The following is a 55,067-nucleotide window of genomic DNA, read 5'->3' on the forward strand; positions in this document are numbered from 1 at the left end:
GACAATCAGCACCAACAGGATCGCCAACTCAAGCTTCCGATATCGCGCAGAGCGCTTTTGTCGGGTTTTCGAAGGTAAGCCCTTTTGGGCCGCCTCACCCTGCCTCGTGCTGGCTTGGATCGATTCCAACGGCCCCATCACACACTCCCCCGGTCGGCGCTTCTCTGGACCATGCTAAGGCGGAAGGACGTCCCCTGGGGTCAGGACAGGGCCGCGCCGCCCTCAGCAGGACCCCTTCGCCGCCGTCGAACCTTACCGAGTGAAATGCGGGGCCCCGCGCCACCTCCTGGAACCCAAACCCACGGTGCAGGGTCAGCGAGGCATGATTGCTGGCGTTGACCACAAACCAAGCGACCTCGGCCCGCTCCCAAATCCACTGCACCCGCGCGCCCGTCAGCTCAGCTGCGATCCCCCGCCGTCGAAAATCCGGCCGCACGGTGACACCTCCCAAGTAATGCCCGGGAAGCGCGGGACCGTCGCCATAGTCCCAAAGGTGCGTTTTGGCCCAACCCACGACGCTGGAGCCTCCCCTTCCAATTCCCTCACCAGCGCGTCGACCACTATTACGAGCACCGACTATGAGCCAGTCAGGCGCTAAGGTGCGAGTCGTCGCCGAGCGCAGCTGGGAAGGGGGCCGCGGCGTGGCGGGCATCGCGAAGCGGGCACGGCCCCCTTCCCAGCGGAGCGACGTATCTCCACCTAGTTTCGGGAAAGGCTTGCATTATGAGTTCAAACTCATAATATGGGATGAGTGATGTGGCCTGCCTCACGGTGCGCATCAGATTCCAGCCTTCAGTGCGGAAGGCCCAACGATCGGATTTTCCATGTCAGACATTGCTGTTCTGATCAACACAGCTGTCGCGGTTCTGGCCGCTGTGCTGTTGATCGTCCGCTTCCGGGTCAACCCGGTGATTTCCCTGATCCTCGCCTCTGTCTACCTCGGCCTGGCGGTGGGCCTCGGCGTAGAAGAGACCGTCAAGACCATTACTGGCGGGTTCGGCGAGATCATGGTGGACGTCGGTTTGCTCATCGCGTTCGGCGTCCTGATGGGCTCAATCCTCAATCAGAGCGGTGCCATCCGCCGGCTCGTGGAACACCTCCTCAAGACCTTCGGCCCCAAGCGCCTCCCCTATACCATGGGCTTGGCCATCGGCACGGTCCTGCAGTCGATCTTCCTGGACGTCCTGTTGGTCATCTCGGCGCCGCTTGCCCGTAAGTTGGCCCCCAAAATCGGCAAGCTCGGCACGGCGCGGATGGCTACGGCCATGGCCATCGCCCTTGAGTGCGGCATCGTCTTCACGGTTCCTGGCGTCGCTTCACTCGCACTGGCGGGCCTCCTGAACGTGCCGCTCGGCAAGATGCTCCTGTTCGGCTTGCTCCTGGTGATCCCCACGATCATCATCTCGATTGCCATCATGACGTTCCTGTTCCGCCGCGGATTCTGGAATGAAGCCAAGGACGAGGACCACACGTTCGTCACTGAGGAAGACAACGAAGGCGAGGAACCCGCTGATAGCGGCCAGGCGCCCGCGCCTTCCCCGGCCAACAAAGAGCCGGGAACTGCAGCATCCAGCGCCCAACCGGCCGGCGGAAGCGTCGCCGTCGTTGAACGTGAGCGCAAAGAAGCCCCGCTCGTCCTGCTCTTCGCACCGCTGCTGACTTCCCTGCTCCTCATTGGCGCCGGGGCAATCCTGGAGATCTCCGAGATCCAGCTCCCCTGGCTCCAGCTCCTCGGCGAGCCCGTGATTGCCCTGCTGATCGGCCTGATCGGCACGTGCCTGGTTACCCGCTCTGCAATCGGACAGAAGAAGGTCGAGGAAGCCATCGCTGTGGGCTTCAAGGAAAGCGGCCAGATCCTCATCCTGACCGGTGTGGGTGGAGCGCTTGCCGCAACCGTCGCAGCTGCCGGTTTGGGCGACATTCTGGGCGGCTTCTTCTCCGCGAGCACCGTAGCCCCGCTGCTGGTGGTCTGGGCCATCGCCGCTGTGCTGCACATCGCCGTCGGATCCGTAACGTTATCCGCCATCACGGCGGCCGGGTTGCTGGCACCCATCGCACCGGCCATCGGCCTCGATCCGGTATTGCTGGCCCTCGCCGCCGGCGCGGGATCGCTCTTCATGGTTCACGTCACCAGCAACACGTTCTGGCTCCTGCAGTCACTTTTGGGCCAGAGTGTGAGGGGTGCACTCAAATCGGTCACGGTGGGAGTGTCCGTAGCCTCCGTGGTGGCGATTCTGCTGATCCTGCCCATGAGCCTGCTGTTCTGACCGGCCCCGCCAACCGCCTACCCACCACGCACGAAAGAAGACCATGACACACCAAACAATCGCCCCTCTGGACGGCGTCCGGGTCCTGGAACTCGGCAACTACATCGCCGCACCCACGGCAGGCAGACTGCTGGCAGACTTCGGAGCCGAGGTCATCAAGGTTGAACGGCCCGGAACCGGCGACGAATTGCGCAACTGGCGCCTGCACAAGGGCAACACGTCCATGCTGTACCGCACGTTGAACCGCAATAAGAAGTCCGTGGTCCTGGATCTGCGCACTGACGCGGGTAAGCAGGCAGTGCTGGAGCTCGTTGCCAAGTGCGACATCCTGCTGGAGAACTTCCGTCCCGGCACGTTGGAAAAGTGGGGTTTGGGCCCGGAAGTCCTCAACAAAGCGAACCCGGACCTGATCGTCACGCGGATTTCTGCCTTCGGGCAGACAGGCCCGTTGTCCGAGCGGCCCGGTTTCGCTGCCGTCGCCGAAGCGTACGGCGGCTTCCGCAACCTGGTGGGCGACCCGGACCGCGCGCCCGTTCGTGTTGGTGTCTCGATTGGCGATTCGATCGCCGGCCTGTACGCCGCCTTCGGCTCCATGATGAGCCTCTACCAGCGTGAAGCACGACGCCGGGAGTCGGCGGGCGCTGTTCCGCTCACCGAGCGGATCATTGACGTGGCACTGAACGAAGCCATGTTCTCCATGATGGAATCGCTGATCCCGGACTATCAGGCATACGGCGTGGACAGGCAACGTGTGGGCGGCCGCATGGAGGGCATCGCCCCTTCCAATGCGTACGTGTGCAAGGACGGCGCGAGCATTGTGGTGGCAGGCAACGGTGACTCCATCTACCAGCGGTACATGCAGACCATTGGCCGCCCGGACCTCGCAGACGACCCTTCCCTGCAGTCAAATGCCGGGCGATGGGCGCAGCGCGAAGAATTGGATCAGGCGATCGGCGAATGGGCAGCGACGCTTTCAGGTGCTGAGGCCCTCACGGCTCTCGAGGCCGCCGGTGTTCCTGCCGGCCCCATTTACACCGCGGCGGACATCAGCACTGACAGTCAGTACGCCGCCCGCAACATGATCCAGAAGTTCGACGTTTCCACGGGCGAGGAAATCCTCCCAGGCGTCGGGTTCCCGGGCATTGTTCCGGTCATCGGGGACCAGTCACTACCCATCAGGAACCTCGGCCCGGACCTGGGTGAAAACACGCAAGAAATCCTTGGCGGACTCCTGAACATGGACGCCGCACAGATCAATGCGGCTTCCGGCCGCGAGGAGGCCCTCCGAGCATGAACCGTTTTGAAAGCCCCCTGGCCACTACGCTCGGCAACGTCATCCTCAGGGACGTCACGCTGCGCGACGGCCTTCAGCTCACCGGCAAGCTTTTGCCAACGGAGCAGAAGATCGAGACCGTGCGCGAGCTGCTGCGCCTGGGAGTGCCAGCAATTGAACTGGGCTCCATGGCCCGCGCGGACCTGGTCCCCACCATGGCCAACACATTGGAAGTGGTCCAGGCCCTCACCCCGGAGGAACTGGAGAAGTGCTGGATCTGGGTGGCAACACCGGGTCACGTGGCCAAAGCGTCTGCCGCTGGTGCGCGGAATTTCCAGTACTGCTTGTCAGCCTCGGATTCGCATAACAAAGCGAATATCGGGCGCACCACTGATGAGAGCCTGGCCGCGTTGCCCGAGGCCATTGAGTACGCGCGCGCAGTGAATGGTCACATCCAGCTGTGCATAGCCACGTCCTTCACCTGTCCTTTCGAAGGCTATGTTCCCGAGGAGCGCGTCCTCTCCATCGCCAACGATCCCCGCGCTGAGGGCGCCACGGATATCGTCATTTGCGACACCTTGGGGCAAGCCGCTCCCGCGCAGGTATCCCGACTGATAACCCGCGTGAAGGACGAGTCCCCTGCGCGTCGGGTTGTGTACCACGGCCACGACACCTGGGGTTTGGGGGTTGCCAATACGCTGGCCGCCATCCAGGCGGGCGCTGCCATGGTGGACGGCGCCCTCGGCGGGCTGGGTGGCTGCCCGTTCGCGCCCGGCGCCAGCGGCAATACCTCCAGTGAAGACATCCTCTTTGCAACCCGTCCTGAGTGGCTCACTCCGGGTATCTTCGCGGATCTTGTGGCGCTTTCTGAGAAACTGTTGGCTGAACTGGGTGAGCCGAACCGTTCCAAAGCAGCCCAGGGCGCCCGGTCCAAGGCGGCGGCCTTTAACTGGGTCATTCCGTCCAGCCAGTCCTCCGCTGCTCAGGTTGCCTCCGATGGAGGCAACTAAGCGTGGGTCATGATTTCCTGCTCACCACGGCCATTCCGGAACCTGGACTACAACTACTGTCCGACGCCGGTCAGGTCACCGTCCTGCCCGAGCCGCCTGACTACGCGACACTCTCTGCGCTCTGCGCCTCTGGCGACTACGACGTCGTGCTGACCCAACTTCGCGACGTCATCGATGGGCCGCTGCTGGCGAATGCCCGCGTCAAGGGTGTGTCCAACTACGCGGTGGGCTACAACAACATCGACGTGGACGCCGCCACCCGGTGACCGCCCTGTCAGCGATGAAGAACTGGGAGAATTCGCCGGCAAGGTCCGGCAGGTACCGTGGGAACTCGTGCAGCGCAGCGATTTCCTATCCCTGCACGTTCCGCTCAGTGAATAGACCCGGCATCTTGTGGATGCTTCCGTCTTGCAGCGCATGAAGCCCGATGCCATCCTCATCAACACCGCCGTGGCCCTGTGGTGGACGAGTCCGCTCTCGTTGAAGCCTTGCGCAACGACGTGATCGCGGGCGCCGGCCTTGATGTGTTCGAGGACGAGCCACAACTCGCTCCCGGCCTCGCCGAGCTACCCAACACGGTCCTCCTCCCCCACGTCGGGCGCGCCACCGTCCCTGTGCGTGCCGAAATGGCCAGGCTCAGCGCCCTCAACGCGATCGCCATGGCCGAAGGACGACTGCCGGTCCACCCCGTCAACCCCCTGGTGCGAGCATGAACATCCTGGTGGCCCCCGACAGTTTCAAGGGAACGTACACGGCGGCTGAGGTTGCGGCGGCCATCGCCGCAGGAATTCACGACGGCGGCGGCTCGGCTAGGCAGCTTCCCGTCGCCGATGGCGGTGAGGGGACTTTCGACGCACTCTGCCGCAGTTTGCGCGCATCCCCGGTGAGCGTCGACGTCGTCAATTCCTGGGGTGAGCCGAAGCGGGCCATCTTGGGGCTGGCCGCGGACGGAGGCGCCGGCGCTGTGCGGGCCATCACCGAAAACGGTGGTCTTGGCAATGCCCGGATAACGGTGCTGTCCGTGTCGGCTCTGTTCATGAGGATCTGGGCAGCTACGCGGAGAATTTTGCAGACGTTATTGTTGCAACCGACTTCGAAGCACTGCGTGCTGCCGGTGAGGCCATCGCGTCTGCCCTCTAGCTTTTCCGGCCTGCCCCGCCCGCAGCCATGAGTTCCAGCCGCCTCAGGGTTTCGCGGTTCCTTACGGAAATCATGGGATCGCGCAGGGCCTTGGGCACCACTTTTCCCGGGCCACGCACGGCATCCTCGGAGATGGAGACCCTGCATTGGGAGCCGCCGAGGTCCTCCAGCGTGATCAGCACCTTGGCCTCGCCCAACGGCCAACCCCTTGCGAGAAGCTCCAGTTTTTGGCCGGGTTCCATGCTTGTCACGCGGGTGCTGTCATCAATCAGGAAAGGCCAGGAGCCCACGGAATGGTGCAACTGAGCCCCAACTTGCGGCCATTGCTGGTCCACGTCGCGGATTCTTGAGGCACCCACTACCCAGCCGGAATAGAGCCAACCATCTTCGATGACTTTCCAGACGTCAGGGGCAGGGGACTTGAACAGCTGCGTCACGGTGGACATGGTGTTCCTCTCTGCATGCCATCAGGTATGAGCTAACACTAAGCTAAGCATGCTTAGTGTTAGCTCGCCACCATCGCATCAGGGACTAGGGTTGCTGGCCTTGCCGTCCAGCCAGAGCATGTCTGACTCGTCCCGGTGAGTTCCGTCCGAACCCACATGCTTGCTGTCGATTTGAGGGCCCTTCTTGATGACGTGTACCAGGGCCATTCCGTGGCCACGGCCAAGATCGTAGTCAGCTTTGAGCCATTCAAGAATGGTCCCGGCTTTCACAGCAGGGCCATTGAATCCCTTGGTTTCCGCAATTTCAACCAGTTGCCGCGGGGTGAGCCCGGTTTTGTCTTCAATAGCATCAAGGTAAGCCTGGAACGACATCCGTGTCGCCTTTCGTCGTTACTTCAACGGGCGGAATTGTTAGTACGTGCGGACATCCTATCGGCATGAAGGCATCAGCTCATTGAGCTCAGACGATAGGTGGTCACAGCCGCCTGCGGCCCCTGCAGGCTAGACATGGCTATCCGAGGGTGGCCAGGGCCTGGGGGGCGCACTCCACTCTGACCTTGACGTCTGCCTCAACGGACTTCACTTCGCCGTCCATTTGGTACGGCAGCGGCTTGAGGGTTGTGAATTCGTAGCTGCTCACGCTCGGCTGATCGCCCAGACCTTGCGTGGTGGCCTTCAGAGCAGTCAGGAGAGTGCGCCATTTGGGCATGTGCGGGAAAACAATCACCTCGAATTTGCCATCCGACGGGTGATCCTCTGCTTCGCTCAACGTGGCGTACTTGGCCATTTCGTTGATATTGGCGAAGACGAGGCTGTCGAACTTTCGGCGCTTCCCATCTGGCAGGCGAACACCAAAGGGCTCGAACTTGGAGAAGGTCTGAATAACGGTGATCATTTCCTTGAGGGCGCCCTTGCTGCCCTTTTCGAGTTCGGTTGCCACCACCGGAGTGAGGCCGAATCCGATGTACGAATGCGCGTACTCCAGGGGCTCATTCTCCTTTTGCCCTGTGTGAATGCGAAGGAGGTCGATGTTATGGACCCGCCCCTCCGCAATGGCCTCTTCCAACGGTTTTGTCCCGATGATCCGGCTATGGTCATTGGCATTGCCGGCGGCCCTGACTGCGCAGACGGCATTCGGATTCCCGGCCTGCATTACACCGTTGACCACCTCGTTGTAGCCGCCATCGCCACTCACCGAGACCACCAGGACGTCGCCACCCTGAGAGGCCGCTTCCCGCGCGAGGTCCACGGCATGCCCAGCGTGCTCAGTGGGCTGGAGCGTGATTTCGGGATGATACGTGAGCAGCTCCCTCAGCTTGTCATGCAGCTGCTGCGCCAACTCCGGCGCGTCCCCGGTGCTGTTGGGATTGAAGATGATGACAATCGACTCAAAGGTCCGTGCAGAATCCATACGTGCTCCTCCTAGGTGCGCCCGCTTAACTACTACCCACTGCGCTTAGGCGTCAATCAGGTGCCGGGTGGAGAAAGCGATGAAGGGGCGGCCAGCTCTCATTTGCTCGTCCAGCTCCTTGAGTTTGTCACGATAGCCCGTCACGGAGAAGTCGAGGGTCCACCACACGCATTTACGAAGGATCCACACCACCGCGCTGTGTAGACCAAGTAGATGGTGTGGCCGGACCAAACCCCCCTGGGCCGGTCACACTATTTACACGATTGGCATGAACCCTGCCGTGATGCCTCAAGGCGCGCAGTGAAGCCTGAAAGGGATTTGTGGAAAAGCTTGAGTCATCCTTCTTGTCCGCCCGCTACTGGCCGCAGCTGGACGGGCTCCGAACCGTCAGCATCGCAATAGTCCTCGTCTCGCACATGAGCGACCCCCACATCTGGGGATTTCTCAACGGTTCAATGGGAGTGACTCTCTTCTTTGTCATCAGCGGCTTCCTGATCACATCGCTCCTGATCCGCGAGGAACGCCGACGTGGCCGAGTCTCGATCTTTCAGTTCTATGTCAGACGAGCCTTTCGCATCCTGCCGCTTTACTACATTGCGCTCTCTACAGCCGCAGCGGGCGTCTTTCTATTCGGGCTCGGTGAGGGTTCGGCCAAATTTGCGGAGCGGCTACCGCTGCTGGCAACGTTCAATGGAGATCTCGCCAGCGGCGGCAGCTTCGTCCACAGCTGGTCGCTCGGCATCGAGGAAAAGTTCTACATCGTGTGGCCGTTCCTCATGTTCGCCATACCGCTGATAAAAAGGCATCGGCTGGCGACAGCCACCGTTTTGCTCGCCCTCGCTTCCGCGGCCAGCTACCTTGAGGGCGCGCGTTACTTTGGGATTTACACCGCCATTCTCGCCGGTTGCGTCCTTGGCCTCACCATGCACACCCACCGGGGATTCAGGATTGCGTCAAAGCTCTCCCGGCCCGGAGTGGCTGCCGCGCTCATCCCTGTAGCAATCGCCGCTTACATTCTTGACCCGATCCTCCCCGGCGGCCACGAGAGCGGCAATGCGCACGTCCTGTTCTCCTTCACCGTTGCGCTTCTTTTCCCTTCATTCATCCTCGCCACATCGCCACTGACAAGGGTGCTGAGTTGGAAGCCTGTCGCTTTTCTCGGGACCAGGACGTATGCGATTTACCTTTTCCACCCTTTCTGCATCGACGTGGTTAGCATGGTTATCCCTGCTGACCAGCGGAATTTTGGGCTGGCGATTGTCAGGCTCTTGCTGGCCGCCGTCTTGTCATTCGATGTTGCGGAGGTTCTAGCCCGTGCCGTCGAACAGCCTCTGATTCGGATAGGGAAGCGGCTCACATCCGCCGCGAGGCGCACGCATGCTCGGTCTCCAGAACCCGCCAAAGAGGCCTAAACAGGCATCAGTGCTCCATCTTCTTCTCTGCCGCGAGTTGGGCAGCGACTTTGGCGATCACATCGAAGGGAATTTCTTCGGCCAGCGAGAATTTCAGGGTCCCCTTGCCTGATAAGTACGGGGCCAGCTCCGTGGCTAGACCTTCATCGCCACGAGGGACCGGATAGACCGAGATGTGGTGCGCCCATGCCGCAAAGTACACCACGTAATGCCCGTCAATGGTGATGGTGGGAATGCCATAACTAATCATCTCCCCTGCATCCGGCACGGCGGCGTGGATGGCTCTGCGGATTTCCTGAAGGACGTCCTGCGTGGCCTCCGGTTGGGCGGAGATGTACGCGTCCACGGTTGGTGGTTTTTCAGGCATCGTCAATCTCTCCCTACGGTTGAAGTTAGCTCTCGCCGGGGAACCGGCCCCCTATGAGCCTGGTCATGTGCTCCGCTGTAGCGAGAAGGGGTTCCACCCAGGCCTCGCACGTTTCCAGCGGCATGCGAAGGGTTGGTCCGCTGATGGTTACGGCTCCCACCAAGCCCGCGGCCGAGTCGAATACAGGTGCAGACAGGCCGGACGCCCCGTCCTCCCTCTCGCCTACAGTGATCGCAAACCCGTCCGCATGGGTCTTCTTTACGGCGGCAACAAGTTCCTCGGAGCTGGTGATGGTGTAGTCGGTGATCGACTCCAAAGGGTCCCTCAAAACAGCTTCCATCAGTTCAGGAGACCACGCGAGCAGCACCCTGCCCGCTGATCCGGCGTGAAGCGGAACGATCTTGCCCAGGTGCATCTCGCGGCGGAGTGCGTGATGAGTGTCCGCCATGGCCACGCAAACCCGGTAGTGCTGCTCGGCCTTAAAGAAACAGGCGGTCTCACCGGTGGTATCCCTCAGGGTCTTAAGCAGCGGAGTCAGGATGTCCACCACCTCCATACCCCGGGTTGCAGGTGCCGCCCAATAAGCCATCCTCATACCGATGCGGTACGCGTCGTCCTCGCGGTCAAGGAAGCCCTGCGAGGTCAGATTGGTGACAAGTCTCTGCACCGTGGACGTGGGCATGCCCGTGAACTCGCGGATATCGGCAAGCTGAAGCACCGGCTTGGACAAGGAAAAAGCATCCAGGATGGACGTGATTTTGCCCAGGACAAGCAAAGGGTTGCCGGTGGCCTTCGCGGAATCATCGGGTGCTGACATACGACTCACGCTAAACGCTGCAGTGGGGTGACGCCAATCCCGCCGATAGGGTAGCACCATGGGGACAGTTTTGGAGGCCGAAGGTCTATGGGTCGGCTATGCCGGGGTTCCGGTTTGCGGGGAAGTTTCCGCGTCGGTTAAGGCCGGTGAAGTCTTGGGAATCGTCGGTGTCAACGGTGCAGGAAAATCGACGGTAGCCAAGACCATCGCAGGACGGCAGACCGCCTTGGCCGGAGACGTGAAGGTCCACGGCCTCCTCATCGATCCGGACGCTGTGCCGTTCCGCCGGCAGGTCTCCGCCGTTTTTGACGACGACCTCTTCTTTCCGTCCCTCACTGTCCGCGAACACTTACTCCTCATCGCCCGTGGGCACTCCCTGGAGGACCCCGAAGCCCGAGTTGAGGAAGAGCTGGAATTCTTCGGGCTGCTGGGCAGGGTCCATGCCATCCCTGATGCTTTGTCTTCCGGCCAGCGTCGCAGATTGCTGCTCGCCGCCGGACTCATCCGCCCGTCGTCGCTCCTGATCCTGGACGAGCCGGAACAGCGACTCGATCCCCGGATGCGTGTAGCCCTGGGTGAGCGCATCGCCGCGCACGCCCAAGACGGTGGCGCTGTAGTCCTGGTGACGCACGATCCAGAACTGCTGCTCGCCACAGCCTCCACGTGTTTGGTTATTGATGAGGAAGTCCGGGAGTTTGATCCGGAGCAAGGGGCCTCGATCATTGCCGGCTCCTGACATGCTCGCCCCTGAACGTTCGCCTCAGCACCGGGAGCTGGCCTCTGAGATTGTCCGGTTCACCCGCCGATCTGCCAGACGCTATAAACGCAGCCGGGTCTCGTGGGGAACCCGCCTTGTTGATGCCTACAGTTGGGGACTGGGCATTGGCGTTTCCCTGACCATTGCGGCCTCGTTCGTCTTGGCATTGCGGAACGAGATCGCAAACCGTGCCACCACCACCGGCAGCATCATCGGAGAGCAGTGGCTCGTCCTGCCGGAACCCGTGTTGTGGACGTCCATGACTTTCGCTGCCCTCGTGGTCATCAACAACCTTGCCCGGAAGCTTGGACCGATGTCCGTGAATGGAGCAGAGAGCACCTGGTGGCTGACACTCCCCGTAGACCGCAGGCCCATGGTGCTGCCGCCCTTCATTCGCAAGGTCGCGCTCACTGCAGTTGGCTCAGCCGTGATCTACCTGCCCTTCAGCATGGTCACCGCCGTTGACCGGGCTCCCCTGGAGCACCTGCTTGCTTCGCTCACCTTCGGCGTTGCGGGGGCCGTTGCGGTGGTTCCGGCGGCCGTCCAGCAGTTTGCCCTCCAGGGCCCACGTTTTGGCAAGACGATCACTGCTGCCCTGCTTCTTGCGTGCTCCGTCCTTCCGGCGTTTTCATCCTCACCGTGGCCCACAGCGCTGGTGGCCGTTGCCGTCGTCGGACTCTTTGCCATGGTGGTGCCACGCGCCGGCCAGGTGCGGGGTGACGAACTGGTTCGAGGCGGCGCCGTCGCCGGGCACGCCGGCGCATCACTGTTCATGATGGACTCCAACGAGGTACTTCGAGCTCTTGGCGGCAACCGCAAAGCCGTCGACGGCGGCAGGGCAGCCAGGTTCTACGCCCGCCCTTCGCGGGGCCCGCTGAGGGCCCTGATCCGGGCTGATCTGGTGGCCTTCGTCAGACTCAATCCGCCTTTGATGCCACCGATTCTTTGGTTGCTCGCCTGCATCTCCACACTGCTCGTGGAAGGTGGGCTGCCCGAGTTCGCCCAGTTGGCGGTGATCGTGATCGCCGGCTGTGCCACGGCTTCGGGCCTGGGCGGTGTGGCCCGCAAAACAGCGTTGGTTCCTGAACTCGACGCGATGCTTCCACTGCATCAGGCACTGGTGCGGACAAGCAGGACACTCATGCCGTGCCTGGCGATGTCTGCATGGATGGCCGTGCTCTGTGGGTTGTTGGTTCTCTTAGGTGCCGCTGATCCCTGGCTGATGGGAGTAGGCGCCTTGGCCGGGGTCGGCATGGGTGCAGGGACTCTCCGCGCAGCCACCAGGATCCCGCCGGATTGGACCGCTCCGCCGGTTGAAACTCCGTTCGGTCCGGTTCCGCGGGCTCAACTCGGCTCACTGATGCGCGGGCTGGACGTGACCATCCTGGCCATGGTTCCGCTGTTGGTGGCGCTGTACCTTGGCTACGTGCCGATATCAGTGGTGGCTGTGCAGGTGGTCTTCAGTGCAGGCATCTTCCTGCTTGTGGTGCTGACCCGCCCTCAGCGGATCTGACGGGTTAGGGCAGAACCGTTTAGAGGAGCGCCGTTTAAAGGAGCACTGTGCCTTCGATGCAAGTTGCCGACGCTCCACCAACCCAGATCTCACCATCTTCCGCTTTCACATGAATCCGGCCCGCCCTGCCCAGGACAGTACCCTGAGCGGCCACGTACTCCTCGGGAGCCCTCCCGCTTCCGATCAGCCACTGGGCCGCTCCGGCATTGAAACTTCCCGTCACCGGGTCCTCCACCATGGCGTCTCCCGGGATGAAGGTACGGACTTCAAAGTGGACGGCGGCATCCGGCTCATGAGGGCCAATGACCCCCACTTTGAGGTCACCCATGGCAGCGAGATCGGGCTCGACGGCCAGGACCTGCTCCGCTGAACCAAGAAGAACGCCGATCCATGTAGGCCCGTTGACCAACCACGACGCATCGAGCAGGGCCTCCTCGGGTAGCTGCAGGCCAGCAGCCAACTGTGCCCGGGTATCGTCATCCACCGGGCCGAATCGGGTCAGCGGCGGGGCAGCGAAAGCCAAGCGACCGGCGTCGTGCTTGACCCGCACCAAACCCGCGCCGCATTCCTGAACCAGCACGCCATCCGTCTTGGGCACTCCGCCGGCCTGCAACCACGTGTGCGCAGAACCAAGCGTGGGGTGACCGGCGAAAGGGAACTCCTCACTGCCCGTGAAGATCCGTACCCTGTAGTCCGCTTGGGCATGGGTGGGCGGGAGCAGGAACGTCGTCTCAGAGAGGTTGGTCCAGTTGGCAAAGTGCTGCATTGTCTCCGTGCTGAGGCCTTCGGCTTCGACGACGACGGCAAGCGGGTTGCCGAGGTAAGGCACCTCGGAGAAGACGTCCACTTGGTGGAACGGGCGGATTCGCAGGGCTTCTGAAGTCACCGCTGAAGGCTATCACCGGGGTGCTCGCCGGTTTTTACTGACGCACCCGTAACGCGTCTGCGAAACTACCCCTATGGCAGAGAACAAGACCCAGCCCACGGACGTCTCCGTGGAAGAATTCCTGGCAGCTGTGGAGCATCCCAAACGGCGCGAGGACGGCTTCGAGTTGCTGGACATGATGCGCGACATCACCGGCCAGGAGGCGGTGATGTGGGGCCCATCAATCGTTGGCTTCGGCAGCTATCACTACAAGTACGAGACCGGCCGCGAAGGCGACTCAGCCGCCGTCGGATTCTCTCCGCGCAAGACCAACCTGGCTCTCTACGGACTGACTTACGGCCCGGACGCCGACCGCCTGCTTCCCGAGCTCGGCAAACACAAAACCGGGGCCGCTTGCCTCTACGTCAACAAACTCGACGACGTGGACCGGGACGTCCTGGCCGAGATGATCCGCACGGGCTACAAGCACGTCATGGAGGAGCTCCACACACCCTAATCCCCGCACCGAGTTGGCATTTAAATGGCAGTCGGAGCGCTCCGGATCGTCATTAAAAGGCATCTCGGCGGAGAGGTGGGAAGCAAAAGGCCCCCACCACCGGAAACCGGTAGCGGGGGCCTAGGGTGCAGTCAAAGACTACTTGCTGGCTACGACCTCGAGGTCGATGACAGCAGAAACATCCTCGTGCAGGCGAACGTTAGCCGTGTACGAACCAACAGACTTGATGTGGTTCGGCAGTTCAACGTTGCGCTTGTCGATGGCGCCGAGGCCAGCGGCCTCAACAGCAGCAGCGACATCAGCAGGCTTGACGGTGCCGAAGAGACGACCGGACTCGCCGGCCTTCACCTCGAGCTTGACCTTCTTGGAGGAGAGAGCCTGGGCCTGTGCCTGTGCAGCTTCAACGGAAGCGTGCGCACGAGCGGCGCGAGCAGCCTTGATGGACTCAACCTGCTTCTCGCCACCCTTGGACCAGGTCAGAGCGAAGCCGCGGGGCAGCAGGAAGTTACGTGCGTAACCGTCCTTGACCTCCACAACATCGCCAGCAGCACCGAGACCGGTTACTTCGTGGGTCAGAATGAGCTTTGCCATGTTAGTTAATCCCTTCCCTTAGCCGCGGCCAGCGCCGGAGTAAGGCAGCAGAGCAACTTCGCGGGCATTCTTGATTGCCTGGGCGATCTTGCGCTGTTCCTGAACGGTAACGCCAGTGACGCGACGAGCGCGGATCTTTCCGCGGTCGGAGATGAACTTGCGCAGCAATGCTACGTCCTTGTAGTCGATGACGGTGATGTCAGCGGCCTTCAAGGGGTTGGACTTTGGTTTGGGCTTACGGAGTTCAGCCTTAGCCATCGTGGAGCTCCTTTTCTATGGAGCCCGTGGATATTGATCCACGGGATGGTGGTGTTCGACGGCGATTTTCACCATGGTGCCTTTCGGCAGTTCCGGTGAGTGTCCGGCGTCGGACGTTTATTTGGTGTTTAGAAGGGAGGTTCGGAATCCGGGCCGTTGCCCCAGCCGCCAGCGTTGCTGACACCGGGCGTAGCCCAAGGGTCATCCTGCTGTTGTGCGGGCTGGTTGCCGCCCCAGGTTCCACCGGAGTTGCCGCCGCCCTGGTTTCCACCAGGAGCGCCACCTCCGAAGCCACCGGAATTACCGGCGTTACCGCCACCGAAGCCACCCTGGCCACCGCCGGAGCGCTGGGTACGGTTGACCTTGGCGTTTGCGTAACGCAGGCTCGGGCCGATTTCATCGACCTCAAGCTCGATTACGGTGCGCTTCTCGCCTTCTTTTGTTTCGTAAGAACGGCTCTTCAAACGGCCGGAAACGATGACGCGCATGCCCTTGGTGAGGGACTCGGCCACGTTCTCGGCTGCTTCGCGCCATACCGATGCGCGGAGGAACAGGGTTTCCCCGTCCTTCCACTCATTGGACTGGCGGTCAAAGGTCCGGGGAGTAGAAGCGATGGTGAAGTTCGCTACTGCTGAGCCAGACGGGGTGAACCGCAGCTCGGGGTCATTGGTGAGATTACCGATGACCGTAATAGTGGTTTCGCCTGCCATCTACTGCCTCCTTGTTCGTTCCTTCGGGGTAAAGACTTGGAAGGGGCTGATTACTCAGCAACGACCTTCTGGTCTTCAGGGCGGATGATCTTGGTGCGCATGATCGTCTCGTTGAGAGACAGCTGGCGATCAAGTTCCTTGGCGGTAGCCGGTGCTGCGGTGAAGTTCACCACGGCGTAGATACCTTCGGACTTCTTCTTGATGTCGTACGCCAGACGGCGACGGCCCCAGATGTCAACCTTTTCGATGGTTCCACCATCGGTGGTGATGACATTGAGGAACTTCTGAAGCGACGACTCTACGGTACGCTCTTCGACCTCGGGGTCGATGATTACCATCAATTCGTAAGGACGCATATGTGAACCCACCTCCTTTGGGCTAAGCGGTTACGGTATTTCCGTAACAGGAGGTTCATTTGCGATGCTGCGTTGGCGCTCCCCGGCCTAAAACACGGCAAGAGGGCGTTACACAGACTTCAATATCTTAGTGCATCTCCTGCACTCAAAGCTATTCGGCGGGATCTCCGGCCGAAACCCGCCTAGTCACGTATGTGGATAACCCGGGTCCACAGCACGCGATACTGGGGTTATGACCGTACTGAAGTCAATCGTGCTCTTCTTTTTCGCCGCCATCGCAGAAATCGGCGGAGCCTGGCTGATCTGGCAATCCGTACGCGAAGGCAAAGCATGGTGGTGGGCAGGACTCGGCATCATTGCGCTGGGCATCTACGGATTCTTCGCAGCCTTCCAACCCGAGGCCCACTTTGGCCGGGTCCTCGCGGCCTACGGCGGGGTGTTCATTGCTGGTTCACTGGCGTGGGGAATGCTCATGGACGGCTTCCGGCCCGACCGCTGGGATGTGATCGGAGCCGCCATCTGCATCGTCGGCGTTGGCGTCATCATGTTTGCGCCGCGCAATGGCAGCTGAGCACGGAAACAGGCCCGGGCACGACGAAACCCCCGGAAGATCACCTTCCGGGGGTTTCTTTGTGCGCGGAGGGGGACTTGAACCCCCACCCCCTTTCGAGGACTAGCACCTCAAGCTAGCGCGTCTGCCATTCCGCCACCCGCGCAAGGTGGTCAGGAGAATATGTTTCTTTTTTCTCCTTGACAGCGTCAAAGACACTAACACGAAGAACGGCAATCCGTGGATTCCTGTTGCGTTGGAAGCCTCCCGCTAGGGTGGGGCCATGGATGCCACACCCCTAAGCGCCTTGATTCTGACAGTCACCTTCTCCGCGATCGCCCTCTATGTCCTGTACTTCGTGATCCGCGCCGGCGTACGCGACGGCATTCTGCAAGCTGACAAGAAGCGGAGCGAGCAAGCGGATCCGTCACGCCAAGCGGACTTTTAAGCTCCTCCGCTGACTAAGGTGAGCACATGCACAACGTCAGGGTGAAGCGGAGCCGGCTGCGCTTTGTGGTCATGGTGCTGGCCGGCGCATTGGCGTTCGGGGCTGCCGGCGCCTCAGGCAGTTGGGTGGATGCTCCGGCAGTCGGCTGGGCCGCCGCCGCCCTGGTCTATGTGGTGTGGGTGTGGTTGGTGATCGCACGGCTTGATCCTGCGGAGACTCAGCACCATGCAACGTCCGAGGACCCATCGCGTGGCGTCACGGACGTGCTGATACTGATCGCCAACCTGGCCAGCCTTGCGGCTGTGGCCGCCGTCATCGTCGATTCGCACACGCAAGGAACGGGCGCACGTCTTTCATCTGCAGCCCTCGCCCTGACATGCGTGGGATTGTCCTGGATGTTGGTCCAAACCCTCTTCACGCTGCGTTACGCCGAGCTGTACTACAGCCAAGACGCCCGTGCCGGCGGTGAAGTGGGCGGCATCAGCTTCAACCAGGAACGCCCTCCGCAGTACACGGATTTCGCCTATCTGGCCACGAGTTTGGGTATGACCTACCAGGTATCGGACACCAACCTCGGCAATCACACCATCCGGCTCGAGGCGCTGAAACATAGCCTGCTGTCTTACCTGTTCGGAACCGTCATTCTGGCGGTCACCATTAACTTGGTCATCGGCCTGGCCCAGTAGCCGCGCGCCGGCGCCCCTAGAACGTGGGCACCCCTTAAAACAAGACAGGACAGCCGCCGTCGAGTGTTGACGGCGGCTGTCCTGCTATGGAAATAGACGACGCCGGTTAGGAACCAATCTTGGTGCGTTCGGCTTCTCCGCCAAGCGACGGGATGGAAGGGTTGTTGCCTTTGATGCGATAACGAAGCACGCCGATGCCCACCACAATCGCGGCCAACGCAAGCGAGAGGAACAGCGACTCGCGTGTGGACTCGATGATGACCATGCCGATGATGAGTGCCACGATGGCACCGATGGCAATCCACGTGAGGTACGGGAAGAACCACATCTTGAGGTCCAGATCCTTGGCAGCTGCACCCATTCGTTTGCGCAGGATGAGCTGCGAGGTTGCGATGACCAACCATACGAAGAGCGCAATGGCGCCCGAGGTGTTCACGAGGAACAGGAACACGGAGTCCGGGGCGATGTAGTTGGCGCCCACGGTGAGGAATCCCACCACGGTGGAAGCGAGCACTGCCGCGGCAGGAACGCCACGCTTGGAGATCTTCATCCAGGCCCGGGGTGCATCGCCCCGTTGCGAGAGCGAGAAGAGCATACGGCTGGCGGTGTAGAGGCCAGAGTTCAGGCAGGAGAGCACCGAGGTGAGGACAACGATGTCCATGATGGTGCCGGCGCCCGGGATTCCGTAGAGCTCGATGACGGCGACGTAAGGGCTCTTGGCGACGGAAGCGTCGTTCCAAGGCAACAGGGTCACCACGATGGCGATGGAGCCGATGTAGAAGATCAGGATGCGCCACACAGTGGACTTAACAGCCTTCTTGACGGCGTCCACCGGGTTCTCGGATTCGCCGGCAGCAATGGTGGCGATTTCGGCGCCGAAGAAGGAGAAGACCACCACGAGGATGCCCGCCAGGACTGCGCCCGGGCCGTTGGGCATGAAGCCGCCCTGATCCAGCAGGTTGGCGACGCCGGGGGCGGAAACACCCGGCATGAGACCGAGGATTGCCACGATGCCCGCGAGCAGGAAGATGACGATTGCCGCGACCTTGATGGAGGCGAACCAGAATTCGAACTCGCCGTAAGACTTCACTGAGCCGAGGTTGGTCAGTGTGAGGAGCACCATGAGAACAAGTGCCCAGATCCACTGATCGACACCGGGAACCCAGCGGTGCATGATGGCGGCACCGGCCGTGGCTTCGATGCCAAGGACGATGATCCAGAACCAGGCGTAGAGCCAGCCGATGCTGAATCCGGCCCAACGGCCGAGTGCCTTGTCCGCGTAGGTGGAGAACGAGCCCGTCTCAGGGTTTGCCGCAGCCATCTCACCAAGCATGCGCATGACGAGGATGACCACTAGGCCGGCAGCAAGGTAGGCCACGAGGATGCCCGGGCCAGCCTGCTGGATGGCGGCCCCCGAACCAACGAACAGTCCGGCTCCGATAACGCCGGCAATGGCGATCATGGAGAGGTGCCGTGGCTTCAGGGACTTGGAAAGCTGTTGGTCAGCGTGCATGGGTCGGCGCCGTCCTTTAGGTTTGGGGTTGGCCACAGTGGTGTGCCACGGGCCACATGACTAAATCACGCTAACCTGCTACACCGAACTGAATCCTGTGCAACCGAACATTTTGCATCCACCCAAACAGGGGGCATGCACAAAATGTAAACTCAGAGGCATCCAAAGTTTCCTATAGGAAACTTTTGCAATACCCCTGAAATGACTGCTTGAGGCTTCCGCTAAGCCATCGTGCCGAAGAAGAGCTCTACTACGGAGGCCAGACTCTTGGCATCCTCCACTCCGCAGAGCTCCCGCGCAGAGTGCATGGACAACAACGGGATGCCCACATCCACGGTCCGGATCCCGAGGCGGGTGGCAGTCAAGGGCCCAATGGTGGAGCCGCACGGGAGATCGTTGTTGGAAACGTACTCCTGGTACGGAACACCGGACTCATCGCAAAGCCGCGCCCAGAATGCGGCTCCCGCAGCATCCGTAGCGTAGCGCTGGTTGGCGTTGATCTTGAGCAGCGGGCCGCCGTTCAGCACAGGCCTGTTGGCAGGATCGTGCTTCTCCGCGTAGTTGGGGTGGACGGCGTGGCCGGCGTCCGCAGAAATGCAGAACGACGCCGCTATGGCCTGCCGCCTCTGGCTCACCGAAGCGCCAAGGCCGTCGGAGATGCGCATCAGAATGTCCTCAAGAATGGGTCCGCAGGCGCCGGAACGCGAATTTGAACCGATCTCCTCATGATCGAACGCCGCGAGGACGGCGATCGGGCCCGTGACCGGCACAGCCGAGCCGTGGGCTATCAGAGCCATCAGACCCGCGTGTGTGGAGGAAAGGTTGTCCAAACGGCCGGAGGCGAAGAACTCACCCTTGGCGCCGAAAACCGCAGGTGCCTGCGTGTCCGCCACAACGACGTCGTAACCGCCGATGTCTGCGGCATCAACAGTGGAGCCTTCCACGCGATCGGCGAGCAATCCCAAGAGGTCCTCGCCGGCAGGATCGCCCTGACCAAAGATAGGGTTCATGTGCTGCTGCTTGGACAGCTGGAGCCCGCTGTCATTGACGCCGCGATCCAAGTGGATGGCGAGCTGCGGGAAACGAAGGAGGGGACCAGTTGCCGTCAGATGCTGAGTGCCGTCGCGAATGACCAATCGGCCGGCCAACTGTAGCTCGCGGTCCAACCAGGAGTTGAGCAAGGGCCCGCCATAAACCTCCACACCCGCCTGCAGCCAACCGAATTTCCCGGTAGTGGGCTTCGGTTTCAGCTTGAACGACGGAGAGTCGGTGTGCGCACCAAGAATGTTGAAACCAGTGGTTGGGCCAGCGCCTTCGGGCGTTACCCAAGCAATGAGCGCGCCGTCACGGATCATGTAGAACTTACCTGCTCCGCCATCCCAGGGCTGCAGTTCGTCCAAACCGGTGAAGCCAACTGCGTCCAAGCGTCGTGCGGCCTCGTGCACCGCGTGGAAGCTGGACGGCGACGCCGTCACGTAAGCACCGAGGTCCTTGATGTGGTCAATTGCAGCGGGGGCATTCGAAGGCATGCCCCCGAGTCTAGCCCCGCTCTAGTTTCGGGGCAGTCTAAACGGTGACGTTCAGCGCGGCCGTGTAGCCGCCCGCAACCGAGCCGGACATAGTCGCCAATTGGTATATTCCCCCGTCATCCCCGAAGACGTTGTCCGAGGTCAGGGTGGTATTGGGGAAGGTCCGGGCACTGGACTCATATCCCGGACTTGCGTAAACCTCCTTGCAGGCAGGCTCATTGAGCGCAATTTGAGACACCGCCAGGACTTGCCCGGCAGCGGTCATTTTGCTCATGGATTCAAATACCTCAAAGTGAACATGAGGCCAGCGGCCCTTGTACGCACCAGGGTAGATAGTGCTGAAGGTAAGTTGCCCGTTGGTGTCCGCTTCCTGCACACCGCGGAGGTAGTTCTCGTTCTCAAGGCCCGAATCGTAGAGCGAGTACTTGCCGTCCTGGTCGCAGTGCCAGGCATATACGGCGGCGCCGGCCAAGGGGGCGCAACCGTTGGAATTGTCCAGAAGCGTCAGCGTAACCGTCAACGGCACGCCCTCGGCTTTGGTGGTAGACGTGCCAAAGCTGGATCTGATATCGCGACGAACCACTCCGGAAGCCTCAAGCACGTTTGGGCCATTGGAGCCGTCGCCCGGGTAGGGCCCCAACGTCTCCTCCGGGATCTCCACGCCGCACTCTGCGAAGGCGCGGGTCACGGTACTCGTGGCCGACGCTGAAGATGACGCAGCCGCAGTCGTGCTTGCCGTGGCGGCGGCAGTAGAGCCGGCCGTGCTCGACGACGATGCGCTGCCGCCTCCCGCACTTGGCGTGCAGGCAGCGAGTGCTGCGACCGTGCCTGTGCCGAACAGGACCCCTAGGCTGCGACGCCGACTCAGGAGAGTGGAGAGGTCAAACTCAAGGCCGCGATCGTGATGGGGGCGTGGAGTGGTCATACATCCATGAAACGCGTCGCGGCTATGGGTTGTACATGGGGAAACTGTGCCTGAACTGTGAAACCCACACGGCAGGTGTGCAGAATAGGCATTTCGATATGCTTGTAATGCTCATCACGTCATGGCACGATATCTCAAAGACACACTGACGGAAGGGTCCTCAAAATGAACATCGAACTTAAGACGGTGCGTAAGCTCCGCATTCACTGGCCCATTCCCACGGAGATCCTGACTCGCCTCGCGGGCGGCGACCTTCAGGCGTTGAACTCGGACGCCGGCGTCACCTCCCTGTTGGAAGAGCTGCAAGCCACGCCGGAACTGGGCGGTTTTGGGAATTATCACCACGTTTTCGAGTCTTCAGCAGGATTCGAAGGATTCACCGTGGGTGAAGGGGCCAACCCCACTCTCGGCACAATAGGCCAGCGGACAATCTCACCCACATTCGTGTTCACCACCTACTTTGACGACTCCCTGGATCAGAGCACTGTTCAAGCCCTGGTTCAACGAATTGTGGACATCCACCCGTGGGAAGTTCCCGTCATTGAGGTCTCAGGACCACTCAGCGTTTCCAGCAGCGCCGTAGCCGCTCACGCAGAATCGAGGATGGCGTCATGAGCTCTCCCCTATGGCATGAGCTGGCGCCACTTCTCCTCAACAGAACATACACAGACCTGACCCATGCATTTCATCCCGGTCAGCCCCACTTCCCCGCGTTTCCCGACGAAACCAGGGAAACCCTCTTCGATCTGGAAAAGGGAGATGGATTCACTGCACACCGGTACTCGATTGTGGGCCAGTGGGGCACCCACGTGGATCCGCCCTCGCATTTTGTCCGCGGCGGGAGGACTCTTGATCAGCTCCCCGTTGAAGAGATGATCTTGCCGTTGGTGGTCCTGGACATCAGCAGCCGGGTTCTCGCAGATCCGGACGCCACACCCAACCTGGACGATGTCCTGGAGTGGGAATCGCGCAACGGGAACATCCCCGCAGGTTCATTCGTGGCACTGCGCACTGGATGGAGTCGCCGCTGGCCGGACACCACGGCCATGGCCAACCGCGACGACGCCGGGATAAGCCACACTCCCGGGTGGTCCCGCGAAGTCCTGGAGTACCTGATTGAAAAGCGTTCAGTCACTGCCCTCGGGCACGAACAAACGGATACGGACCCCGGAATGGCCACCTCACGCCAGGATTTCAGCCTGGAAACCTACGTGCTCGCCCAGGACAAATGGCAAATCGAGCTGATGGCCAACCTGGAGCACGTTCCGGAGGCGGGGGCCGCTCTGATTGCCACTTGGGCAAAGCCGCACGAGGGCAGTGGCTTTCCGGCCAGGGTCTTCTCCATCCACTAGGCCTAGCCACCCCGCTTGCACGCATGCCACAAGCGGGTGGCTAGAATCGACCCATGTCAAAGACCTCCAGCATGGGCCGTGGAATGTTGGCGCTCCTCGCTGTCGGAGAACGTCATGCAGAAGGATTCGACGGCGGCACTGTTGCTCACGTCGCAACCCGCTTGGGCAAAGACCGCAGTCAAGTGTCACGGAGCCTGAAAGGTGCGCACCAGGAAGGCTTCCTGAGGCGGACCGAGCAACGTGAATACAGCTTGGACTGGTCTGTCCTGACAGACGCTCAACTGGTGACTGAGCAGCGGCTGCAGACCGACGGCCTCGCTGCGCTGGAAGGCTTGGCCACCGAAACCAACGAAGCCTGCTTTCTGGGCGTGCTCAGTGGAAACAGTACGGTGACCATCGGTGAGCAAGTTCCGGAAAGTGCCAATTTGGTGGGTTCCTGGCTGGGCCGCCCCTACCCCGCCTACTGCAGCGACGCCGGCCAAGCACTCCTCTGGAATGCCGACGAAGCTGAGATACGGAAAATCTTTGATGGCGTTGAGTTCGTCAACCACGGACCCAACACTCCAGCGTCAGTGGAAGATTTTCTGGACCGGCTCGGCAAAGCGCGTGAGCGCGGATATTCAGTAGTGGATGAAGAGGCCGAACCCGGACTTTACTCGTTGGCGGCGCCCATCAGGGACTTCAAGGGAGAGGTGGCAGCTGCCCTGCAGATCGTTGGTCCCAAGGCACGCATCGAACCCCAGCGGGAGACGTTCGCCATAGCGCTGGGCTCATGGCGAGAGTGGCTTGAGGCCCAGGTGGGCGGGCGAACCCAACCGCAGTGAAGTCGCCTGAAGAACCGCCGCAATTTCCGGGGCGGCGGCCTCAAGGCTTGACCGGCTTCCCAAGACGCTGAGGGCCGACACAATCCGGCCTCCGGCCTCGCGGATCGGGACAGCTAACTCCCAGACGCCGTGTTCGAACTCTTCGGCGGCAAGAACGAATCCCCGGAGGCGGTCGCGTTCCATGAGCCCTGCGACCTCCGATGCTGAGTGCGCCGCTGCCGGTCCGCCGACACCAATGAAGTTGACGTCAGCGAGCAACGACTCGATTTCAGTGACGGAATGATCCCACAGCAGCGCCCGGCCCGAGCCCGTGCACCACACCGGCGTCACCATGCCCGGCTTGGCGAACCCACCCAGCACTGAGTTGTTGGTTGACGAGCGCAGCAAGAGAACCCGAACGCCGTCGCGCACTGAAAGCCGTGACCTCAACCCGAAGGCCGACACCAACTCTTCCAGCTCCCCGCGTGATTGAAGGACCCATCCTGCATTGAGGGAAGCAGCCAGGCTGAAAAATCGCGGGCCGGTCCGGAAGGGACCCCGGTCCACGCGCTCGAGCAGCCCCAAATCACACAGCTCCTGGGCCAAGCGGGACACGCGGCTTTGTTCCATGTCCAACTCCGCGGCCAACTGCGACACTCCCAGGAGTTGGCGGCCCTGCTTCTCTCGGTCCGTGACCAAGCGAACAAGACGAAGGCCCTGCGACAAGGACGACGCCTCGGGTGACACATCCACGAATCCGCTCCTTCCACCAAGCGCTCACGCAATTCTCACACGCGCGGCAGGAGGGCAGGGTCATTAAGGCGTCCCCGTACAACAAGCTCCGCGGCCGGACATGGGGTCCGGCCGCAGAGCCGATTGAAGGACTGGATCAAGCAGGGGGCGTTGCCTTGGACTTCCGGCCATACCGGAAGTGGAAGAACAGGTAGCAGGCGGCCACGAAGGGAATCCCGAAGTACAGGGCGGCAATCTGGGAAGGGTCAAAAGCGATACCGACGAGGGAGATCAGGCAGAGCGCAAAGGCCAGGATAGGCACCAACGGATAGAGCGGGGCTTTGTAAGCAAGGTCCGCCACGCGCCCGCCGTTGCGGACGAATGCCCGGCGATGAAAGTAGTGGGATGCGGTGATGGACATCCACACACCCACCACAGCAAAACCTGCGATGGAAACGAGGGCCAGATACACGATCTCCGGTGCAGCCACACTGCTGACCAGGGACGCCAAGCCGCCAACCATGCTGACAGAAAGGGCTATCAGGGGTATCCCGCGCCGCGTGAGACGCTTGAAGGCCTTGGGGGCGTGACCTTCATCGGCCAGCGAGTAGAGCATGCGTGCACAAGAGAACAGGCCGCTGTTGCCGGCGGACAAAAGTGCGGTAATGATGACGAAGTTCATGATGTCTGCTGCAAAAGGTATGCCGACGGAAGCAAAGACCGTGACGAAAGGGCTCTCGTCCAATCCCACCTGATCGAAGGGCACCGTTGCGGCGATCACAGCGATGGCGCCAACGAAGAAAATCAGGAGCCGGATCACGGTACTGCGCATGGCTTTGGGGATGCTCCGGGCCGGGTCCTTGGTTTCCCCGGCTGCTACGCCAATGAGTTCAGAGCCGGAGAAAGCATAGAAGACAGCCAGTGCTGTCACCAGGACGCCGGAAAATCCATTGGGGAACAGCCCACCCGAAGTATTGAAATTTTCGAAGAGGAACGGGTGGCTGGTGGACTCGGACATTGGATGGAAGCCGAACAGGGCAGCCCCGCCAAAGATGATCAGGGCGATGATTGCCCCCACCTTGACTATGGAGAACCAGAACTCGGACTCTCCAAAGAACTTGGAGGAGAAGGCGTTGAACCCGAACAGCATGGCGGCGAAAACGAGGCACCACATCCACACCTCAATGTCCGGGAACCAGCGCTGCATGAGCAATCCGGAGGCTGTGAATTCAGATCCGATTGCTACTGCCCAACAAAGCCAATAAAGCCAGGCCGTGGTGAAACCCGTAGCCGGGCCAATGGAGCGGGAAGCATATATGTGGAAAGCGCCGGACACAGGGTAGGCAATGGCCAGCTCTCCGAGGCAGGACATCACCAGGTAGACCACAAAGGCGCCCACCAGATAGGCGATGACGGCTCCGAGGGGGCCCGCTTGCGAGATGGTGTAGCCGGAGCTCAGGAACAGTCCTGAACCAATGACTCCTCCCATTGCGATCATAATCAGGTGCCGTGGGCCCATTGACCGCCGCAGGCCGGTCTCCACTGGGGCGGGCATGGCGTCCGATGGATCGTCCAGTTTCAGGGGTGTAGAAGATTCCATGTCTTGTCTCCGTTACGTGACAGATGCGAACGGCACGCCGTGTCTGCTGGAGGGAGCCACGGCGCTTGTAGTGACGAAGGTAACACAAAATCTCCCCGGTTGGGCGTTAAAAACATTTATGAATGTATATAACGCACACCTCGCGGAAGGCGGTTTAGTTCCTCATTCCCTGCGCCAGAACGAGCTTGAGTTCTTTGCGGACCCGGGAGTAGCGGGATCTGGACGCCGCTGCGGACAGTCCAAGGACCGCCCCCGCCTCGGCCACTCCGAAGCCGTCCCAGACGATCAGCATGACCAGTTCCCTGTCTTTTGGCCGCAGCCGGGAAAGGGCCCCGAAAATCTCGTCGTACGGATCCTGGAGTGCCGGCGGCTCATGCACGAGGCCCTGGCGCAGCTTCTCGGACAACGCTCTCCTGCGGATCCTTCCCCGCCGGTAGTTCGCCAGCACTCCTTTGGCGACGCCGAAGCTCCAGGCACGAATCTCTGCCTCCCCTTCGGGTAACCGGTCGCGCTGCCGCCACAGAATCATGAGCAACTCGGATACGCAGTCAGCTGCATCTTCCGCGGGGTCAACCCGGCGCACGAAGTACGCCATCAGGGCAGGAGTCAGCGCGCGGACACATTCCTCGAACCGGTCTTCCATGGTGGCTGGCGTCGCCACGTCCTCACGTGCAGGGGCCGGAGTCACTGTTGGAGACCTTTGATCATGTCCCGGCAGCCCAAAGTGCGGTGGTCCTCCTCCACGGTTTTAGAATCACCTGATTCGGCAGCCGCAACGGACAAGGTCATGCGCTCCACCACACCACCCCCGTCCGTGGCAATCGTGGCCGGCCAAGCGAGGGATTGCTTGAGGACAGAAGCCGCCGTGGATTGTCCTTGTTGATCCCCTGCGGAGTGCCGGTCCAACCACTCTGCTTCCCAGAGGCACCGGACCAGCCCCTCATATCTGATGGTTGGCGCAATGTCCTGCGTGATGATGCCGCTGCCCTGATCGTTATCCTGATACATCTTCGCTTCCTTCGACGCGGAAGCATCCTTGAGGCGCTCTTCGTCATACCCCGGAGGCAACGGCAGCGAACCGTACTTAGTCTTGGCGAACCGGGCGTAGTCAGAAGCAAGGGGGTTGATCCACTCCGAGTCCCGGATATCCAGGTTCCGGGTGGCGCCGTCTCCGGTTGACGTCGGAACCGGCGGCGGGTTTTCCACGTCTTCGGTGAGGAAACCCATGAACTGCGCTACCGCCGGGGAGGCCACCCCGACGCCAGCCACACCAACGGCACCGGCTACCAGCAGCGAAATCCATCTACGACGTCTTTTGGGCTTTGACTGCTCGGACACTCCAGTCCGCAGTTCCCTCAGGACGTTATGGGCTGCCTCCGGCTCAAAGGCCCACCTGTTAGCCGGATCTGCCCCGCGCAGCTGCGCGTCCAGTTGCTCATCGTTCATCATTCCCCCAAATAGTGCGTGCCCGGCCCTAACACCCAGTACATGTCCGGACGGGCAGCAAACGTGGCAAGAAGCTTTGGAAAGCTGGCTAAGCGCTAGAAATCCGGGTTGCTGGGCACCACGAGTCCGGTTTCGTAGGCATAGACCACAACCTGCACCCGGTCCCGCAGTTGGAGCTTGCTCAGGATCCGGCGGACGTGGGTCTTCACCGTAGCCTCGGAGAGGAAGAACTTATGGGCGATCTCAGCGTTGGAGAGACCCTCCGCGATGGTAGTGAGTATTTCGGTTTCACGCGGTGTGAGTTCATCCAAGAGCGGATCGCGGTGGTGACCCGGCGAATGACCGGGCACAACGCCGCCGCGAACATACGTTTCCAGCAGGCGTTGAGTGACACGCGGGGCCACTACCGCATCACCACTGGCCACCAGACGCACGGCGTGTACCAGTTCCGATGGCGCAACGTCCTTGAGAAGGAACGCCGATGCCCCAGCCTGCAAGCCGCTGAAGGCGTACTCATCAAGGTCAAAAGTAGTCAGGATGATGACCCTGGCATCGGAACCTGAACCCGAAATTCTTCGCGTTGCCTCAATGCCGTCCATGCCCGGCATGCGCACGTCCATCAGGACAACGTCCGGCTGCAGCGCCTCTACCTGGCGAACAGCCTCAATTCCGTCCGAAGCCTCGCCCACAACGTGGAAGTCCTCTTCGCCTTCAAGAATGAGCCGGAAGCCCATCCGCAGCAGTGGCTGATCGTCCACCAGCAGCACTTTGATGGTTTCTTCGGTCATGATTCCCCCTTTTCGCCGTTCCAGCGGAGCTCGGCGTGGACCGCCCAGCCTCCCCTTTTTCCCGGACCGGCAGTAACGATTCCAGCATAAATTCCAGCACGTTCATTCATTCCGGCAATGCCCTGTCCGGTCCCCAGGCTGCCCACGGATTCGCTGCCGCCCTCGCGGGTTCCACGGCCGTCGTCGTAAACGTCAATGGTGACCAAATCGCCGTCGCGAGCCACTTGAACGTCAACTCGGCTGAGCGAGCGCCCGTACCGCAGAACATTGGTGAGCGACTCCTGCACAATCCGGTAGACGGTGAGTTCGAAGGCCGGGTCAGCCGGAAGGCCCGGCCCCGCATGAGCGTAATGCAGTGGCAGCCCGGCTGTCCGGAAACCATCCATGAGTTTCGCCAGGTTCTGCCCGGATTCGAGGGGCGTCAGCGGTGCCGGCCGCCCGGAATCATCCCGCAGAACCCCGAGCACCCGCCGCATATCGGCCAGCGCGGCCCTGCCGGTGCGGGACAGTTCGCCAAGGACCTCCCCGGCCCGGTCCGGATCCTTCTTGACCACCACGGCGGCACCGTCCGAAAGACTGATCATCACCGTCAGGGAGTGGGCAACGACGTCGTGCATTTCGCGGGCGATCCTGTTTCGCTCGGTGACCTTTCCTAGCTGTGTTGTCCGGGCAGCCCACGCCGCGATCTCCGCTTCATGCTCCCTACGCTGGCGCACCGAGATGCCGATGCCCGTAGCGAGGAGATTGGACAGCATAATGGACGCCGCAGTGGCGATGTTGTTGATGAGGTGGAAGTTCTCCGGAAGGTCCTGCAAGTTGTCCATCTGGCTGGGACTCGTCCACATGAACAAGTAGAGCAGACTCAGAGGTAAACTCGCCGCTGCGAAAACCACCAGGGCGAGCCTGCGCTTCCGAAGGGATGCCACGGCATAGAGCGCAAACCAAAGACCCGCGGAAACGTTTGAACCCCACGGATTCAGGATGGTGGCCGCAATTTCCAGAAGTGCAACGGCCAGCACTACCTGAAGCGGGAATTGCCGCCTGAAGAACAAGGCGGCGGCGATCATCAAGAGAATCGCCACCACGAGCCACTTGCCGTCGATGATCGAGCTGATGATGGTGGGCAATGCCAACAGAACGTAGCAAAGGATCACCACGGCATCCATGGCGCGAGGACGCTTGTAGAAGTAGCGCCGGATCCTCCCCCTGCGACGCTGGGTGATTTCAGCGAAGGACGCGTCGGCCGTGGTGGCTGACGCGTCCTTCATCTGTGAAACTTCAGTCATGGATTGAGCCTAGACGGCAACCCGTCCTAGACGTCCCGCTTCTTGAGCAGAATCATGGCCAGAGCAACCGGGACAACTACCCAGGCTCCCAGGACCAAACCTGCCTGCCAGGCTTCCAGCGTTTCCGGGACATGCTCGACGGCGGTTAGCGGACTAATGGTGCTGGTGGGGAGGTATTTGTTGGCTTCCTTGAAGAAGTCGCCGGGGATGAGCTGGAAGGCGATGGGTGCCACGAACAGGAGTCCAACCAAGCTCATGATGCCGCCGGCAGAGTTGCGCACGATCGTTCCAAGGGCCATGCCGATGGCTGCCACGGCTGCCACGTAAATGCTGTTGACCAAGAGGAGCTTGACGGACTGTGAGCTACCAAGGTCCAGCTTGAGGCCATAGTTATCCACGATGGGGAGCGACACCAGCCCGGCGATGTAGGTGGACACGGCGGTCAGGAGGAAGGAGCTGACCATGACCACAATCAGCTTCGCCAGGAAGGGCGAGAGCCTCTTGGGAACTGCGGCAAAAGTGGAGCGTGCCATGCCGGTGGTGAACTCGGAGCTCATGAGCAGGACGCCCAGGGACCCGAGGATTAGCTGCGCGAACGAGATTCCCGACGTGGGTATGCTGACTGCGAGGTCTCCGCCTTGGGCGGCCATGGCGGCCGCGGCTTCCGGGTCGTTGGCAACCTGCTCTGCAAACTGCCCCGTTCCCCATGCTGAGAGGGCCGCGAAACCCACCATGACCAGCGCAGTGGAGGCCAAGAGGATCAGCGTGGACATCAAAGTGCGGAACTTGATGAATTCGGAGTTGAGTACGCGGTGGAATGACGGTCCTGGACCGACGGAATTACGGATGGACTTGCGGTCCACAGTGGTGGTGCTCATGTCTATTTCCCTCCGGCCTGAGCGGGAACCGAGGCCCCGGTGGTGATGTGCGAGTGGTATTCGACCTCGTCCTTGGTCAGTTCCATGTACGCCTCTTCCAGGCTTGCTTGGAGCGGGGTCAATTCGTAGACCATGACCTGGTTGTCCAAGGCCGTACGGGCGATGCCGCGCGGATCGAGCCCTGAAACCTCCAGCAGTTCCCGTTCGTGGACTTCCACGGAAACACCGGTTCCGGCAAGGAGTTGCATGAGGCGTTCCGGCTGATCGGTGCGGACGCGAGTGCGTGCGTGGCCCTTGCCGGTGATGATTTCAGCTATGGGCGCATCTGCAATGATCCGGCCGCGGCCGATCACAATCAGGTGATCCGCGGTCAGTGCCATCTCACTCATGAGGTGGCTGGAGAGGAAGACCGTCCGGCCTTCGGAAGCCAGGTACTTAACGAGGTTGCGAACCCACACCACACCTTCGGGATCGAGGCCGTTGACCGGCTCGTCCAGGATGATGGTTTGCGGATCACCCAGCAGCGCTGCGGCAATGCCGAGGCGTTGGCCCATTCCGAGTGAGAATCCCTTGACCTTCTTCTTGGCGACGTCACCCAGGCCGGTCATCTCGATGACCTCGTGAACCCGGCTCTTAGGGATGCTGTGCGTCGCTGCCATGGCAAGAAGGTGGTTGTACGCGGTGCGGCTCGTGTGGACAGCCTTGGCATCCAAGAGGGCGCCGACCTCCCGCAGCGGCGCCTTGTGCTGGGCGAAGGGCTCACCGTTCACGGTGACAGAGCCCGATGTGGGAGCGTCCAGTCCCATGATCATGCGCATAGTGGTTGACTTGCCGGCACCGTTCGGGCCCAGGAAGCCCGTCACCCGTCCAGCTTGGACAGTGAAACTGACGCCGCCCACGGCGGTCTTATCGCCGTAGACCTTGGTCAGGCCTTTTGCTTCGATCATGGAAGCGTTCCCTCCTCGGAGCACATGTGTGCAAGTGAGTTTTGAATGTACCTACAACGCTACTCACGGACGGGGCGGAAATCGCCTGTCTCAGGGATGATTCAGGGTTCAGCCAGGGTAGTCCTCGCGGATGACTCCGGGGCCAGTCAGGCCTCCGGCAGAGGCGAGTACACGGTGAGCTCGCGCGGTTTCACCGTGAACGTGGCACGACGCACACCGGGTTTAGGCTCCCCATCAACCGCCAACACCAGCGGTTGACCGATGGCTTCCACGGTGATGGTTGTGGCCTCGGTCAGGTGGGTGACTTTGGAAGCGGCAACCGTGCCGGTCACTACCGCCCAGAGCAGCCGGGCCCGGGCGAACGGCTCGTCCGCAGTGATCATGCGCAGATCGAAGACTCCATCGTCCAGCACAGGCCGGCGAAACGGTGCGTGATCGCTGGGATAGAACCTGCCTCGCCCCATGTAGAGAATCCACAGCTTGTGCTTCACGCCGTCAACGGTGAGCGTGGTGGGCGAGTTCACCCCGAACGTGCGCAGCGACGCCACCACGCCAGCCAACGGTTTACCCATAGCCGGTTGCAATCTCTCCCTGCGACGAACCAGGTTCGGATAGACACCAAAGCTGGCAGTATTCAGCATGGCCAACTCGCTGGTCTCGGGTGCCTCGGAAAGGCCCCGCTGCACCACCACGTGGCCCAGATCGACGGACGCTGCATGCCCTTTGGTCACGGCGTCGATCGCATCGTCAATCGAGCTGGTGCCGAGGTCGCGGGCGAAGTGGTTAAGGGTTCCCCCTGGAAGGACCAGGAGTGGCATTGAATGTTCGACGGCGGCGGCCGCCGCAGAACCAACCGTTCCGTCTCCGCCCCAAACACCCAAGGCAACGGTGCCTGGTCGGGCGGCCACGGCATCGATTTCAGCCGCTACATCTTCACCCTCGGCGATTTCATGTATATAAGCCTTAGGGAATATATTGCGCAACAGCTCTGCGGTCTCGGGTGTATAGGACCCGCCCATGACGTTGACCGCTATACCGAGCCCCTCGCCGTCGGAAATTGCCGGCGCTTCCGCCGGCGTCCGGCGAGGTGTCGGTTCAGCAGGTCTGGCAGGCCACCATTTGCGGGTAAGCAATGCTGCCCCTGCTCCCAGAGCGGAACCGAACACCACATCGGAGGGCCAGTGGGCACCCGTGTGCACACGGGAGTAGGCAACTCCCGCAGCGATCGGGGCAAAGGCGACACCTAGCGCCGGGGAAACAATTCCAGCACCCACAGCAAAGGCCACTGCAGACGCGGAATGGCCCGAGGGCATGGAGGAGCTGGCGGGTTGTGGATTCACAAAACGGAACAGCGGCAGATGTTCCGGCTGGGGTCGGGTCCGGGGGAGTGCCCGCTTGAAGATGAGGTTGGTGACAGCCGACGCAACGCCCAGGGCGAGCACACCGTGAAGGGCCGCTCTGCGCGGTTTACCGGGGAAGGTAGCCATAATTCCAGCGATGCCGAACCATAATTTACCCTTGGTGGCCGCGGCGGAAAGTCTCCGAAAGAAGACGTCGTGATCACCTTGGCGTTGCCGGGACACAGCCCGGACCAGGAAATGGTCGAACCTCGCAACCCGTTTGGGGCCTTTGCCCAAGAAGCCTCGCATTCCATCACCCTAACGCCTGGCGTCGCCACTCATCTGCCGTGGATACCATGAATGGATGATTCGCGTACTCCATCCACGTCCACGCCCCGGCTGGCTGCTGGTCACACCTGGAGTACTTCTGCTTTGTGCCTTCGCGGTCCCGGGGGCACTGATCATGGCGGGCCAAGGCGAGCCGGCTTTTAATCGGGTGGACACCGGCTGGCAGTCCTTCGCCTTCACCCTGCACTCGCCCTTCTGGGATGGGGTGAACGGTATCCTCAACTGGGCCGGCTACGCCGGGATGCTTGCCTTCCACGTTGTGCTCGCGATTTCGCTCGTTATCTGGCAACGACCCAAGGCAGCAATCTTCGCCGCTACAAGCGGCATTTCAGTCCTGGCGCTAACGCAACTTGCGAAAGCCGTGGTGGGTAGGGATAGGCCGCAAGGTGCCAAGGTACTCAGCGACACAGGGTCATACCCTTCGGGGCATGTATCTGCCACCACGGCATTCCTGATGGTGCTCGCGTTGCTGATAGGGCGTGGGTGGATGGTACTCATAGCCGCCATTGGCGTGGTGGCCATGATGATCAGTCGCACTTACCTTTCGGCCCATTGGCTAAGCGACGTCTTAGGCGGTGCCTGCCTTGCCGCGGGCATTGTCCTCCTGATGTGGTGGCGCTTCCGAGATATATGCATCAAGGAGAATGACTCAGCTGGCGGAAAGACTATTTGGGCGGCAAGGGCTTCGCAACGCCAGCGAGCAACAGAGCAAGCAAAATAGGCGCCCCAATGGCGAGCAAAGCCATGTGAATTCCGGTGTGATCGCCGAGGTAGCCCAAGAGGGGCGGGCCCGCCAGGAAGGCAACGTAGCCGATAGTGGAAACCACGGATACACGGGCAGCTGCATGCTTGGGGTCGTCCGCTGCGGCTGACATTCCCATAGGGAAGGCCAACGCAGCGCCGATGCCCCAAAGCGCCGCCCCGACGCCCGCCAGGACCACATTGCCCGCAAAGACGAACAACGCGAGTCCCGCGGCCGCTGCTGCCATGCTGGCCCGGAGGACGTTCACTCGTCCAAACTTGTCGATTGCCTTGCCGCCGAAGAACCGCATGACCGTCATCGCCAGGACAAAGAGCGCAAACAACAACGCGCCGGTGGCCTCAGAGGCGCCGAGCCCGTCCACTGAAGCCTTCGCGATCCAGTCGTTGCCCGCACCTTCGGTGAGGGTGGCGCCGAGGACCACCACGCCGATGAGCAGCGTCCTGCCATCCCGCCAAGCGGTGGGACCCTTCTCAGCCACCCCGCCGTCGTGAAGTTCCTCAACCTCGTGCGGCAGGAAGTACTTGGGAACTGTCAGCGCAAGGGCGATGGCAATCGCCGCGATAACCAACAAGTGCTCCGGCAGGCCCACGCCCAGTTGGGAAAGGCCGGCACCAATCAGCGCGCCAAGGAAGGCGCCACCACTGAAGGCAGCATGGAATTGCGGCATGATAGTGCGCTTGAGCCGGTGCTCGACGTCGGCGCCTTCAATGTTTTGAGCCACGTCCCATAGCCCGATGCCAATGCCGAAGAAGAACAGAGCTACCGCTGTGCCCGGAACGGAGGCGCCCATCAGCGAGAAGGCAATGGCTGCACCTGCAGCGCCCGCTACGATGCCGGCCACCCGGACCGTATTCGCTGTGCCGATCCTGCCCACTACCCATCCGGCTGATGGCAGCGCCAGCAAGGAACCGACGGCGGTGCAGAGCAGCAGGGTGCCCATCTGGCCGGAAGTCAGGCTGAGCGCCTCGGTCACAGCCGGGATTCGCGCAGCCCAGCTGGCGAAGACCAAACCGTTCATACCGAAGATCAGGAACGTTGCCACGGCAGCGGCGTTGACGTTGGTGGTGCTTCTGGTGTTGGTGGTCATGCAATCACAACTTCCACGGAGAGTTCATCGAGCCGGGCAAGGTCTTCGGGGGATGGTTTTTGGTCTGTCACAATGACGTCCACGGCCTCCATGGATGCCACTAAGGCCACAGCGCTGGCATTCCACTTGCTGCCCGCGGATGCCACGATCACCCGCGCCGTGGATTCCAGCCCGGCGCGTTTCACGGCAGCATCATCAAGATCGTGGGCCAAGAGGCCGTCCTTGAGGTTGAGTGCGCAGGGAGTTACGACGGCGGTGTCGAACCTGAGCGAGCGAATGTTGGCTTCTGTCATGGGTCCCCTGAACGACTGTTCCCCCGGGATAAGTCGGCCGCCGGGGAGGAGGAGCTCCGGAGAGCGGCCATCCTTAGTGCGAGTCAATGCTTCGACGCCGTGCAGTGACATGGGCATCACCGTGAGTTCCCTTTTACTCAGGCGGCGTGCGATCTCCGTTGCCGTGGAACCACTGTCCAGCCACACATACTCGCGGTCCCTGATGAGCTGGTCTACAGCGTTCGCGATTCGGACCTTAACCTCGTGGTCTTCCAATTCGCGCTGGCCGTAACCGGGGTTGTCGCCGCGTGCCAGCAAGCTGCGCGCACCGCCGTGGACGCGCTTCAGCACTCCGTTGGCCGCAAGGATTTCCAGGTCTCGCCTGACAGTGGCGCCGGAGGCTCCCGTGGCTTGGACAAGCTCGTCCACCGTGGCTTCCTCGCGGGAGCGCAACAGCTCACCAATGAGCCGGTGGCGGTCAGCAGTTCCCATTCTTCAACCCTAGCAAGGAATGCTCAGTTAATCACACGGTGTGATCATTTGCGCACCGTCCATCTCTCACATCCCATGGCTTAAAGCGAAACGCTCTCGCAGCAGGTGCAAGAGCGTTCGCGGAATACCGCCGGTATGTGAGAGACGGTCCAGGCTAGCGGGCGCGCTCCACCCGCTTCTCATCCCACACGGGTTCCTCAGACTCGTAGACTTTGCCGTCGGAGCCGAAGATCATGAAGCGGTCGAAGGACTTGGCGAACCAGCGGTCGTGGGTGACCGCGAGAACGGTGCCTTCGAAAGCATCGATTGCACGTTCCAGGGCCTCGCCCGAGTGCAGGTCCAAGTTGTCCGTGGGCTCGTCGAGCAGCAGCAAGGTGGCGCCGGAGAGTTGCAGGAGCAGGATCTGGAACCGTGCCTGTTGGCCGCCGGACAAGGACTCGTACTTCTGCTCGGACTGACCAGCCAAGCCGTAAGAATCCAAGGCTCCGGCAGCGGCCTCGCGGGCGAGTCCGGAACGGTGCTCGTCGCCGCGATGCAGGATCTCCAGCAGGGTTCGACCCAATAGATCGGGCCGGACATGCGTCTGCGCGAAGAACCCGGGCCGGATGCGGGCCCCAAGCTTCACGGTGCCTTCATGCGGTACTTCAGCGATCACTACCTCGGACACCGGCAGGTGCTCGCGCTCCGGATCGGTTCCTCCGGTGGCGAGGAGACGCAGGAAGTGGCTCTTGCCCGAACCGTTGGACCCGAGAACACCAACGCGGTCGCCGAACCAGATCTCTGTGGAAAACGGCTTCATGAGTCCGGTCAGTTCGAGCTTCTCGGCCACTACGGCACGCTTGGCTGTTCGCCCACCTTTGAGGCGCATCTTGACGTTCTGCTCGATCGGCAGGGCCTCGGGTGGGCCGGCTTCCAGGAACTTGGCCAGGCGGGTTTGCGCAGCTTGGTACCGGTTGGCCATGTCGGAACGGAAAGCGGCCTTGTTCTTGTACATGTTGACGAGTTCTTTGAGCTTTATATGCTCCTCATCCCAGCGCTTGCGGAGTTCCTCGAACCGGGCGTTACGGTCCGCGCGTGCCTCCACATAGGATCCGAAACCGCCGCCATGGATCCACGCGCCCGCTCCGTTGATGCCTGGCTCGAGCGTCACAATGCGGCCTGCCGCGTTGTTCAGCAGCTCGCGGTCGTGGCTGATGAACAGCACGGTCTTCTTGGACTCGTTGAGCTTCCCCTCCAGCCAACGCTTGCCGGGGACATCCAGGTAGTTGTCCGGTTCGTCGAGGAGCAGGAGCTCATCAGGGCCGGCAAACAGGGCTTCGAGTACCAGGCGCTTCTGCTCGCCACCTGACAAAGTGGAGGCGCGGCGGAACTGTGCCTTGTCGAAGGAAATTCCGAGGGCAGCCATGCAGACTTCGTCCCAGACGGTCTCGACGTCGTACCCGCCGGCGTCTCCCCAGTCCACGATCGCTTGTGCGTACTTCATCTGCGTGGGCTCGTCGTCGTGCTCCATCATGGCCAGCTCGGCGTCCTCCACGGCCTTGGCAGCTGCCGCGAGGCTGGCCTGTGCCGTGGAAACCAGGAGATCCCGGACGGTGGATTCGTCACGGACCTGGCCCACGAACTGCCGCATGATGCCCATGTTGCCGGAACGTCCCACCACGCCTTCGTCAGGGGTGAGATCGCCGGAAATGATCTTGAACAGGGTGGTCTTGCCCGTTCCGTTGGGCCCGATGAGCGCCGTCTTGGTGCCATCGGGGACCTTGAAGGTCACCCCGTTGAGCAGCTGGGTGCCGTCGGAGAGGAAGTAGTCGATGCCGGAAACGTCAATATGGGCCACGTTTCAATCCTCCCATGGCCGCGTATCGACGCGGCGCTACTCGCTTCCGGGGTTAGCCCACCGCGGTAAGGAAGGACTTCAGCAGGGGTCCGCTGACTGTGGCACCCAAGCCGCCTTCTTCCACGAACACGGCAACTGCCAAATCCCCGTGCGTTGCGACGATCCAAGCGTGCGTCTTGGGCGGGTTGTCATTGCCGAATTCCGCGGTGCCTGTCTTGGCCCCGACCAGCGTCCCGGGGACTTCGGCGAGGAAGCCTGCGTGGCCTGACGTCACTACGGCCCTCATCATGTCAGCCAGGGATGCGGCCTCTTCCTTAGTGATGGGCTTGGTGGACGCCGGTGAGGCTGGGAGCGCTGAAGCTGAAGCGGACGACGGCGACGCGCTGCCACTTTCGGTGGGCGTGGCACTAGCGCTGGGGTTCTGGGTGGCCTGGGAGCCCTGGGAGCCCTGGGCAGCATCGGCATTCACCACGAGCTGCGGAGAAACAGGTGCCCCGTTGGCGACGGATGCTGCCATGACTGCGGCCGAGAGCGGGGAAAACAGCACCTTGCCCTGGCCAATCATGGAAGCTGCGTGCTCGGTACCTTCGGCAGCACCGGGAACCGAACCGAGGAAAGCGTCGGCGCCCAACTTGGGAGCTTCAACCGCCACGCCGAGGGCCTGGGCTGCGGATTCAAGCTGGTCCTGGCTGACAGCATCGCGGGCATTGATGAAAGCCGTGTTGCAGGAGTGCGCAAAAGCGTCGCGGAGGGCCACCGAGCCAAGGGAGCTTTCCGGATAGCCTTCGGCGTTCTTGAAGGTGCGTCCGTCCACCGTCAGCGTTGAGGGGCACTCAACCTTCGAATCCGGTGTGGCGCCGTTGCGGAACATCGCCAGGGAATCAACGATCTTGAACGTGGAACCTGGAGCATACTGGCCGAGCAAAGCGGTGTTGTAGCCGTTGCTGCCGGGTCCGGATGCTGCAGCGAGGACGGCCCCGGTGGACGGTTTGAGGGCAACAATGGCTGACGCCGGTCCAACACCGGCCAGTGTCTCTTCCGCCAATTGCTGGAGTTTCAGGTCAAGCGTGGTCTTGAGCGTAGTGCCAGGGGATGGGAGGGACGAGAAGAACACCTTGGTGCCGGGCGTCTCACCTTCGGACTTCACCTCAGGAGTGGCACGGACTTCCACGCCGTCTTTGCCGCGGAGCAGCGAGTCGTACTTCTGCTGCAGACCGCCGGTACCCGTGGTGTCTCCGGCACGGAGCGCACCGTTGGAGTTTTCAATCTGTTCAGCACTGGCTTGCCCAACGCTGCCCAGCAATGCCCGCGCGAAGGTCCGCGTGGGTGCCAGAGCCATGGAGTCCAGGATGCTGGAACCGCCGGGAATGGCTTCGATTTTCGCTTCAGTGATGTCCGCCGTGTAAGCGCGCAGCACGAGGCCTTCTACAAAGGCCTGCGGACCTGAGGCAGCAACCTGTTTGGCGTATTCTTCCGCGTCCAGCCCGAGCAGAGCCGCCATGGCACGCGCAGAAGCATCGGCTTGCTCTGCCGGAACCTTCGTTTTGTCTATACCCACCCGGAAGACAGGACGGTCTTCAACGATGGGAGCGTCGCCGGCGCCAAGGATCTGGCCGCGCTGGGCGGGAACGGTCTTGACGGACAAGGTTTCGCCTTCGGAGAGTTCCGGGGCAAGGAGTGCCGGGGTCCATTGGACGGCCCACTTGTCGCCGGATTTCTTCAGTGTGGCTTCGGAGCTGTACTCCCACTTGGCCGAGCCGATGTTCCAGCTGTACTTAAGGGGGAAAGTTGCGGTGTCGCCGTCGAGCTTAACGTCGCCCGACTCCACTGCCGGCTTGGCGTCAAGTCCTTCGAAGACGGCCTTAAGTTGATCGTTGGCCGCGGCGGCGTCCTTACCCTCCACGGCGATTTGGCCGACGTCGAGCGCCGCCAGCGAGGAGGCCAGTTGCTTGGCTGCCCCTTCCGCACCGGCGCGACCGTCATCGCATGCGGTGAGCGATCCGGCCATGACGAGCGCTACGAGACCAAGAACAAGACGATGTTTTTTCAATTTCCCCATTTGCGACATTATGCCCGGTTCCTCGGACAGTTTCTTGTCCAGGCCGCCAGACGGACGCCGCCGCCCGTCACCCCGAATGGAGTTGGCGAGCGACGGCGGTCTGGAAACTCAGGCTACGGAGCGCATGTGAACTTGGCATCACCCCAAATGCCATGCGCCCCGTTGATGGATCCGGAGGGGTCCACCACCAATTCCACATAGGCCGCACCAGTGAGGTCCACGGACACGGATTCAGGAGCGAATCCTGGTGTGTACGTGCGCGACTGGTACTTGTTCACGCCGTCGGCATTGACCTTGAAGATGATGTTGCCGCCAAAGCCACTCTCAAGGCCTACCTGGGAGGTGAACGAGGTGCACTTTCCGCCCAGGTAATAGGTGATCTTTGAGGGAGCGTGGACGCCCAGGCCCTTGCTGAACACAGGCTGCTGACCGGTGGCAGGATCGGTGTAGTTGATGGCCAGCGGCGTGTCCGGGGATGACGCCGAGTCCTTGTTGGCCACGTTCTTTCCGATCACGCCGTAGCCGTTCAAAGACTGGACCCAAGGCGTCTCAGAGGCGTACACCGAGCCGACCGGTACGTCCGGCAAGGGCTGCGACGTCACCTTCCAGTCGAAGAACTTCACCCTCGTATCAGTGGGCAGGGTGACGGACGCCAGCTCTTTTGTGGGGTTCAGTCTGACCGTGTTAGAGAAGGCCTGGTACTTGTACTGCGTGTACTCCGGGGACGGCCCGTTGGCGTTGTTCCTGCCCTGCTCGGAAACTGCCACCACTGCGCCGTTGAGGACGGACGGCTGCAACCAGTTGGGGAAGAAGATGGACTGCTGCTCGGTGGTCCCGTCCGCGTAGCTAAGGGTCAAAACCGGGCTTGTTCCATTGCCCACCGCGGCGGATCCAAGGACTGCCAAGTGTGTTCCCTTGCCTTGGACGGCGATTGTCTGGGCGGAGAGTGCCACGGAGTTGGGCACGTCGGGGCCAACGGCCGGCCACGTGTAATCCACCTGCGATGGTTTTCCGGCGTCCACTGTAACGGTGCTTCCCGGTCGGACACCGCCGGCCGGTAACGTGGCGGCGGCCAGCTGCTCGGCAGCGAAGGTGGCCCCTCCGCCGTCGAAGTTTCCGAGGCCCTTGCCCGCCACGGTGGTCACCGAAACAGTGTTGTAAGCGGCTGCCAAGGAGCCATAGGCTACATAGATCTGATTGCCGCCGGTCACGGACTGGCTGGAGCCGGATGCAGCATACGACGCCGAGACGCGCACGGTCTGTTGGCCCGCCTTCGCGCTGGTCCCCGGCTTGATGACGAACGTGGCACTTGCTGTGGCACCGCCTTCCACCTTGGCTGCGGTTGCTCCGGAGGAAGAGACTACCGTCCAGCCTTCGGGAAGCACCGGGGTCAGCACCACATTGGTCTTGGCCTTGGTTCCGGTGTTCACGAAAGTAGCCGTGACCGAGGTTTCCTGGTCCTGGAAGACCTGCTGGCCGGTGGTTACCCGAACTTCAGCGGCAGAGTCCTCCTGGCTCTTGCCACCCAGGGGTCCGGCCTGCTGGAGCTGCACCGTAGCTGCCTGGTTTGAAGCAAGGGAACCGGTCTTTACCCAGATGGTGCCGTTGTTGGCCTCATCGAAGAACCAACCCGTGGTTGCTGCAGCATAGGCGGCCTGTGTGGAATGTTGGGTGAGCTTGGTGCCGCCGATCTTCACGTCCTTCGGCGCTGCTCCGGCATGGACTTTCAGTTCGTAGGGCCGGGCGGCAGCCTTGCCGTTGTACTCGCCCTTCCGCTCACCGATGGAGACCTTCACGCTGCTGTTGCCGGTGCCGGGAGCATCCACGGAAAAGAGTTGGCTGGAGGACTTGCCGTCCTTGAATTCACGGGTGACCTTGTCATCCTCGTAAAGCGTGAAGGTGTCCTGGCCCTTGGCGTAGACGTCCAAGGTGATCATGGAATCTTCGGGAACAAGGGACGCGTTGCGGGCAACGATTCCCTGCGGGATCACTGCACCGGCACGAACGAACACCGGCAGCTTGTCCAACGGCGCGTTGTAGCCGTTGAGGATCTGGCCGCCTTGGTAGAGCCTGCCGGTCCAGTAATCCACCCACTGCTGGCCTGCGGGAAGGAAGATGCCATTGCGGACATCGGTTTGTGTAAAGACGGGTGCCACCAGGAAGTCGGAGCCCAACATGAACTGGTTGTTCGCTTCGGCACCGTAGGACCACTCTTGTTCAGGGAACTCGAGGGCCATGGAACGCATCATGGAAACACCGCTGGTGGATGACTCCTGGGCCAACGTGTAGATGAAGGGCATGAGCTGCTGGCGGAGCTGCAAGTACTGGCGGTTGATGGCTGTGGCTTCGTCGCCGTAGAGCCACGGACGCTTGTCCGTCGCAGCCCAGCCGGACATGGAGTAGAGCGCCGGAGCGAAGGCCTTCCATTGGAGGTCGCGGACGTACGACTCAGCGGAACCGCCGAAAATGCCGTCAACGTCGCCCGTGGTGAACGCCAAACCCGAGTTGCCGGCACCGGTGAGGGCAGAGACCTGCCAGCGGACGGCGTCGAGGTTTCCTGAATGGTCACCCGTCCACTGCATGCCGCACCGCTGGGAGCCGGCCCAACCTTCCACCATGAGCGAGGTGCCGCGGGCGTTGGAATACTGTTCAATGCCGCCATGCGCCGCCTCGCAACCGGTGAGTGCCTGACGGTAGCCCTGGCCTACCCACGCGACGTCGAGCTTACGGAGCCGGACGCCGGCCTCGCCCACTTCGTACTCCTGGTTGGTCAGAGAACGCTGCGTCCACAGGCCAACTTTGAGGTCGGTTTCTTCCTCGATGTTGTTCACGGTTTCCGGGAGTTGCTGGTATTCGCAGCCGTAGCCGTCGTTGACCAGCATCCAGCCGGCAGGCATATCGTTCTCCACGAACTTCCGGGCCGTCTTGATGGCGTCGGGCGTGCGCTGCTTGGCGCCGTCGGGATCGCCGTATCCTGACGACGAATAACCCGGGTTGGAGCGGTTGTAGCAGTCGGCATCGCCGTATTCCAGGGCGTAGACCGGGGGCATCATGGGCTTGCCCGTCAAGGTTGTGTAGGCGCCCAGGGACTGCTTGTAGTCGCCCACAAAGTAGTAGGCGTCAAAGCGCTTTTCTTCGTGGGTGGTGGTTGTTGGACCTGCAAAGTTGTAGGAGCCGCGGGCAAACGTGTCGCGGAGGACACCGTAGCCCTTGGAAGACATGTAGTAGGGCACAGCATTGGGGTAGCCGTCGTCATCCCAGTCGAAGTTCTTGGCAATGTTGATCAGGGCGCCCGTGTGAACCGAACGGCCATTTTGCATGCCGCCGCCAATGAACTGCTCCCCGTCCTGCTGGGCCAGGTGCTGCGTGGCCGAGGTGGCACCGAAGGTGATGGGCGCTGATTCCTCCAGGACCAACGAACCGTCAGTCCTGAGAACGCGAAGCTGCGTGGTGGCCTTGTTGATCTCGACGCTGATCTTTGCGGTCTTCAGGGCCAGCCGGTCGCCGTCGGTAACTGTTGGGGTGACTCCGGGGAACTTGTCCTTGCCCACCACGATGTTGGCGGTCCTGGCGGGATCACCTTGGTCTGTGTTGGCTGGGTCCGTGAACTTGCCACTGGGGTCGGCTTCCAAGCGGAAGTTGCCGTCGTCCAGGAATGTGACTCGAATGGCGCCTTTCTCGGTTGAAAGGTCCACGACGTTGCTGGACTGGGTGAACCCGGTCACCGCTCCGAGAGGTACTCCGGCGGCGTCGACAGGGACTTCGGGGGTGGCGGCTTTGATGGCGCCGGGGTCGCCTGGAGCAGCACTGGCGACGGCGTAGGTGAGGGCGGGGATGGTTCCTGCGAGGAGCAGTGAGGCCAGGCCGAGGGAAGCGGCCTTCCTGGCGAGTGAACCGTTTTTGGTGCGTCCGGAGCTGCCGGGGGCAGTGCCGGATAAGCCCAAGGTGGGTGCGGGCATGTGAGGCCAACTTTCGACGAGTGACTTTTTGTGATCTAACTCATGGCGAAACGTGCACTAATCGTCACTGTAAAAAGGTCAAAGGTCAACCGTTTAACCAAAACTACTTACCCATCGAAGTCGCAGTTAAAGCCGTTTTGAGCGCTCAAAACGGCCTCAAATGCGACCCAGTTGGGTGAACTCAGCGCCCGCGGATGAGCCTGCGCTGCGTGGCAACGGCAATGGCAGCGGTCCGATTGTCCACGCCGAGCTTCGAATAGATGTGCACCAAGTGGGTCTTCACCGTGGCCTCGGAAATGAAGAGTTGCTTGGCCATGACGCGGTTGCTCATGCCCGTGGCCAAAAGCTCCAGCAGCTGCACTTCCCGGGCGCTCAATGCCGGCGATGGATTCCGGATGCGGCCCAAGAGCCGCGCGGCAACTTCGGGTGCCAACGCGGTTTGCCCGGCCGCCGCGGACAACACGGCCTGCCGGATCTGCTCCGGCGGGGCGTCCTTCAACATGTAACCGCTCGCACCCGCCTCCACTGCGGCGAGGATGTCGGCGTCGGTGTCGTAGGTGGTCAGAATCAGCACTGGCGGTGCGGGAGTTCCGGCTTCGCCCGCCTTGATCTTTTCCGTGGCCGTCACGCCGTCCATGCCGCTGCCCATCTGCAGGTCCATGAGCACCAGGTCCACGGGCTCGCCCAGGGTGTGCAGCTTGCTGAGTTCAGTCAGCGCGGCATCACCGTCAGCTGCCTCGGCAACCACAGTCACCCCCGCGAAGTCGGCGAGCATGGCCCGCAGCCCCGCGCGAACCACGGGGTGATCGTCCACCAGCAACACTCGAATCTCACTCACGCCGCACCCTCATCCGCGGGCAATGGCAACCGGATCGCAATGACTGTCCCCTCACCGATCGCCGATTCGATCTCCAGGCGACCGTCCAGCGCCGATAGCCGTTCACGCAAACTCTGAAGCCCGACGCCGGTTCCGTCGCCACGCGCCGGATCGTCCGCCGTCGACGGCTCGAAACCTCTGCCGTCGTCAAAAACGTCCAAGGTCACTTCCGCGCCAAGGAAGGACAGGGTCACGACGGCGGTGCGCGCGTGGGCGTGCGCCCACACGTTCGCGAGGGAAGCTTGTGCGGCCCGGAGCAGGGTGGTCTGGTACGTATTCGGCAGCTCTACAGGCGTACCCACCAGCTCAAAGCGACAGCGCAGCGCGGACCCCCGGGCGGCAGCTTCCGTCTCCGTCTTCTCGCACAGCCTGCGGAGCGTGTCCACGAGCCCGGTCTCTTCAAGATCCGGCGAACGCAGGCCGCGGACAAAGCTCCGGGCCTCGGCAAGATTGGCAGACGCTGTGTCCTGAACCGTCCGCAGCCGCTCCTTTGCAGCAGTGGTGTTTCCGTCGTCCAAGGCTTTCTCCGCGGACCTGCCCATCAGGATGATGCTCGAGAAGCCCTGTGCAAGGGTGTCGTGGATTTCCCGGGCGAGCCGTTCGCGCTCAGCCAGCATTCCGGCGTCGTGCTGGGTCTTTGCGAGTTCAGCGCGCGCCCTGCGAAGCTGGTCAGCTACAGCGCGCTGGTTTTCGGCTTCGACGAACAAGGCACGGTACGCCAGACCGGTGACCACCGCGAAGACAGCCCCGAACACCGGTCCCAGGACCATGGCAAGCTGCAACCCGCCGTCGGACCCTCCCCGGCTGTGGCACCATAGCGTCCCCACCAGAAGGGCTGTGCTCACAGCAATCGCTGGCAGAGCGAGCCCGCGGGGGAGCAGGTGAAGTTGCAGGAAGAACAGCGGGAAAGCCACCCACGCGAAGTCGCTGCTGACCAGCAGGAGCTACAGCCATAGGAGCATCACCGCGCTCAGCCACCAGCGCGCATAGGGTGTCGGATTGAAACGGGTGGGGTCGCTCGCATGGCGCTTTTCCAGGAGCGTCCCGCTGAGATAGACCAACGCCAGCAAAGCCGAAAGCCCCAGGCCCGCGATCACAGCCATAGACGACGGCGCCCCACTGATTCCCATTCCCGCCGTCAAACGGACCACGGCAACCAACAACAGAACCGCGAAACCCACGTGCAGGCTCACACGCAGCACACGGAGGATTGTGGCGGCGCCTGCGGGAGACTGCATGCTTCACAGCGTATCCCCGGCAATCCCTGTTCGAGGCCGAATTCCGCGCCCTGATGCCTGAATCAACCATTCGGATGATCGCCGGTTCAACTCCTCGATGCCGGCCGATCCATCCGGCTCCCGATGTCCCTCCGGCTTATCGCCGGAAGAGTTGATATAGCCGGGATCAAGCCCGCATTGAATCGAAGGAATCCGATGTTTCTTGCCATCCGCGACATCCGCTTTGCCAAGGGTCGCTTTGCGCTCATGGGTTGCGTGGTCGCCCTGATCACCCTGCTGCTGGTCATGCTGTCCGGGCTGACCGCGGGCTTAGGCAACCAGTCGACGTCGGCCCTTGCGGCCCTGCCTGCTCAGCAGATCATCTTCGGCGCCCCCGCCGGAGGTGATCCAAAGGCTTCGTACACCGAGTCGGAAGTCTCCGCGGTCCAGCTTCAGACCTGGCGGGATCAACCGGGCGTGACGTCCGCGCAGGCGCTGGGGATCAGCCAGACCCGTCTCCAGTCGCTGGGTGCTGGCGGGACCCCGAGTGGGACCGCGAACGTGGCAGTCTTTGGCGAAGCTGTTGCTCCATCCGCTGTGGAGGACGGGACGGTAGTGGTGGGTGAATCTCTGGCCAAGGAATTGACGTTGGACGTTGGCAGCCGGGTTCGTGCAGGCGGGACAGATCTGACGGTTTCAGCCGTTGTGGAGGACCAGTGGTACTCCCACACCGGCGTGGTGTGGACAACGCTCGATACGTGGGGGTCCATCGCGCACGCGGCACCTGGCACTGCCACTGTTATCACCGCAACTTTCGACGCCGGAGCTTCCGTGGACGTTGACGCCGCCAACGCGGCGGCCGGCACGGTCAGTACCGATCCTGTGGGGTCTTTCCAAGCACTGGCCTCGTACAAGAGCGAAAACGGCTCCCTCATGCTGATGCAGGCATTCCTCTACGGAATTTCGGCTTTGGTGATCGTAGCGTTCCTGACGGTGTGGACTGTGCAGCGCACACGCGACATCGCCGTCCTCAAAGCCTTGGGAGCTTCCTCCGGCTACGTTTTGCGGGATGCGCTCACACAGGCGGCCATGGTGCTGCTGGTCGGAGCCGTTGGAGGCGGACTTCTTGGCTTGGCTGGCGGATCATTCGCAGCCCGGGCCGCACCATTTCTGATCACTCCCATGACGACGCTGCTCCCCATCGCGGGGGTCATCCTGCTCGGTTTAGGGGGCGCGGTCCTGGCAGTCAGAAGCGTCACCAAGGTGGATCCGTTGTTGGCCCTCGGCGGCAACTAATACATTCCTAGAAAGGCATGCACCGTGAGTACAGCATTGAACCTCATCAACCTCTCCCTCGAATACCCGGACGGCACCTCAACCCTCAAGGCACTGGATGCCGTGAACCTCAGCGTTCGCACGGGTGAATTCCTCTCGCTTGTTGGCCCCTCCGGATCCGGCAAGTCCTCACTTCTGGCCGTCGCCGCGACTCTGGTGAAACCCACGGCCGGGATGGTCATCATCGACGGGCAGGACGTCTCTAGCCTTTCGGAGACCGAGCACACAACTCTTCGCCGGGACAAAGTGGGCATCATCTTCCAGCAACCCAACCTGCTGCCGGCACTGACCGCCGTCGAGCAGTTGCTGATCCGCGAGCATCTGAGGGGCAAGCGAGTGCGCAACGAACGGGAGAAGGCAGCTGAGCTGCTGAATGTCGTCGGACTTTCCGGTGCAGCAAACAAGAGGCCTCACCAGCTGTCCGGAGGCCAACGTCAGCGGGTGAATATTGCGAGGGCCCTCATGGGAAGCCCCACCATTCTTCTGGTCGATGAACCGACCGCCGCGCTCGACCATGAGCGCAGCGAGTTGATCGTCCGCCTTCTGCGGCAAGTCACCGATGAGTTCCGAACCGCGACCGTCATGGTCACGCATGACACCGAGTTCCTACCCCTCACCGACGCGGTCGCCACCATGAGGGACGGACGTATCAGCCGCGCCCTGGTCCCGTCAGCGCTACCCAACTGAGTCGCAGTTAAAGCCGTTATGACGCCTCAAACGGCCTCAAATGCGACTCAGTTGGGTGAGCCGAGGAGTGCCTCGTCCTGCGCTTCGTCGTAGGCGTCGCGGGCTTCCAGGATGGTTGGCACGTGACTCTCGGCCCAGTGGCGCAGAACGGTCAGCGGCTGGAGCAGGGACTCACCCAAGGACGTCAGCTCATATTCCACCCGTGGCGGTACCTGCGCGTACACAGTCCGTGTAATCAGGCCGTCGCGCTCCAAGGCGCGCAGGGTTTGCGTCAGGACTTTAGGAGTTACCACGTTCACCATCTTGCGAAGTTCCGAGAACCGAACCGGCCCATCCCCGAGCACTTGGATCACCAATGATGCCCATTTGTCTCCGATGCGCTGAAACACCACCCGCGAAGGACAGTTGGGATCCAGGATGTTTGCGGGGAGATCGGTGGTGTCCACGGTGTCAATATCCTTTTGGTAACTAGGTACCTTTGAAGCTATCAGTATCCTCTAGATACCTTTGAGTTATTGCAAGGATACCAACTTCAAGGAGAGCTATGAAAATCGCAGTCTACGGCGCAACGGGCATGGTCGGCAGCCAGATCGTCAACGAGTCCGTCATCCGCGGCCACAAGGTTACGGCCATTTCCCGCAAGGGCGCAGAGGTCCCCGGTGCCGCTGCTCAGGCAGCTGATCAGGCTGATGCTGAGACGTTTGCCTCCATTGCCCAGGCGCACGACGTCGTTGTGCTGGCGACGGGCCCCAGCCGCACCGGCGCCGACCATGGAGAATGGCTCGACGCCATGGCCACTGCCTACAGCAATGCCGAAGGCACCCGCCTGATGATCGTCGGCGGCGCTGGAACCCTTGAGGTGGACGGCGTCCGCCTGCTGGATTCGCCGGACTTCCCGGAGGCCTACAAGGCGGAGGCCACCACTGCCGCCAAGGCCCTCGAAACCGTGAAGCAGTCCCCGGAATCCCTTGACTGGACCGTCCTGGCTCCCGCACCCGTCATCCAGCCCGGTGAGCGCACGGGTGAATACACCGTGGCCAAGGATTCACCGGCCGGTAGCAGCATCTCCACCCAGGACTACGCAGTAGCCATGCTGGACGAGATCGAGAGCCCGGCTCACCGCCGCGCCCGCTTCACGGCCGCCAACTAGAAACTAAAGGCCGACGCCTAGCCCGGGTACCCGCATCTTGAATATGTCCTTGAGGGCATATCTTGCCGCGTGGTACCCGGGCATTCCTGTCACCCCAGGCCCCGGCGGAGTTGACGAGGAGCACAGGTACACGCCGGGCATGGGAGTTCGCCACGGCACGTTGGACACGACCGGTCGCTGTACCAGGCCTCGCAGGTCCAGCAGACCCGCACTGAAGTCTCCCCCCACGTAATTCTCGTTGTATGCGGACAATTCCGCCGCCGTCGTGGTCTTGGATGCCACCACAAGGTCACGGAAGCCAGGTGCGTAGCGCTCAATGCGGGCCATAACAGCTTGGGCCATGTCCACCGTGGAGTTGGCGGGTACGTGGCAATAGGACCATAGAACGTGGCGGCCTTCCGGTGCGCGTGTGGAGTCCATCAGAGATGGCTGGGACACCAGGACATACGGCTCGCTGGGATGCTTGCCCATGTCCACCAGGTTCTCTGACTCGGCCATCGCCAGCCTTGAACCTCCCACATGGACCGTACCGGCCTTGGCCAATCCGGGGTCTCGCCACGGAACGGGCCCGGACAGGATGAAGTCCACCTTGCACGCCGCATTCCCAAACCGGAATGCTTCCAACGACCGACGGTAGCGGTCGGGAACTTCCGCCCCACCCAGACGCGCCAGAGTTGGCGGGGCAACATCGAGCAAGATGGCCTTGGCGGGCCGGACCTGGTCCAGGGAATTCACGCGTTCACCCACGTGGATAGTGCCTCCATGCGCTGTGAGGTCGTCAGCCATGGCCTTGGCGATGGACATCGAGCCACCGACAGGGATCACCCAACCACCCGCGTGAGCGAGGACGCTGAGCAAGAGTCCAGCACCTGTTGAACTGAGGGACGGTTGCGAGCCGAGGGCGTGTGACATCACGCCCGTCAACAGCGCGGGCGCGGCTTCCTCGCGGAATCGTCGCGTCCACAGCGGGGTCCCCTGATCCAGGGTAGCAAGACCGAATCTGACAGCCGCCAAAGGATCCTTTGGAACGCGCAGGAGTTGGTTTGACGTGAAGTCCACCACCCCGTCCACCCGCTCCAGTAAGGGCTGCAACAGCCGACGGTAAGCCGGCCCATCCACGCCCAGCTCCTCCGCCGTCCGCTCCAAGGATTGGTAGGCCAGGGCCGCTCCTCCGATGTCCAGCGGTGTTCCGTGCTGGACCTCCGGCAGCCGCAGATCCACGCGCTGGGACAACTCAAAATCGCGGAAGAACGGGGACGCCACCGCCATGGGGTGCACTGCCGAGCAGACATCGTAAAGGTAGCCGGGTTCAATCAACTCGCTGGTCCGGGATCCACCGCCGATTGCATCAGCTGCCTCGTAAAGGTGGACGCTCAGGCCTGCGCGGGCCATAACTACTGCAGCGGCCAGCCCGTTGGGACCGGCGCCGACGACGGCGACATCAACCATCGCTGTTTACCTCCAAACGCTGGGGTGCTTTCGCTTCGGTAGTCTCCACCGTAGCCCGGGGACGCCACGGCAGCACTGACCGGGAGGGGTGGAACGCGTCGAATCGTAGCCAGTCCCGTGCGCCGTCGAATGGTCCGCCGTGGGGATCATCCTCGCCATCAGCTCGGAGTGGGTCCTGGGCGGGATCCAGGATATCCATGACCACGCGTGCCATCAGATAGGCGGTTGCAACCATGTGCAGTCCTACGGCCAGCACGTAGTAGGACATGTCAATGTTGTGCTGGACGGATCCGCCACTGGTGGTTTGGCCCAGGTACATCCAGACGGCTGCCCAGTGAAGCCCCTCGGCCGCTTGCCACAGGAGGAAGTCGCGCCAGCGGGGCCGGGCCAAGGCAAGGAGCGGTATGAGCCAAATAACGAACTGCGGGGAGTAGACCTTGTTGGTCAGGATGAGCGCGGCAACTATAAGGAACAAGAGTTGTGCCAGGCGGGGTCGTCGTGGGGCGCACAAGGCCAAGGCGGCAATAAGCACGCATGCCAGCACGAAGAGGACCAGAGCCAGCGTGTTGATGGTTGCGCCATCAATCTTCATCCAGCGCACTCTGTCCGCCACCAGGTTGTAAGCGAACCAGGGTGAGCTGTACCCGGCAGGGCGGTCCTGGCTGAATTCGAAGAAGTAGCGCCAGCCGGTCGGGTTCAACGCGGCGACGGGCAGATTCACCGCCAGCCAGGACGCCAAGGCCGTACCAGCAGTGATGAAGAACGCACGCAGCTTGCCGGTGCGCAGTGCGAGAACCAACACTGCACCGAGTATCAGGACCGGGTACATCTTGGTGGCTGCTCCCAGCCCGATGAACACTCCGGCCAAGATCAGCTTATCCCGGGAGAAAAAGTACATCGCCAGGGCCAGCAGCCCCACAGCCCACATGTCCCAGTTGATGAATCCGGCTAGAACTATCCCCGGGGCCACTGCCACCATGGCGGCGTCCCAAGGGCGGCGCCTGTTGATCCTTGCGGTGAGGAGCACCGTGACGATCCATACTGCGACGATCAATGTTGCGTTGACGTCGAAGAAGCCCAGTACGCGTTCGTTTCCTACGCCTTGGCCCGGAACCAGCACAGCCGTGATGCCGGCGATGATGCCCATGAGCACCGGGTACTCGAACAGGCTGCCCTGGTTAAAGTAGGGAAAAATGCCGTCGCCCAAGCCGCGGTTCCGGAAAAGCTCAGGGAAGTCCGAATAGCACGTTGCATAGAACTGGTCGGGCGTCTCCCATCCACGGACGCGGCAGTAGTCCTTGACGAGTATGGCGAGCACTGCAGCGAAAACAGTGAGCATGATCAGGACACGTTCAACCGTGAACGGACCGGACCTCATCTGCCCAGGGGAGGAGTGCTTGCCCAGCGGACCGCCTACAAGTTCCGTGAAATTGCGAAGCAGGGCGTCACTTCGGCTTGGAACCACAAAGCGGGCACGTTTTTGCAGCCGGTGAGGCCTCGTCTCCTGCATGGGATCGAGCTTACAGTCCTCCGAGGTTTACCAGGATGAGGGTTCACCAGGTTAAAAGGGAGGAGCCCACGCGTAGCCGCGCGGGCTCCTCGAGGTTCAGCATGAATGTACGGCATCTGAACTCCTTCGGGCTCAGCTGTTGGGCATCAGCGGATGAGTCCCATCTGGTGCAGGACAACGTACACGTCTTCACGGCGTTGGTCGAGCAGCTGGCCGTTGAACAGAGTGCGGTCCTTAGGAGCGTTGGTGCTCTTGAAGAAGCGCATGTCCTCTGGGCGTTTGCGCATGGTTCACCTCCTTTCAGGGGATATGTAATCGGAATTTAGGCGCAACAATTAGAGCCATATGAATTCAAATGAGTTCAAGGCCAAAAAGGGCTTAATAGCCGAGGCTGGTAAAGGGGATTTGCGGACCGAACCGAAATGGGATTCGTTGTGCAATAGCGCGTGCTTCCGGCAGTCGACCCAACAAGAAGCTGGTTCCGAACTATGGGGAAACTGCGCACCCGCGGCCTACTGCGTGGGTCCGCGCCTACAACTGACTACTCAGCCATCCAGAGGTGGGAGGGCCGCCAGGAAAACCGCCGGCAACAGGCCGGTCCGGTAGTTCAGGAGTGGGTCAGAGAGCAAAAATGGCGCGCGTCATCAGCAGAGGCCGGGGTAGCAGTGACGGTCAACTTCCGTCCGCTAGTCAAAGTAATCATTTTTCCCAACCTCCTTCCGGCCGTTACAGCCTGCTGTGGCATTGTCCGGCTGACTGAACCGGGGAATGCGCGCCTTGTTCCCGGCGGGTCGCTCTGGGAACAAGATATAAGCTACCCCATGAAGAAGGAGTTTGACCAGCGAAATTAGCTAATTCGCTAAAACTTTTTCTAAATTTGTGTTTTAGAGTCCCCAACGCACAATTGCAGGCGTCCGCTTATCCCATCCAAGGGTGCACACCTTCGCCGTTCCCAGAATGAAGTGTCGGCCTTCCCGGGCATCCATTTCGAGCCAGCGGGCGGTAAGGATCCTGGAGAAATGACCGTGGGCCACTATCAGGACGTTGTCCATTCCTGATTCCAGGACCCGTCCAATGATCTTGTCGGCACGGGCAGCAACTTCATCCAGGGTCTCCCCGTTGGGGACACCGTCGGTCCAAATGAGGTAGTCCGGGTTGTCCTTGCGGATCAGGTCCGAGCTGATGCCTTCATAGTCGCCGTAGTTCCATTCCACAGCCAGCGGTTCATGGACGGCTTCCGGGTAGCCTGCGAGTTCAGCCGTACGTCGCGCACGGCGCAGTGGCGAGGTCAGGACGAGGTCGAAGTCGATGCTTTCCAGGACCTTGCGGGCCTCAACAGCCTGCTGCTCACCCTCAACGGTGAGGGGAAGGTCCGTCAGACCGGTGTACTGGCCGCTCTTGGACCATTCGGTTTCGCCATGGCGAAGGATCCAGAGTTGTGGACGCGGTGAAGTCGCAGCGTTCATGAGGGCTCCTCAGTTTCGGTCAATGGCTCGACGACGGCGGACTCGGGTTGCGTTTCCCACCAAGCCAAGAGTTTCTGCTCGGCTTCCTCGGGGGACAGTGGTCCGTGTTCCATCCGTTCCTCCAGAAGGAACTTGTAAGCCCGACCCACCACTGGACCAGGCTTGAGTCCCAGGAGCGCCATAATCTGCGCTCCGTCAAGGTCAGGGCGGACGGCCGCCAGTGATTCCTGTTCCAGAAGCGCCGAGATGCGATGCTCAAGGTCATCGTAGGCGAAGGACAGACGATCGGCCTTGCGTTGGTTACGCGTGGTGACGTCGGACCGGGTGAGGCGGTGCAGTCGCTCCAAGAGGGGTCCGGCGTCCGTGACGTAGCGGCGGACTGCGGAGTCGCTCCAGCCGGCATCGCCGTAGCCGTAGAACCGCATGTGCAGTTCAACAAGTCGGGAAACTGCTTTGATCGACTCGTTGTCGAAACGCAGCGCTTTCATGCGCTTGGCCGTCAGCTTTGCACCCACAACGTCGTGGTGGCGGAAGCTCACCGCGCCGCCCGGTTCAAAGCGACGCGTAGCCGGCTTGCCGACGTCGTGCATCAAAGCAGCGAACCTCAGCACAAAGTCGGGGCCGGGTACGGCGCCGTCAGGACCCGTTTCCAGGGCAGCAGCCTGCTCCAAGACCTGCAGTGAGTGCTGGTACACGTCTTTGTGGCGGTGGTGCTCATCGGCTTCGAGGCGCAGGGCAGAAACTTCAGGGAGCACGAACTCAGCCAGGCCGGTGTCCACCAAGAGGTCGATTCCCACGCGGGGGTGCGCTCCGTTGATGAGTTTCACCAACTCTTCCCGGACACGCTCGGCGGAGATGATCTTGATACGGTCCGCCATTTGGGACATGGCCAGCCGAACGTCGTCGTGAACCGACACGCCGAGCTGGGAAGCGAATCGGGCTGCGCGCATCATGCGCAGGGGATCGTCGGAGAAGGACGACTCCGGGGCACCTGGCGTGGCGAGCTCCGAGGCGTGGAGGTCGCGGACGCCGCCGAACGGATCCACGAGTTCAAGGCTTGGCAGCCGCAGTGCCATGGCATTGATGGTGAAGTCGCGGCGCAGGAGGTCGTCTGTCAGGGAGTTGCCGAACGCCACCACGGGCTTACGCGAATCGGGGTCGTAAGCTTCCGCGCGGTACGTGGTGATTTCGATCTGGAAACCGCTCTTCTTCATACCGATAGTGCCGAAAGCACGGCCGATTTCCCAGAAGTTGTCCGCCCACTTCTTGATGATGCCAATGGTCTGGTCAGGCGTGGCGTCGGTGGTGAAATCGAGGTCCGGGGATGTCCTTCCCAAGAAGAGGTCGCGCACAGGCCCACCCACCAGGGACAGCTCGAAGCCGGCATCGACAAAGCGCTGCCCGAGGTCGAGCACCACCGGATCGATGGTGAAGTTAACTGAAGAGCTGTCCAATACGTGCGCCATAGTCCCTTAAGCTTGGCAGATTTTTACTCAGCATTGGGCCACTGTTCCATGCGAAATCAGGCATGTGTCCGCAGACCATCTCCCGGAGTCCATCTTGTGGCCATGTCCCGGTCATCACTCGAGGGCAAGAGTCGTTAGAGTGGACCTCATGGCCAACCCGATCCCGAGCGCTCCTGGCAGGAGGACAAACGCACCGTTGCCGTCGGCAATCGGTGCCCACGTCGCGCCTGCCCAGCAGCACCCGGTGCAGGCCTCGCTTCCCACTGTGGAGGAAGTGTCAGCAGGCGGCGTTGTAGTAGACACGTCCGACGGCGAACTCCGGGTTGCGATCATCGCCCGCCTTAATAGGGGTGGCCGGCTTGAGTGGTGCCTCCCCAAGGGCCATCCGGAAGGTCGCGAAAACAACGAGGAAGCCGCTGTCCGCGAGATCGCCGAGGAAACCGGGATAGAAGGCAGCATTCTGGCGCCCCTTGGCAGCATCGATTACTGGTTCACTGTGAGCGGCCACCGCGTCCACAAGACCGTGCACCATTTTCTGCTCCGGGCAACGGGTGGAGAGC

Annotated in this window: 55 protein-coding genes, 1 tRNA gene and 2 pseudogenes (1 of these 58 running past the window's edge); 20 read left to right on the top strand and 38 right to left on the bottom strand. The window is 61.7% G+C overall.

Going from position 1 to position 55,067, the window contains the following annotated elements; all coding sequences use genetic code 11:
• Positions 1-94 precede the first annotated feature (94 nt).
• Positions 95-652, bottom strand: a complete 558-nt coding sequence (locus J7I86_RS13915; protein WP_214820757.1) for a GNAT family N-acetyltransferase — start codon at positions 650-652, stop codon at positions 95-97.
• 172 nt (positions 653-824) lie between these two features.
• On the opposite strand from J7I86_RS13915, the gene J7I86_RS13920 reads away from it, so the two are divergent.
• The 5 genes and pseudogenes from J7I86_RS13920 (at position 825) to J7I86_RS13940 (ending at position 5,721) form a co-directional block, all read left to right on the top strand.
• Positions 825-2,267: a GntP family permease gene (locus J7I86_RS13920; RefSeq protein ID WP_214820759.1), complete on the top strand. Its 1,443-nt coding sequence runs from the start codon at positions 825-827 to the stop codon at positions 2,265-2,267.
• A gap of 43 nt (positions 2,268-2,310) precedes the next feature.
• Complete coding sequence (locus J7I86_RS13925) at positions 2,311-3,561, top strand: CaiB/BaiF CoA-transferase family protein (protein WP_214820761.1); 1,251 nt, start codon at positions 2,311-2,313, stop codon at positions 3,559-3,561.
• Entirely contained in the window at positions 3,558-4,550 is a 993-nt protein-coding gene (locus tag J7I86_RS13930; RefSeq protein WP_214820762.1) for a hydroxymethylglutaryl-CoA lyase, read from the top strand. The genes J7I86_RS13925 and J7I86_RS13930 overlap by 4 nt, the downstream gene beginning before the upstream one ends.
• Positions 4,551-4,552: 2 nt before the next feature.
• Positions 4,553-5,263, top strand: a pseudogene (locus tag J7I86_RS13935) (NAD(P)-dependent oxidoreductase).
• Positions 5,260-5,721 (top strand): glycerate kinase, encoded by a 462-nt coding sequence (locus J7I86_RS13940; RefSeq protein WP_286179790.1) that lies wholly within the window; start codon positions 5,260-5,262, stop codon positions 5,719-5,721. Before J7I86_RS13935 ends, J7I86_RS13940 begins: the two are co-directional and overlap by 4 nt.
• On the opposite strand, the gene J7I86_RS13945 is transcribed toward J7I86_RS13940, so the two are convergent.
• The 4 genes from J7I86_RS13945 to J7I86_RS13960 form a co-directional block, all read right to left on the bottom strand.
• Positions 5,687-6,136 (bottom strand): SRPBCC family protein, encoded by a 450-nt coding sequence (locus J7I86_RS13945; protein ID WP_214820763.1) that lies wholly within the window; start codon positions 6,134-6,136, stop codon positions 5,687-5,689. The two genes, J7I86_RS13940 and J7I86_RS13945, sit on opposite strands and share 35 nt — an antisense overlap.
• A 78-nt stretch (positions 6,137-6,214) precedes the next feature.
• Entirely contained in the window at positions 6,215-6,508 is a 294-nt protein-coding gene (locus tag J7I86_RS13950; RefSeq protein WP_214820764.1) for a DUF4287 domain-containing protein, read from the bottom strand.
• A 139-nt stretch (positions 6,509-6,647) separates the two neighbouring features.
• A complete protein-coding gene (locus tag J7I86_RS13955; RefSeq protein ID WP_214820765.1) occupies positions 6,648-7,547 on the bottom strand; it encodes a diacylglycerol kinase family protein in 900 nt (299 codons plus the stop codon).
• A 45-nt stretch (positions 7,548-7,592) separates the two neighbouring features.
• Positions 7,593-7,739 carry a hypothetical protein gene (locus J7I86_RS13960; RefSeq protein WP_286179791.1) on the bottom strand — a complete coding sequence of 49 codons (147 nt, stop codon included), beginning with the start codon at positions 7,737-7,739 and terminating at the stop codon, positions 7,593-7,595.
• A gap of 128 nt (positions 7,740-7,867) precedes the next feature.
• On the opposite strand from J7I86_RS13960, the gene J7I86_RS13965 reads away from it, so the two are divergent.
• Positions 7,868-8,959, top strand: coding sequence for an acyltransferase (locus J7I86_RS13965; protein ID WP_214820766.1), 1,092 nt, complete (start codon positions 7,868-7,870; stop codon positions 8,957-8,959).
• A gap of 7 nt (positions 8,960-8,966) precedes the next feature.
• On the opposite strand, the gene J7I86_RS13970 is transcribed toward J7I86_RS13965, so the two are convergent.
• Together J7I86_RS13970 and J7I86_RS13975 are read right to left on the bottom strand one after the other, a co-directional pair.
• Positions 8,967-9,326: an iron chaperone gene (locus tag J7I86_RS13970; RefSeq protein ID WP_286179792.1), complete on the bottom strand. Its 360-nt coding sequence runs from the start codon at positions 9,324-9,326 to the stop codon at positions 8,967-8,969.
• 25 nt (positions 9,327-9,351) lie between these two features.
• Positions 9,352-10,143: an IclR family transcriptional regulator gene (locus J7I86_RS13975; RefSeq protein WP_214820767.1), complete on the bottom strand. Its 792-nt coding sequence runs from the start codon at positions 10,141-10,143 to the stop codon at positions 9,352-9,354.
• Positions 10,144-10,201: 58 nt separating this feature from the next.
• Between J7I86_RS13975 and J7I86_RS13980 the strand changes: the two genes are divergently transcribed.
• Both J7I86_RS13980 and J7I86_RS13985 read left to right on the top strand, forming a co-directional pair.
• Positions 10,202-10,879, top strand: coding sequence for an ABC transporter ATP-binding protein (locus J7I86_RS13980; RefSeq protein ID WP_214820769.1), 678 nt, complete (start codon positions 10,202-10,204; stop codon positions 10,877-10,879).
• Position 10,880: 1 nt separating this feature from the next.
• Entirely contained in the window at positions 10,881-12,413 is a 1,533-nt protein-coding gene (locus J7I86_RS13985; protein ID WP_214820771.1) for a DUF6297 family protein, read from the top strand.
• Positions 12,414-12,447: 34 nt separating this feature from the next.
• Here the strand turns inward: J7I86_RS13985 and J7I86_RS13990 are convergent, their stop codons facing one another.
• Positions 12,448-13,299 (bottom strand): PhzF family phenazine biosynthesis protein, encoded by an 852-nt coding sequence (locus J7I86_RS13990; protein ID WP_214820773.1) that lies wholly within the window; start codon positions 13,297-13,299, stop codon positions 12,448-12,450.
• 73 nt (positions 13,300-13,372) lie between these two features.
• Here J7I86_RS13990 and J7I86_RS13995 point away from each other — a divergent pair, with 73 nt between their 5' ends.
• Positions 13,373-13,795: a DUF1801 domain-containing protein gene (locus tag J7I86_RS13995; protein WP_214820775.1), complete on the top strand. Its 423-nt coding sequence runs from the start codon at positions 13,373-13,375 to the stop codon at positions 13,793-13,795.
• A 138-nt stretch (positions 13,796-13,933) separates the two neighbouring features.
• Here J7I86_RS13995 and rplI read toward each other — a convergent pair whose 3' ends face one another.
• The 4 genes from rplI to rpsF form a co-directional block, all read right to left on the bottom strand.
• Positions 13,934-14,386: a 50S ribosomal protein L9 gene (gene rplI, locus J7I86_RS14000; RefSeq protein WP_024818808.1), complete on the bottom strand. Its 453-nt coding sequence runs from the start codon at positions 14,384-14,386 to the stop codon at positions 13,934-13,936.
• Positions 14,387-14,404: 18 nt separating this feature from the next.
• Positions 14,405-14,644, bottom strand: a complete 240-nt coding sequence (gene rpsR, locus J7I86_RS14005; RefSeq protein WP_003800144.1) for a 30S ribosomal protein S18 — start codon at positions 14,642-14,644, stop codon at positions 14,405-14,407.
• Between the two features lie 128 nt (positions 14,645-14,772).
• Positions 14,773-15,354, bottom strand: coding sequence for a single-stranded DNA-binding protein (locus tag J7I86_RS14010; RefSeq protein ID WP_011776754.1), 582 nt, complete (start codon positions 15,352-15,354; stop codon positions 14,773-14,775).
• Positions 15,355-15,404: 50 nt separating this feature from the next.
• The gene (rpsF, locus tag J7I86_RS14015; protein WP_011776755.1) at positions 15,405-15,710 is read right to left on the bottom strand and encodes a 30S ribosomal protein S6; all 306 of its coding nucleotides are present in this window, start codon (positions 15,708-15,710) and stop codon (positions 15,405-15,407) included.
• A 232-nt stretch (positions 15,711-15,942) separates the two neighbouring features.
• Between rpsF and J7I86_RS14020 the strand changes: the two genes are divergently transcribed.
• Positions 15,943-16,281, top strand: a complete 339-nt coding sequence (locus J7I86_RS14020) for a YnfA family protein (RefSeq protein WP_214820777.1) — start codon at positions 15,943-15,945, stop codon at positions 16,279-16,281.
• Positions 16,282-16,343: 62 nt separating this feature from the next.
• Here the strand turns inward: J7I86_RS14020 and J7I86_RS14025 are convergent.
• Positions 16,344-16,426: transfer RNA gene (locus tag J7I86_RS14025), tRNA-Leu, on the bottom strand.
• 117 nt (positions 16,427-16,543) lie between these two features.
• Here J7I86_RS14025 and J7I86_RS14030 point away from each other — a divergent pair.
• Both J7I86_RS14030 and J7I86_RS14035 read left to right on the top strand, forming a co-directional pair.
• Positions 16,544-16,708: a hypothetical protein gene (locus J7I86_RS14030; protein WP_214820779.1), complete on the top strand. Its 165-nt coding sequence runs from the start codon at positions 16,544-16,546 to the stop codon at positions 16,706-16,708.
• Between the two features lie 26 nt (positions 16,709-16,734).
• Complete coding sequence (locus tag J7I86_RS14035) at positions 16,735-17,394, top strand: DUF1345 domain-containing protein (RefSeq protein WP_286179794.1); 660 nt, start codon at positions 16,735-16,737, stop codon at positions 17,392-17,394.
• A gap of 106 nt (positions 17,395-17,500) precedes the next feature.
• Here J7I86_RS14035 and J7I86_RS14040 read toward each other — a convergent pair whose 3' ends face one another.
• The 3 genes from J7I86_RS14040 to J7I86_RS14050 form a co-directional block, all read right to left on the bottom strand.
• Positions 17,501-18,907 (bottom strand): amino acid permease, encoded by a 1,407-nt coding sequence (locus J7I86_RS14040; RefSeq protein WP_214820780.1) that lies wholly within the window; start codon positions 18,905-18,907, stop codon positions 17,501-17,503.
• Positions 18,908-19,128: 221 nt separating this feature from the next.
• A complete protein-coding gene (locus J7I86_RS14045) occupies positions 19,129-20,436 on the bottom strand; it encodes a M18 family aminopeptidase (RefSeq protein WP_214820781.1) in 1,308 nt (435 codons plus the stop codon).
• Between the two features lie 37 nt (positions 20,437-20,473).
• Positions 20,474-21,361 carry an intradiol ring-cleavage dioxygenase gene (locus J7I86_RS14050; RefSeq protein ID WP_214820782.1) on the bottom strand — a complete coding sequence of 296 codons (888 nt, stop codon included), beginning with the start codon at positions 21,359-21,361 and terminating at the stop codon, positions 20,474-20,476.
• A gap of 165 nt (positions 21,362-21,526) precedes the next feature.
• On the opposite strand from J7I86_RS14050, the gene J7I86_RS14055 reads away from it, so the two are divergent.
• From J7I86_RS14055 to J7I86_RS14065, 3 genes are read left to right on the top strand one after another with little or no spacing between them, the layout of a single operon-like run.
• Positions 21,527-21,976 carry a hypothetical protein gene (locus tag J7I86_RS14055; RefSeq protein ID WP_214820783.1) on the top strand — a complete coding sequence of 150 codons (450 nt, stop codon included), beginning with the start codon at positions 21,527-21,529 and terminating at the stop codon, positions 21,974-21,976.
• Positions 21,973-22,713, top strand: coding sequence for a cyclase family protein (locus tag J7I86_RS14060; protein WP_214820784.1), 741 nt, complete (start codon positions 21,973-21,975; stop codon positions 22,711-22,713). The genes J7I86_RS14055 and J7I86_RS14060 overlap by 4 nt, the downstream gene beginning before the upstream one ends.
• A gap of 53 nt (positions 22,714-22,766) precedes the next feature.
• Positions 22,767-23,537 carry an IclR family transcriptional regulator gene (locus J7I86_RS14065; protein ID WP_214820785.1) on the top strand — a complete coding sequence of 257 codons (771 nt, stop codon included), beginning with the start codon at positions 22,767-22,769 and terminating at the stop codon, positions 23,535-23,537.
• Here J7I86_RS14065 and J7I86_RS14070 read toward each other — a convergent pair.
• The 9 genes from J7I86_RS14070 to J7I86_RS14110 form a co-directional block, all read right to left on the bottom strand.
• Positions 23,484-24,269 carry an IclR family transcriptional regulator C-terminal domain-containing protein gene (locus tag J7I86_RS14070; protein ID WP_214820787.1) on the bottom strand — a complete coding sequence of 262 codons (786 nt, stop codon included), beginning with the start codon at positions 24,267-24,269 and terminating at the stop codon, positions 23,484-23,486. The two genes, J7I86_RS14065 and J7I86_RS14070, sit on opposite strands and share 54 nt — an antisense overlap.
• A 136-nt stretch (positions 24,270-24,405) precedes the next feature.
• A complete protein-coding gene (locus J7I86_RS14075) occupies positions 24,406-25,848 on the bottom strand; it encodes an amino acid permease (RefSeq protein WP_214820789.1) in 1,443 nt (480 codons plus the stop codon).
• 154 nt (positions 25,849-26,002) lie between these two features.
• Entirely contained in the window at positions 26,003-26,536 is a 534-nt protein-coding gene (locus tag J7I86_RS14080) for an RNA polymerase sigma factor (RefSeq protein WP_214820791.1), read from the bottom strand.
• Positions 26,533-27,297 carry a hypothetical protein gene (locus J7I86_RS14085; RefSeq protein ID WP_214820793.1) on the bottom strand — a complete coding sequence of 255 codons (765 nt, stop codon included), beginning with the start codon at positions 27,295-27,297 and terminating at the stop codon, positions 26,533-26,535. Before J7I86_RS14085 ends, J7I86_RS14080 begins: the two co-directional genes overlap by 4 nt.
• A gap of 92 nt (positions 27,298-27,389) precedes the next feature.
• Positions 27,390-28,082, bottom strand: coding sequence for a response regulator transcription factor (locus J7I86_RS14090; protein ID WP_214820795.1), 693 nt, complete (start codon positions 28,080-28,082; stop codon positions 27,390-27,392).
• On the bottom strand, positions 28,079-29,368 hold the full coding sequence (locus tag J7I86_RS14095; RefSeq protein WP_214820797.1) for a histidine kinase: 1,290 nt from the start codon (positions 29,366-29,368) through the stop codon (positions 28,079-28,081). The genes J7I86_RS14090 and J7I86_RS14095 overlap by 4 nt, the downstream gene beginning before the upstream one ends.
• Positions 29,369-29,394: 26 nt before the next feature.
• On the bottom strand, positions 29,395-30,246 hold the full coding sequence (locus tag J7I86_RS14100; protein WP_214820799.1) for an ABC transporter permease: 852 nt from the start codon (positions 30,244-30,246) through the stop codon (positions 29,395-29,397).
• A 2-nt stretch (positions 30,247-30,248) separates the two neighbouring features.
• On the bottom strand, positions 30,249-31,193 hold the full coding sequence (locus tag J7I86_RS14105) for an ABC transporter ATP-binding protein (RefSeq protein ID WP_214820800.1): 945 nt from the start codon (positions 31,191-31,193) through the stop codon (positions 30,249-30,251).
• 146 nt (positions 31,194-31,339) lie between these two features.
• On the bottom strand, positions 31,340-32,842 hold the full coding sequence (locus J7I86_RS14110) for a bifunctional phosphatase PAP2/diacylglycerol kinase family protein (protein ID WP_214820801.1): 1,503 nt from the start codon (positions 32,840-32,842) through the stop codon (positions 31,340-31,342).
• Between the two features lie 55 nt (positions 32,843-32,897).
• Between J7I86_RS14110 and J7I86_RS14115 the strand changes: the two genes are divergently transcribed.
• Positions 32,898-33,602 carry a phosphatase PAP2 family protein gene (locus tag J7I86_RS14115; protein WP_214820802.1) on the top strand — a complete coding sequence of 235 codons (705 nt, stop codon included), beginning with the start codon at positions 32,898-32,900 and terminating at the stop codon, positions 33,600-33,602.
• On the opposite strand, the gene J7I86_RS14120 is transcribed toward J7I86_RS14115, so the two are convergent.
• The 7 genes and pseudogenes from J7I86_RS14120 to J7I86_RS14150 all read right to left on the bottom strand — a co-directional run bounded on the left by J7I86_RS14120 (position 33,547) and on the right by J7I86_RS14150 (position 45,465).
• A complete protein-coding gene (locus tag J7I86_RS14120) occupies positions 33,547-34,731 on the bottom strand; it encodes an MFS transporter (RefSeq protein WP_214820803.1) in 1,185 nt (394 codons plus the stop codon). The two genes, J7I86_RS14115 and J7I86_RS14120, sit on opposite strands and share 56 nt — an antisense overlap.
• A complete protein-coding gene (locus tag J7I86_RS14125) occupies positions 34,728-35,495 on the bottom strand; it encodes a DeoR/GlpR family DNA-binding transcription regulator (protein ID WP_214820804.1) in 768 nt (255 codons plus the stop codon). Before J7I86_RS14125 ends, J7I86_RS14120 begins: the two co-directional genes overlap by 4 nt.
• A 154-nt stretch (positions 35,496-35,649) precedes the next feature.
• Complete coding sequence (locus J7I86_RS14130; RefSeq protein ID WP_214820805.1) at positions 35,650-37,332, bottom strand: ABC-F family ATP-binding cassette domain-containing protein; 1,683 nt, start codon at positions 37,330-37,332, stop codon at positions 35,650-35,652.
• A gap of 52 nt (positions 37,333-37,384) precedes the next feature.
• Positions 37,385-39,391 (bottom strand): penicillin-binding transpeptidase domain-containing protein, encoded by a 2,007-nt coding sequence (locus tag J7I86_RS14135; protein ID WP_214820806.1) that lies wholly within the window; start codon positions 39,389-39,391, stop codon positions 37,385-37,387.
• A gap of 113 nt (positions 39,392-39,504) precedes the next feature.
• Positions 39,505-43,350 carry an NPCBM/NEW2 domain-containing protein gene (locus tag J7I86_RS14140; protein ID WP_214820807.1) on the bottom strand — a complete coding sequence of 1,282 codons (3,846 nt, stop codon included), beginning with the start codon at positions 43,348-43,350 and terminating at the stop codon, positions 39,505-39,507.
• 181 nt (positions 43,351-43,531) lie between these two features.
• Positions 43,532-44,188: a response regulator transcription factor gene (locus J7I86_RS14145; RefSeq protein WP_214820808.1), complete on the bottom strand. Its 657-nt coding sequence runs from the start codon at positions 44,186-44,188 to the stop codon at positions 43,532-43,534.
• Positions 44,185-45,465: pseudogene (locus J7I86_RS14150) on the bottom strand (sensor histidine kinase). The gene J7I86_RS14145 and the pseudogene J7I86_RS14150 overlap by 4 nt, the downstream one beginning before the upstream one ends.
• Before the next feature lie 195 nt (positions 45,466-45,660).
• Here J7I86_RS14150 and J7I86_RS14155 point away from each other — a divergent pair.
• Together J7I86_RS14155 and J7I86_RS14160 are read left to right on the top strand one after the other, a co-directional pair.
• Positions 45,661-46,740, top strand: coding sequence for an ABC transporter permease (locus J7I86_RS14155; protein WP_214820809.1), 1,080 nt, complete (start codon positions 45,661-45,663; stop codon positions 46,738-46,740).
• Positions 46,741-46,764: 24 nt separating this feature from the next.
• Entirely contained in the window at positions 46,765-47,466 is a 702-nt protein-coding gene (locus J7I86_RS14160; protein ID WP_214820811.1) for an ABC transporter ATP-binding protein, read from the top strand.
• Positions 47,467-47,513: 47 nt separating this feature from the next.
• Here J7I86_RS14160 and J7I86_RS14165 read toward each other — a convergent pair whose 3' ends face one another.
• Entirely contained in the window at positions 47,514-47,912 is a 399-nt protein-coding gene (locus tag J7I86_RS14165; RefSeq protein WP_214820813.1) for a helix-turn-helix domain-containing protein, read from the bottom strand.
• Positions 47,913-48,010: 98 nt separating this feature from the next.
• Here J7I86_RS14165 and J7I86_RS14170 point away from each other — a divergent pair, with 98 nt between their 5' ends.
• The gene (locus J7I86_RS14170) at positions 48,011-48,616 is read left to right on the top strand and encodes an NAD(P)-dependent oxidoreductase (RefSeq protein WP_214820814.1); all 606 of its coding nucleotides are present in this window, start codon (positions 48,011-48,013) and stop codon (positions 48,614-48,616) included.
• A 3-nt stretch (positions 48,617-48,619) separates the two neighbouring features.
• Here J7I86_RS14170 and J7I86_RS14175 read toward each other — a convergent pair whose 3' ends face one another.
• From J7I86_RS14175 to J7I86_RS14195, 5 genes are all read right to left on the bottom strand, one after another.
• The gene (locus J7I86_RS14175) at positions 48,620-50,065 is read right to left on the bottom strand and encodes an NAD(P)/FAD-dependent oxidoreductase (protein WP_214820816.1); all 1,446 of its coding nucleotides are present in this window, start codon (positions 50,063-50,065) and stop codon (positions 48,620-48,622) included.
• Positions 50,058-51,575, bottom strand: coding sequence for a glycosyltransferase family 87 protein (locus tag J7I86_RS14180; protein WP_214820818.1), 1,518 nt, complete (start codon positions 51,573-51,575; stop codon positions 50,058-50,060). The genes J7I86_RS14175 and J7I86_RS14180 overlap by 8 nt, the downstream gene beginning before the upstream one ends.
• A gap of 146 nt (positions 51,576-51,721) precedes the next feature.
• On the bottom strand, positions 51,722-51,862 hold the full coding sequence (locus tag J7I86_RS14185) for a hypothetical protein (RefSeq protein ID WP_181151794.1): 141 nt from the start codon (positions 51,860-51,862) through the stop codon (positions 51,722-51,724).
• 597 nt (positions 51,863-52,459) lie between these two features.
• Positions 52,460-53,041, bottom strand: coding sequence for a histidine phosphatase family protein (locus J7I86_RS14190; protein WP_091464242.1), 582 nt, complete (start codon positions 53,039-53,041; stop codon positions 52,460-52,462).
• Positions 53,038-54,507: a CCA tRNA nucleotidyltransferase gene (locus tag J7I86_RS14195; RefSeq protein WP_214820820.1), complete on the bottom strand. Its 1,470-nt coding sequence runs from the start codon at positions 54,505-54,507 to the stop codon at positions 53,038-53,040. The genes J7I86_RS14190 and J7I86_RS14195 overlap by 4 nt, the downstream gene beginning before the upstream one ends.
• A 196-nt stretch (positions 54,508-54,703) precedes the next feature.
• On the opposite strand from J7I86_RS14195, the gene J7I86_RS14200 reads away from it, so the two are divergent.
• Positions 54,704-55,067: the 5' portion of an NUDIX hydrolase gene (locus J7I86_RS14200; RefSeq protein WP_026005276.1), read on the top strand. 140 nt of this gene lie beyond the right edge of the window; only the first 364 of its 504 coding nucleotides appear in the window; its start codon is at positions 54,704-54,706; the stop codon falls past the right edge of the window.

This window comes from Arthrobacter sp. ISL-95 (assembly GCF_018613695.1).
Lineage (GTDB): Bacteria > Actinomycetota > Actinomycetes > Actinomycetales > Micrococcaceae > Arthrobacter.

What these genes read in the sequence shown, in the direction of transcription:
- J7I86_RS13915 (WP_214820757.1), bottom strand. Translation starts at nt 652, where the DNA reads ATGCCCGCCACGCCGCGGCCCCCTTCCCAGCTGCGCTCGGCGACGACT.
- J7I86_RS13920 (WP_214820759.1), top strand. Translation starts at nt 825, where the DNA reads ATGTCAGACATTGCTGTTCTGATCAACACAGCTGTCGCGGTTCTGGCC.
- J7I86_RS13925 (WP_214820761.1), top strand. Translation starts at nt 2,311, where the DNA reads ATGACACACCAAACAATCGCCCCTCTGGACGGCGTCCGGGTCCTGGAA.
- J7I86_RS13930 (WP_214820762.1), top strand. Translation starts at nt 3,558, where the DNA reads ATGAACCGTTTTGAAAGCCCCCTGGCCACTACGCTCGGCAACGTCATC.
- J7I86_RS13940 (WP_286179790.1), top strand. Translation starts at nt 5,260, where the DNA reads ATGAACATCCTGGTGGCCCCCGACAGTTTCAAGGGAACGTACACGGCG.
- J7I86_RS13945 (WP_214820763.1), bottom strand. Translation starts at nt 6,136, where the DNA reads ATGTCCACCGTGACGCAGCTGTTCAAGTCCCCTGCCCCTGACGTCTGG.
- J7I86_RS13950 (WP_214820764.1), bottom strand. Translation starts at nt 6,508, where the DNA reads ATGTCGTTCCAGGCTTACCTTGATGCTATTGAAGACAAAACCGGGCTC.
- J7I86_RS13955 (WP_214820765.1), bottom strand. Translation starts at nt 7,547, where the DNA reads ATGGATTCTGCACGGACCTTTGAGTCGATTGTCATCATCTTCAATCCC.
- J7I86_RS13970 (WP_286179792.1), bottom strand. Translation starts at nt 9,326, where the DNA reads ATGCCTGAAAAACCACCAACCGTGGACGCGTACATCTCCGCCCAACCG.
- J7I86_RS13975 (WP_214820767.1), bottom strand. Translation starts at nt 10,143, where the DNA reads ATGTCAGCACCCGATGATTCCGCGAAGGCCACCGGCAACCCTTTGCTT.
- J7I86_RS13980 (WP_214820769.1), top strand. Translation starts at nt 10,202, where the DNA reads ATGGGGACAGTTTTGGAGGCCGAAGGTCTATGGGTCGGCTATGCCGGG.
- J7I86_RS13985 (WP_214820771.1), top strand. Translation starts at nt 10,881, where the DNA reads ATGCTCGCCCCTGAACGTTCGCCTCAGCACCGGGAGCTGGCCTCTGAG.
- J7I86_RS13995 (WP_214820775.1), top strand. Translation starts at nt 13,373, where the DNA reads ATGGCAGAGAACAAGACCCAGCCCACGGACGTCTCCGTGGAAGAATTC.
- rplI (WP_024818808.1), bottom strand. Translation starts at nt 14,386, where the DNA reads ATGGCAAAGCTCATTCTGACCCACGAAGTAACCGGTCTCGGTGCTGCT.
- rpsR (WP_003800144.1), bottom strand. Translation starts at nt 14,644, where the DNA reads ATGGCTAAGGCTGAACTCCGTAAGCCCAAACCAAAGTCCAACCCCTTG.
- J7I86_RS14010 (WP_011776754.1), bottom strand. Translation starts at nt 15,354, where the DNA reads ATGGCAGGCGAAACCACTATTACGGTCATCGGTAATCTCACCAATGAC.
- rpsF (WP_011776755.1), bottom strand. Translation starts at nt 15,710, where the DNA reads ATGCGTCCTTACGAATTGATGGTAATCATCGACCCCGAGGTCGAAGAG.
- J7I86_RS14020 (WP_214820777.1), top strand. Translation starts at nt 15,943, where the DNA reads ATGACCGTACTGAAGTCAATCGTGCTCTTCTTTTTCGCCGCCATCGCA.
- J7I86_RS14030 (WP_214820779.1), top strand. Translation starts at nt 16,544, where the DNA reads ATGGATGCCACACCCCTAAGCGCCTTGATTCTGACAGTCACCTTCTCC.
- J7I86_RS14035 (WP_286179794.1), top strand. Translation starts at nt 16,735, where the DNA reads ATGCACAACGTCAGGGTGAAGCGGAGCCGGCTGCGCTTTGTGGTCATG.
- J7I86_RS14040 (WP_214820780.1), bottom strand. Translation starts at nt 18,907, where the DNA reads ATGCACGCTGACCAACAGCTTTCCAAGTCCCTGAAGCCACGGCACCTC.
- J7I86_RS14045 (WP_214820781.1), bottom strand. Translation starts at nt 20,436, where the DNA reads ATGCCTTCGAATGCCCCCGCTGCAATTGACCACATCAAGGACCTCGGT.
- J7I86_RS14050 (WP_214820782.1), bottom strand. Translation starts at nt 21,361, where the DNA reads ATGACCACTCCACGCCCCCATCACGATCGCGGCCTTGAGTTTGACCTC.
- J7I86_RS14055 (WP_214820783.1), top strand. Translation starts at nt 21,527, where the DNA reads ATGAACATCGAACTTAAGACGGTGCGTAAGCTCCGCATTCACTGGCCC.
- J7I86_RS14060 (WP_214820784.1), top strand. Translation starts at nt 21,973, where the DNA reads ATGAGCTCTCCCCTATGGCATGAGCTGGCGCCACTTCTCCTCAACAGA.
- J7I86_RS14065 (WP_214820785.1), top strand. Translation starts at nt 22,767, where the DNA reads ATGTCAAAGACCTCCAGCATGGGCCGTGGAATGTTGGCGCTCCTCGCT.
- J7I86_RS14075 (WP_214820789.1), bottom strand. Translation starts at nt 25,848, where the DNA reads ATGGAATCTTCTACACCCCTGAAACTGGACGATCCATCGGACGCCATG.
- J7I86_RS14085 (WP_214820793.1), bottom strand. Translation starts at nt 27,297, where the DNA reads ATGATGAACGATGAGCAACTGGACGCGCAGCTGCGCGGGGCAGATCCG.
- J7I86_RS14090 (WP_214820795.1), bottom strand. Translation starts at nt 28,082, where the DNA reads ATGACCGAAGAAACCATCAAAGTGCTGCTGGTGGACGATCAGCCACTG.
- J7I86_RS14095 (WP_214820797.1), bottom strand. Translation starts at nt 29,368, where the DNA reads ATGACTGAAGTTTCACAGATGAAGGACGCGTCAGCCACCACGGCCGAC.
- J7I86_RS14100 (WP_214820799.1), bottom strand. Translation starts at nt 30,246, where the DNA reads ATGAGCACCACCACTGTGGACCGCAAGTCCATCCGTAATTCCGTCGGT.
- J7I86_RS14105 (WP_214820800.1), bottom strand. Translation starts at nt 31,193, where the DNA reads ATGATCGAAGCAAAAGGCCTGACCAAGGTCTACGGCGATAAGACCGCC.
- J7I86_RS14110 (WP_214820801.1), bottom strand. Translation starts at nt 32,842, where the DNA reads ATGCGAGGCTTCTTGGGCAAAGGCCCCAAACGGGTTGCGAGGTTCGAC.
- J7I86_RS14115 (WP_214820802.1), top strand. Translation starts at nt 32,898, where the DNA reads ATGATTCGCGTACTCCATCCACGTCCACGCCCCGGCTGGCTGCTGGTC.
- J7I86_RS14120 (WP_214820803.1), bottom strand. Translation starts at nt 34,731, where the DNA reads ATGACCACCAACACCAGAAGCACCACCAACGTCAACGCCGCTGCCGTG.
- J7I86_RS14125 (WP_214820804.1), bottom strand. Translation starts at nt 35,495, where the DNA reads ATGGGAACTGCTGACCGCCACCGGCTCATTGGTGAGCTGTTGCGCTCC.
- J7I86_RS14135 (WP_214820806.1), bottom strand. Translation starts at nt 39,391, where the DNA reads ATGGGGAAATTGAAAAAACATCGTCTTGTTCTTGGTCTCGTAGCGCTC.
- J7I86_RS14140 (WP_214820807.1), bottom strand. Translation starts at nt 43,350, where the DNA reads ATGCCCGCACCCACCTTGGGCTTATCCGGCACTGCCCCCGGCAGCTCC.
- J7I86_RS14155 (WP_214820809.1), top strand. Translation starts at nt 45,661, where the DNA reads ATGTTTCTTGCCATCCGCGACATCCGCTTTGCCAAGGGTCGCTTTGCG.
- J7I86_RS14170 (WP_214820814.1), top strand. Translation starts at nt 48,011, where the DNA reads ATGAAAATCGCAGTCTACGGCGCAACGGGCATGGTCGGCAGCCAGATC.
- J7I86_RS14175 (WP_214820816.1), bottom strand. Translation starts at nt 50,065, where the DNA reads ATGGTTGATGTCGCCGTCGTCGGCGCCGGTCCCAACGGGCTGGCCGCT.
- J7I86_RS14180 (WP_214820818.1), bottom strand. Translation starts at nt 51,575, where the DNA reads ATGCAGGAGACGAGGCCTCACCGGCTGCAAAAACGTGCCCGCTTTGTG.
- J7I86_RS14185 (WP_181151794.1), bottom strand. Translation starts at nt 51,862, where the DNA reads ATGCGCAAACGCCCAGAGGACATGCGCTTCTTCAAGAGCACCAACGCT.
- J7I86_RS14190 (WP_091464242.1), bottom strand. Translation starts at nt 53,041, where the DNA reads ATGAACGCTGCGACTTCACCGCGTCCACAACTCTGGATCCTTCGCCAT.
- J7I86_RS14195 (WP_214820820.1), bottom strand. Translation starts at nt 54,507, where the DNA reads ATGGCGCACGTATTGGACAGCTCTTCAGTTAACTTCACCATCGATCCG.